This window comes from Kocuria sp. UBA1838 (assembly GCF_002338785.1).
Classification (GTDB): domain Bacteria; phylum Actinomycetota; class Actinomycetes; order Actinomycetales; family Micrococcaceae; genus Kocuria; species Kocuria marina.
The window spans coordinates 349,276-397,845 of sequence record NZ_DDIY01000017.1; the positions used below are offsets into that span (position 1 = coordinate 349,276).

Annotated in this window: 39 protein-coding genes and 2 pseudogenes; 12 read left to right on the top strand and 29 right to left on the bottom strand. The window is 67.3% G+C overall.

Annotated elements, in window-relative coordinates:
* The coding region (ccsA, locus tag B3I25_RS10705) for a cytochrome c biogenesis protein CcsA (RefSeq protein WP_286738979.1) at window positions 1–353 on the top strand (353 nt) is incomplete at its 5' end.
* A gap of 103 nt (window positions 354–456) precedes the next feature.
* Here ccsA and B3I25_RS10710 read toward each other — a convergent pair.
* Window positions 457–1,038: a PLDc N-terminal domain-containing protein gene (locus tag B3I25_RS10710; RefSeq protein WP_286738981.1), complete on the bottom strand. Its 582-nt coding sequence runs from the start codon at window positions 1,036–1,038 to the stop codon at window positions 457–459.
* Window positions 1,039–1,280: 242 nt separating this feature from the next.
* Between B3I25_RS10710 and B3I25_RS10715 the strand changes: the two genes are divergently transcribed.
* A complete protein-coding gene (locus B3I25_RS10715) occupies window positions 1,281–1,559 on the top strand; it encodes a DUF4229 domain-containing protein (protein WP_035965117.1) in 279 nt (92 codons plus the stop codon).
* A 93-nt stretch (window positions 1,560–1,652) separates the two neighbouring features.
* On the opposite strand, the gene B3I25_RS10720 is transcribed toward B3I25_RS10715, so the two are convergent.
* The 5 genes from B3I25_RS10720 to B3I25_RS10740 all read right to left on the bottom strand — a co-directional run bounded on the left by B3I25_RS10720 (window position 1,653) and on the right by B3I25_RS10740 (window position 5,823).
* Window positions 1,653–2,537, bottom strand: a complete 885-nt coding sequence (locus tag B3I25_RS10720) for a 1,4-dihydroxy-2-naphthoate polyprenyltransferase (RefSeq protein ID WP_035965116.1) — start codon at window positions 2,535–2,537, stop codon at window positions 1,653–1,655.
* A gap of 228 nt (window positions 2,538–2,765) precedes the next feature.
* Complete coding sequence (locus tag B3I25_RS10725; RefSeq protein ID WP_286738982.1) at window positions 2,766–3,278, bottom strand: 2'-5' RNA ligase family protein; 513 nt, start codon at window positions 3,276–3,278, stop codon at window positions 2,766–2,768.
* Window positions 3,279–3,373: 95 nt separating this feature from the next.
* Complete coding sequence (locus B3I25_RS10730) at window positions 3,374–4,594, bottom strand: AMP-binding protein (RefSeq protein WP_193518967.1); 1,221 nt, start codon at window positions 4,592–4,594, stop codon at window positions 3,374–3,376.
* 10 nt (window positions 4,595–4,604) lie between these two features.
* Complete coding sequence (locus tag B3I25_RS10735; RefSeq protein ID WP_286738983.1) at window positions 4,605–5,555, bottom strand: 1,4-dihydroxy-2-naphthoyl-CoA synthase; 951 nt, start codon at window positions 5,553–5,555, stop codon at window positions 4,605–4,607.
* Window positions 5,556–5,565: 10 nt separating this feature from the next.
* Complete coding sequence (locus B3I25_RS10740; RefSeq protein WP_286738984.1) at window positions 5,566–5,823, bottom strand: hypothetical protein; 258 nt, start codon at window positions 5,821–5,823, stop codon at window positions 5,566–5,568.
* Between the two features lie 68 nt (window positions 5,824–5,891).
* Between B3I25_RS10740 and hrpB the strand changes: the two genes are divergently transcribed.
* The 3 genes from hrpB (at window position 5,892) to B3I25_RS10755 (ending at window position 11,192) form a co-directional block, all read left to right on the top strand.
* A complete protein-coding gene (gene hrpB / locus B3I25_RS10745; RefSeq protein WP_286738985.1) occupies window positions 5,892–8,558 on the top strand; it encodes an ATP-dependent helicase HrpB in 2,667 nt (888 codons plus the stop codon).
* 407 nt (window positions 8,559–8,965) lie between these two features.
* On the top strand, window positions 8,966–9,904 hold the full coding sequence (locus B3I25_RS10750) for an HpcH/HpaI aldolase/citrate lyase family protein (protein WP_098054863.1): 939 nt from the start codon (window positions 8,966–8,968) through the stop codon (window positions 9,902–9,904).
* A gap of 319 nt (window positions 9,905–10,223) precedes the next feature.
* On the top strand, window positions 10,224–11,192 hold the full coding sequence (locus B3I25_RS10755; protein ID WP_098054861.1) for an L-lactate dehydrogenase: 969 nt from the start codon (window positions 10,224–10,226) through the stop codon (window positions 11,190–11,192).
* Window positions 11,193–11,296: 104 nt separating this feature from the next.
* Here the strand turns inward: B3I25_RS10755 and putP are convergent, their stop codons facing one another.
* A complete protein-coding gene (putP, locus tag B3I25_RS10760; RefSeq protein WP_286738986.1) occupies window positions 11,297–12,835 on the bottom strand; it encodes a sodium/proline symporter PutP in 1,539 nt (512 codons plus the stop codon).
* A gap of 112 nt (window positions 12,836–12,947) precedes the next feature.
* Complete coding sequence (gene gluQRS, locus B3I25_RS10765) at window positions 12,948–13,877, bottom strand: tRNA glutamyl-Q(34) synthetase GluQRS (RefSeq protein ID WP_064846667.1); 930 nt, start codon at window positions 13,875–13,877, stop codon at window positions 12,948–12,950.
* Between the two features lie 130 nt (window positions 13,878–14,007).
* On the opposite strand from gluQRS, the gene B3I25_RS10770 reads away from it, so the two are divergent.
* A complete protein-coding gene (locus B3I25_RS10770; protein ID WP_286738987.1) occupies window positions 14,008–14,823 on the top strand; it encodes an MBL fold metallo-hydrolase in 816 nt (271 codons plus the stop codon).
* 43 nt (window positions 14,824–14,866) lie between these two features.
* Here B3I25_RS10770 and B3I25_RS10775 read toward each other — a convergent pair whose 3' ends face one another.
* The gene (locus tag B3I25_RS10775; protein WP_286738989.1) at window positions 14,867–16,072 is read right to left on the bottom strand and encodes a phosphatase PAP2 family protein; all 1,206 of its coding nucleotides are present in this window, start codon (window positions 16,070–16,072) and stop codon (window positions 14,867–14,869) included.
* A gap of 439 nt (window positions 16,073–16,511) precedes the next feature.
* On the opposite strand from B3I25_RS10775, the pseudogene B3I25_RS10780 reads away from it, so the two are divergent.
* Window positions 16,512–18,396, top strand: a pseudogene (locus tag B3I25_RS10780) (FAD-dependent monooxygenase).
* Window positions 18,397–18,419: 23 nt separating this feature from the next.
* On the opposite strand, the gene B3I25_RS10785 reads toward B3I25_RS10780, so the two are convergent.
* The 3 genes from B3I25_RS10785 to B3I25_RS10795 form a co-directional block, all read right to left on the bottom strand.
* The gene (locus B3I25_RS10785) at window positions 18,420–19,811 is read right to left on the bottom strand and encodes an ATP-binding protein (RefSeq protein ID WP_286738990.1); all 1,392 of its coding nucleotides are present in this window, start codon (window positions 19,809–19,811) and stop codon (window positions 18,420–18,422) included.
* A 135-nt stretch (window positions 19,812–19,946) separates the two neighbouring features.
* Window positions 19,947–21,149 carry an acyl-CoA dehydrogenase family protein gene (locus B3I25_RS10790; RefSeq protein WP_098054855.1) on the bottom strand — a complete coding sequence of 401 codons (1,203 nt, stop codon included), beginning with the start codon at window positions 21,147–21,149 and terminating at the stop codon, window positions 19,947–19,949.
* A gap of 72 nt (window positions 21,150–21,221) precedes the next feature.
* Window positions 21,222–22,496, bottom strand: a complete 1,275-nt coding sequence (locus B3I25_RS10795) for a CaiB/BaiF CoA transferase family protein (RefSeq protein ID WP_098054853.1) — start codon at window positions 22,494–22,496, stop codon at window positions 21,222–21,224.
* Window positions 22,497–22,618: 122 nt separating this feature from the next.
* Between B3I25_RS10795 and B3I25_RS10800 the strand changes: the two genes are divergently transcribed.
* Window positions 22,619–23,542 carry a LysR family transcriptional regulator gene (locus B3I25_RS10800; protein ID WP_064846670.1) on the top strand — a complete coding sequence of 308 codons (924 nt, stop codon included), beginning with the start codon at window positions 22,619–22,621 and terminating at the stop codon, window positions 23,540–23,542.
* Window positions 23,543–23,548: 6 nt separating this feature from the next.
* Here B3I25_RS10800 and B3I25_RS10805 read toward each other — a convergent pair whose 3' ends face one another.
* The 4 genes from B3I25_RS10805 to B3I25_RS10820 are packed head-to-tail and all read right to left on the bottom strand — an operon-like array spanning window position 23,549 to window position 28,678.
* A complete protein-coding gene (locus B3I25_RS10805) occupies window positions 23,549–24,424 on the bottom strand; it encodes a 3-hydroxyacyl-CoA dehydrogenase family protein (RefSeq protein WP_098054851.1) in 876 nt (291 codons plus the stop codon).
* Window positions 24,421–25,227, bottom strand: a complete 807-nt coding sequence (locus B3I25_RS10810) for an enoyl-CoA hydratase/isomerase family protein (protein ID WP_098054849.1) — start codon at window positions 25,225–25,227, stop codon at window positions 24,421–24,423. Before B3I25_RS10810 ends, B3I25_RS10805 begins: the two co-directional genes overlap by 4 nt.
* Window positions 25,224–27,473, bottom strand: coding sequence for a TRAP transporter permease (locus tag B3I25_RS10815; protein WP_286738992.1), 2,250 nt, complete (start codon window positions 27,471–27,473; stop codon window positions 25,224–25,226). The genes B3I25_RS10810 and B3I25_RS10815 overlap by 4 nt, the downstream gene beginning before the upstream one ends.
* Window positions 27,470–28,678, bottom strand: a complete 1,209-nt coding sequence (locus B3I25_RS10820) for a TAXI family TRAP transporter solute-binding subunit (RefSeq protein ID WP_098054844.1) — start codon at window positions 28,676–28,678, stop codon at window positions 27,470–27,472. Before B3I25_RS10820 ends, B3I25_RS10815 begins: the two co-directional genes overlap by 4 nt.
* Before the next feature lie 586 nt (window positions 28,679–29,264).
* On the opposite strand from B3I25_RS10820, the gene B3I25_RS10825 reads away from it, so the two are divergent.
* Window positions 29,265–29,702: a cytidine deaminase gene (locus B3I25_RS10825; RefSeq protein ID WP_286738994.1), complete on the top strand. Its 438-nt coding sequence runs from the start codon at window positions 29,265–29,267 to the stop codon at window positions 29,700–29,702.
* A gap of 149 nt (window positions 29,703–29,851) precedes the next feature.
* Here B3I25_RS10825 and B3I25_RS10830 read toward each other — a convergent pair whose 3' ends face one another.
* From B3I25_RS10830 to B3I25_RS10855, 6 genes are all read right to left on the bottom strand, one after another.
* Window positions 29,852–30,403, bottom strand: coding sequence for a PIN domain-containing protein (locus B3I25_RS10830; protein WP_286738996.1), 552 nt, complete (start codon window positions 30,401–30,403; stop codon window positions 29,852–29,854).
* Between the two features lie 18 nt (window positions 30,404–30,421).
* Window positions 30,422–30,676 carry a helix-turn-helix domain-containing protein gene (locus B3I25_RS10835; RefSeq protein WP_349676543.1) on the bottom strand — a complete coding sequence of 85 codons (255 nt, stop codon included), beginning with the start codon at window positions 30,674–30,676 and terminating at the stop codon, window positions 30,422–30,424.
* Window positions 30,677–30,721: 45 nt separating this feature from the next.
* Entirely contained in the window at window positions 30,722–31,963 is a 1,242-nt protein-coding gene (locus B3I25_RS10840; protein ID WP_286738997.1) for a heparan-alpha-glucosaminide N-acetyltransferase domain-containing protein, read from the bottom strand.
* Window positions 31,964–32,024: 61 nt separating this feature from the next.
* On the bottom strand, window positions 32,025–35,174 hold the full coding sequence (locus B3I25_RS10845; protein ID WP_286738999.1) for a type I restriction endonuclease subunit R: 3,150 nt from the start codon (window positions 35,172–35,174) through the stop codon (window positions 32,025–32,027).
* The gene (locus B3I25_RS10850) at window positions 35,171–36,397 is read right to left on the bottom strand and encodes a restriction endonuclease subunit S (RefSeq protein ID WP_286739000.1); all 1,227 of its coding nucleotides are present in this window, start codon (window positions 36,395–36,397) and stop codon (window positions 35,171–35,173) included. Before B3I25_RS10850 ends, B3I25_RS10845 begins: the two co-directional genes overlap by 4 nt.
* 80 nt (window positions 36,398–36,477) lie before the next feature.
* Window positions 36,478–38,466, bottom strand: a complete 1,989-nt coding sequence (locus B3I25_RS10855; protein ID WP_286739002.1) for a type I restriction-modification system subunit M — start codon at window positions 38,464–38,466, stop codon at window positions 36,478–36,480.
* A 537-nt stretch (window positions 38,467–39,003) separates the two neighbouring features.
* Between B3I25_RS10855 and B3I25_RS10860 the strand changes: the two genes are divergently transcribed.
* Both B3I25_RS10860 and B3I25_RS10865 read left to right on the top strand, forming a co-directional pair.
* Entirely contained in the window at window positions 39,004–39,507 is a 504-nt protein-coding gene (locus B3I25_RS10860) for a Fur family transcriptional regulator (protein WP_286739003.1), read from the top strand.
* 72 nt (window positions 39,508–39,579) lie between these two features.
* Window positions 39,580–41,106, top strand: a complete 1,527-nt coding sequence (locus B3I25_RS10865; RefSeq protein ID WP_286739005.1) for a catalase — start codon at window positions 39,580–39,582, stop codon at window positions 41,104–41,106.
* 270 nt (window positions 41,107–41,376) lie between these two features.
* On the opposite strand, the gene B3I25_RS10870 is transcribed toward B3I25_RS10865, so the two are convergent.
* From B3I25_RS10870 to B3I25_RS10885, 4 genes are read right to left on the bottom strand one after another with little or no spacing between them, the layout of a single operon-like run.
* The gene (locus B3I25_RS10870) at window positions 41,377–42,504 is read right to left on the bottom strand and encodes a DUF2334 domain-containing protein (protein ID WP_286739007.1); all 1,128 of its coding nucleotides are present in this window, start codon (window positions 42,502–42,504) and stop codon (window positions 41,377–41,379) included.
* 50 nt (window positions 42,505–42,554) lie between these two features.
* The gene (locus B3I25_RS10875) at window positions 42,555–43,205 is read right to left on the bottom strand and encodes a family 16 glycoside hydrolase (RefSeq protein WP_193518936.1); all 651 of its coding nucleotides are present in this window, start codon (window positions 43,203–43,205) and stop codon (window positions 42,555–42,557) included.
* Window positions 43,202–44,542 (bottom strand): glycosyltransferase family 2 protein, encoded by a 1,341-nt coding sequence (locus B3I25_RS10880; RefSeq protein ID WP_064846680.1) that lies wholly within the window; start codon window positions 44,540–44,542, stop codon window positions 43,202–43,204. Before B3I25_RS10880 ends, B3I25_RS10875 begins: the two co-directional genes overlap by 4 nt.
* A gap of 3 nt (window positions 44,543–44,545) precedes the next feature.
* Window positions 44,546–44,842 carry a hypothetical protein gene (locus B3I25_RS10885; protein ID WP_064846681.1) on the bottom strand — a complete coding sequence of 99 codons (297 nt, stop codon included), beginning with the start codon at window positions 44,840–44,842 and terminating at the stop codon, window positions 44,546–44,548.
* 313 nt (window positions 44,843–45,155) lie between these two features.
* Here B3I25_RS10885 and B3I25_RS10890 point away from each other — a divergent pair, with 313 nt between their 5' ends.
* A complete protein-coding gene (locus B3I25_RS10890) occupies window positions 45,156–46,169 on the top strand; it encodes an o-succinylbenzoate synthase (RefSeq protein WP_064846682.1) in 1,014 nt (337 codons plus the stop codon).
* A gap of 60 nt (window positions 46,170–46,229) precedes the next feature.
* Here the strand turns inward: B3I25_RS10890 and B3I25_RS10895 are convergent, their stop codons facing one another.
* The 3 genes and pseudogenes from B3I25_RS10895 to B3I25_RS10905 all read right to left on the bottom strand — a co-directional run.
* A complete protein-coding gene (locus B3I25_RS10895; protein ID WP_286739012.1) occupies window positions 46,230–47,579 on the bottom strand; it encodes an MFS transporter in 1,350 nt (449 codons plus the stop codon).
* Window positions 47,580–47,589: 10 nt separating this feature from the next.
* Window positions 47,590–48,135 carry a flavin reductase family protein gene (locus tag B3I25_RS10900; protein WP_082943356.1) on the bottom strand — a complete coding sequence of 182 codons (546 nt, stop codon included), beginning with the start codon at window positions 48,133–48,135 and terminating at the stop codon, window positions 47,590–47,592.
* Window positions 48,136–48,178: 43 nt separating this feature from the next.
* Window positions 48,179–48,474: pseudogene (locus B3I25_RS10905) on the bottom strand (IS3 family transposase); the annotation flags it as partial.
* Between the last annotated feature and the right edge of the window lie 96 nt (window positions 48,475–48,570).

A 48,570-nucleotide genomic window follows, 5' to 3' on the forward strand; every position in this document is an offset into this window, starting at 1 on the left:
CCGGCGAGGACGCCCGTCTGGGCTTCCTGCGGGCCGTGCCCACGTCCGTGACCCTCGAGAACTTCTCCTTCCGGCTCAACTCCGTGGGATTCGTGTTCTGGACCTTCACCCTGGCCGCCGGTGCCATCTGGGCGGATCAGGCCTGGGGTCGGTTCTGGGGTTGGGACACCAAGGAGGTCTGGACCTTCGTGGTGTGGACCGTCTACGCCGCCTACATGCACGCGCGCGTGACCCGCGGCTGGAACGGCAATCGTTCCGCGTGGCTGTCGATCGCGGGCTACCTGTGCGTGGTGTTCAACTTCACGGTGGTCAACACGCTGTTCCCGGGCCTGCACTCGTACTCGGGCCTGTGAGTCCTCCGCGGGCATGAGCCCGTGACATGAGTTCGCGAAACAGGTGAGCCCCGTCCCTCATGGGGCGGGGCTCACGTCATGTTCAGTGGGTATCTCGGGCTCGTTACCGGGGAGTGGAACCACCGGGACGCGAGTCGTCGCCGCGCGGATCGTCGGGGTCCAGGCCGTCCGCGTCGGGATCGTCCCGGGGAGCGTCTGAGTCTTCCGAGTGGGAGCCGCTGCGGGGGGCGACGTCGTCCGGGTCGTCCGCGCGGACATCACCCGCCGGGTGGTCGGGGGAGGAAGCAGCGAGGCGCGGGTCGGAGGGATCCAACACCGGTTCCTCGGCGTCGGGGCGTTCGCCCGGGGCGCGACCGGTGCGCTTGAGTTCGTTCTCCCATTCCTGGAGCTTGCGAGCGCGTTCCTGTTGCTTGCGCCGCTCCTCAAGGTTGCGCAGGAACTGGGGGTCGTCGTCCGGGCCGCGGCCGCGCTGGGGTTCGCGGGCGGCGTCGTCCTTGCGGGGGCGGCCGAAGAAGAGCCACAGCACCGCCCCGACCACCGGCAACAGCAGGATCACCAACAGCCAACCCCACTTGGGAATGGCCCGCACAGCGTACTTGTCCGACTGCGCGCACTCGATGAGCGCGTAAATGATGACGCCCACAGCGAGGGCGCCTGCTCCGATGATCAGGATCGCTCTGCCCATGCGGATCATCCTAGGGGAGTGGACTGGGCAGTTTCTCTTCGGGTCAGCGCGGCGGGTGGGGGAGCGCGTCCCGTCCGGATCGGGCCCGGGCAGGAAGGCGCCCTGACCAGGGCCGGGGCCTTGAGCGGGGAGGGCGTCCGAGGCAGATGCCCCGCACGGGCAACGTCCTGTCCAGATCGGGGCTTTTCGCAGGCAACCACGGTGCCCGGGAAGCACCCAGGGCGGGCCCGTAGAATGGTTGGGTGAACTTCGTGAAGTATTCCCTGCTGCGCCTGGGCATCCTGGTGGTGCTCTTCCTGCTGTGCATGTACCTGGGGCTGGGGTTGGTCTTCTCCGGGATCGCGGCCGTGGTGGCGGCCTTCGCGATCTGCTACATCTTCTTCCCCAAGCTGCATTACGCCGCGGGCCAGGACTTCCACCGATGGATCTCACGCACCCCCAAGCCCACCAACCGGGTGGCCCTGGAGGACCAGGAGATCGAGGACTCCTACACGGACCGCGAGGCTCGCAAGGACGTCTGAGCGTCCGCCCGCGGGGTTCTGGCCCGGGGAACTTCAGCGGTCGCGATGGCGCACACCCGGAGCGCGACGCCATGATTCAAGCGGCGGGGAGTGTCAGCCCAGGTACTGGTGCACCAGCACTGCGATCGCGTAGAGCACGGTCACTCCCAGGTTGATGAAACCGCACTGCTTGAGCACGGGGATCAGCTCGCGCCGGTCGGTGGTCCTGAGCACGGTCACGGCCGCGCCGATGGCCAGTGGCGTCACGGCATAAATCAGGAGCACCCACGGGTTGTGGGGCACGAGCAGCAACGGCAGGACCATCCCCACGAACAGCTCCGTGGTGAACGTGAGCCGGGCCTTCGGATCGCCCAGACGCACGGCCAAGGTCTTCTTGCCCACGGCGCGGTCCCCGGGGATGTCCCGGACATTGTTGGCCATGAGCAGCGCGCACGCGAACAGCCCGGTGGAGATCGCCAGGACCCACGACTCCAGGTTGAGCCGCCCGGCCTGGGTGATCGTGGTACCCAGGGTGGCCACGAGACCGAAGAAGATGAACACGAAGAGATCGCCGAGTCCCATGTACCCGTAGGGCTTCTTGCCACCCGTGTAGCCCCATGCCGCGAGGATCGCCAGGACACCCACCGCGGCGAGCCACCACTGCTGGGAGACCACCACGAGCGCGATGCCTGCGAGCGCAGCCAGCCCGAAGCACACGAACGCCGCGGTCTTGACCTCGCGGGGGGATGCCGCACCGGAGCCGGTCAGACGCAACGGGCCCACGCGATCGTCGTCCGTCCCGCGCACGCCGTCCGAGTAGTCGTTGGCGTAGTTCACCCCGATCTGCAGGAACAGCGCGACCAGCAGCGCGAGGACCGCGGGGCCCAACCGTGCGGCAGCCATCCACTGGGCGGCGGCGGTGCCGGCGATCACGGGGGCCGCGGCCATGGGAAGCGTACGCAGACGTGCTCCCTCGACCCACTGAGCTGGTGTGGCCACGGTGCAACCTTTCGAGAACGGGGACGGGTTCGTGTCATTGTTTCACGCGCTGTGCACGTGCACACGTTCCGGGGACACGATGAGCCCAGGCGGTCTCAGCGGCCCGGCCGTGGAGGCGGTCGCGGATTCCGGTCGGGCGCTGGGGCGCCTGAGTGCGTCAGACATGCGCGGTCTCGCCGAGCCCAAGGGATGACGACGGCGCGAACGCGGTAAGCCGCCCGGTCCGGTTCAGCCCGCCACCATGGCGGTGACGCGCTGGTCGGGATCCCACCGTCGCAGGCCCGTGATCTCGACCGCGCGCGGTGCGGGCACGTCTGCGAGTACTTCCAAGGCCTTACCCACCTGAGACGCGGTGAGTCGCTTACCCAGGGTCAGGTGCGGAACCCACGGGCGGGCCGGGGGTCGGGACTCCGCCGCGATCCGTTCCAGCTCGCGGACGGCCTCCGTGACCCCGGGTGGCACAATCACCGACTCCGCGAGCACGAAGGGCCCGTGCCCCACAACGAGCAACCCAGGGATATCCACGGAACACGGCAACAATGCGGGGAACACCTCCCGTGCTCGGGCCAGGACGTGTTCGGGCATCGAGGGCGCGGACAGTGCGGTGATGTGCGGGGCGTTGGACGCACCGCAATGCGTGGCGAGGCTCGGTAGACCGGCCCCGTGCAGTGCCGCCCACCGCGAGCGGATCAGATCATCTGAGGCGGGGGAGAGCACCAGGTCGAGGGAGTGCGCGGGCATGATGTCACCTCGTCCCGTCCGTGGGTTCGTCACGCAGGACCGCCCGGCCTGTCGCGGTCGGCAGCCACACCCCGGCCCCGTGGAACGCCGGCGCGCTATACACCGGGGCTCGCGAACAACGCTTCGGCGGAACGGCGGTCGGGTTTCCCCGTGGCCAGCATGGGCAGTTGCGCCACGTGACGCCACAGCTTGGGCACCGCGGGGGCTCCGAGCCCGTCCCGGATCGCCGAGGACAGTTCACGCTCCACGGCATTGAGGTCCGAGCCCTCCCGCAGCGCGATCAACGCCGCGACCGCCTGCCCCCACTCCGGGTGCGGCACCGCGAGCACGAGTGCCTGGCGGACCCGCTCATCACGCTGCAGTTCGGCCGCGACCAGTCCCGCGGAGACCTTCACACCGCCGGTGTTGATGACGTCGTCCGTGCGGCCCAGCACCCTGAGCGTCCCGTCCTCCCGCAGCACACCGAGGTCGTCCGTGCGGTACCAGCGCACGCCGCCGATCACACGGAAATGGTCCGCGGTCTGGGCGGGATCGTCCAGGTAGCCGTCGGCCACGGCCGCCCCGCCCAGCCAGATCCGGCCCTCCCGGCGCTCGTTCGGGTCGGGTACGGCGCTGGATGGTGCACCGTCGGGGACGATCCCGGCGGTGATGGCGTCGAGCGCGGCGTCGTCGTACACGCAGCCCCCGCACGTCTCCGACATCCCGTATGTGCGCACCACGTGCACGCCCTCGTCCGCGGCGCGCGCGGCGAGGTCGGGGTACAGCGCGGAGCCGCCCACGAGGACGGCATCGAAGCGGGCGAGGGCGGCGACGGCGCGCGGGTCGGGTGCGCCGTCGCGCGGGTCCAGAATGCGCTGCAGCTGCGTAGGCACCACCGAGACGTAGCGCACCGGATGGGTGAGCCGCTGCGCGGCGTCCGCGAACGCGGCGGGGGTGAAATGCTCGGTGGGCATCGCGACCGGGCGCGTGCCCGCAAGCACCGAGCGCGCCAGCACCTGGATGCCCGCGACGTAGTGCGCCGGTAGGCACAGCAACCATTGACCGGGGCCTGTCGTGGCACGCTCGGTGGCGCGACCGGAGGCCGTGAGAGCTTGCGTGCTCAGCACGGTCTTCTTGGGGCGCCCGGTGGAGCCGGACGTCGCCACGACCACCGCAGGGCCCGGTCGGGACAGGGCTGCGGTCAGGCGCGGTACGAGCTCGAGTGGGTCCCCGGGGACGGGCCCGTCCAGGGTGACGACGTCGCTCGGCAGCGCCCGCGCCTCGGGTGCCGGCACGGGCTCACCCGGCAGCGCGGGATCATTCGGATAATCCGACATGCCGTGATGTTCAGAAGTAGTAGGGGAACGCGGACCAGTCGGGGTCGCGCTTCTGGAGGAAGGCGTCCCGGCCCTCGACGGCCTCGTCGGTCATGTAGCCCATGCGGGTGGCCTCGCCCGCGAAGACCTGCTGGCCCACCATGCCGTCGTCCGGGAGATTGAACGCGTACTTGAGCATCCGCACGGCCTGCGGGGACTGAGCGGTGATCTTGCGGGCCCACTCGACGCTCGTCGTCTCGAGGTCCGCGTGCGGGACCACCCGGTTGACCGCGCCCATCCGGTGCATGTCCTCGGCGGAATATTCATCCGCGAGGAAGAAGATCTCTCGTGCGAACTTCTGGCCCACCTGGCGGGCCAGCAAGGCGGAACCGTAGCCAGCGTCGAATGAACCCACGGTCGCGTCCGTCTGCTTGAACTTGCCGTACTCGCTCGACGCGATGGTGAGGTCGCACACCACGTGCAGCGAGTGGCCGCCGCCAGCGGCCCAACCGGAGACCGCGGCGATCACGACTTTGGGCATCGTGCGGATCAGGCGCTGGACCTCCAGGATATGCAGGCGTCCGGCGCGGGCCGGGTCGATGGAGTCCGCGGTCTCACCCTCGGCGTAGTGGTAGCCGTCCCGGCCGCGGATGCGCTGATCGCCGCCCGAGCAGAACGCCCACCCGCCGTCCTTGGCGGAGGGGCCGTTGCCCGTGAGGATCACGGCGCCAACGTCCGAGGACATCCGGGCGTGATCCAGGCTGCGGTACAGCTCGTCCACGGTCCCGGGACGGAATGCGTTGCGCACCTCGGGCCGGTCGAACGCGATCCGCACCCACGGCAGATCCCTGACCACGTCCCCGTCCCGTTCCACCCCGCGGTGGTAGGTGATGTCCTGCAGGTCCTCGAAGCCCTGCACCGGACGCCACTGCTGCGGGTCGAAGATCTCGGATACCTGCTCGGGAAGCTGCGCGTTGGTCATGGGTACCACTCTAGGCAGGTGGCCGGAGCGCCGTCCCACTCGGCGTCGGGTCCGTTGACGTCGCTGTGCCCGCCGACGCTACTCGGTCGTGGCCGTTCGAGCGGCCCGCCACCGCGACCGCGCACGCGCCGAAGACCACGGCCACGAACGTCAAGGTGAGGAACGTGAAGGTGAGCATTCCCGCCACCGCTGTCACCACCAACAGGATGACACCGGCGACGATCGCGCCGATGCCCAGTGCGCGGCCCAGTTTCGCGGTCGAGTCCATGCCCACCTCTCCATCGGGGTCTGCCCACCCTAACAATCGCGTCCGAGGGCTCGGTCATACTGGAACCCATGAGTGCCGCCCCGTTCGACGTCCGCCGGATCGGCCGGGGCCTGCCGTTCGCGGAGTCCGTGCCGGCTCTGCAGGAGGCGCTGCGCGGGGGCGTGGCCGTGGTGCAGGCCCCGCCGGGAACCGGTAAAACCACCCTGGTGCCCCCGATGGTGTCCAACGCGGTCCGGGAAAACCTCGTAGGGGCGTCCGGTGCGGATGCTGATCCCGCCGCCCACCGCGTCGTCGTCGTCCAGCCCCGCCGGGTGGCCGCTCGGGCCGCCGCGCGCCGGCTGGCCGCGCTCACGGTGACGGAGCCGGGCGGCGTCATCGGCTGGAGCGTGCGGGGCGAGCGCAGGACGTCGAAGGCCACTCGGGTGGAGTTCGTGACCCCCGGCATCCTGCTGCGCCGACTGCTGCAGAACCCGGAACTGGCCGGGACCGCGGCCGTGGTGCTGGACGAGGTGCACGAGCGGGGCGTGGAGTCGGACCTGCTCGTGGGGATGCTCGCGGAGCTGCGGCAGCTGCGGGAGGACCTCGTGCTCGTGGCCATGTCCGCCACGGTGGAGGCGAAACGGTTTGCGGCCCTGCTGGGAGGGGACGCGCCCGCTCCGGTGGTGGACTGCCCGTCCGCGCTGCATCCGCTCACAGTGGAGTGGGCGCCGGGCCCGCAGCGCCTCGACGAACGGGGTGTCACCCCCGCGTTCCTGGCTCATGTGGCCCGCACCGCCGCGGCGGCTCATGCCCGCGCCGTGGCCACCGACCCGACCGTGGACGCCCTCGTGTTTCTCCCCGGCGCGCGGGAGGTCTCCCGTGTGGCGGCCCAGCTGCGGGGCCTCACCGACGCCGAGGTCTTGGAACTGCACGGTCAGCTCAGCCCGCGCGAGCAGGACCGCGCCGTCGCGGGCCGCGCGCCGGGGGAGCGCCCGCGCATCGTGGTCACCACGTCCCTCGCAGAGTCCTCGCTCACCGTCAACGGCGTGCGCCTCGTGATGGACTCTGGTCTGGCCCGCCAGCCCCGCCGGGACGCCGGGCGCGGGATCTCCGGGCTCGTCACGGTCTCGGCGTCCAAGGCGTCGGCCGAGCAGCGCGCCGGCCGCGCCGCTCGCCAGGGCCCGGGCACGGTGGTGCGCTGCTACGACGACGCCGCCTGGGGCGCCATGCCCGCCCACTCCGTTCCCGAGGTGCGCACGGCGGACCTCACCGCCGCGTGCCTCGCGCTCGCCGTGTGGGGCTCACCGGGAGGTGAGGGGATGGCCCTGCCGGACCCGCTGCCGCCCCGTGCCCGCTCGGACGCCGAAGCCGAGCTGACGCGCCTCGGCGCGGTAGCCGAGGACGGCCGCGCCACCGGCCTCGGACGCCTGCTGGTCTCCCTGCCGGTGGAACCCCGCTGGGGTCGCGCCCTGTTGGACGGAGCGGACCTCGTGGGTGCTAGAACGGCGGCGGAGGTCATCGCCGCCGTCTCCGACGGCGTTCGCGTGCCCGCCGCGGACGTCCCCGCGCTGGTGCGCGGGCTGCGCTCCTCCCGTGGTGACGAGTCCGCTCGGTGGCGCCGCGAGGCGCAGCGGTTGGAACGTATGGCGGCGCACCCCGCGCTGGCGGGCGACGGTGCGGCGGAGGGAGCCGAGGAGAACACGGACGCGCCGCCCCGCGGGCCGGAATCGGACGTGCCCGACGACGTCCGGGAGGGTGTCGTCGTGGCCCTGGCGCGGCCCGAGTGGATTGCCCGGCGGATGGACGCCTACGGGGACCAATGGCTGCTCGCCTCCGGAACACGCGCGGGGCTGGAGACCGGGAGCCCGCTGCGTCACCACGAGTGGTTGGCCGTCGCCGAACTGACGCGCGCCGCGGGCAGGGTTGCCGCGGGCACCGGCGCGGTGATCCGTGCGGCGGCACCCCTGGACCTGGCGCACGCGCAGCTCGCCGCCGGTCCGCTTGCCCGCACTGAGACGCGCGCGAGCTTCTCGAACGGTCGCGTGAGCACCCGCGAGGTGCGTGCGGTGGGCGCGATCGAGCTCTCCGCCACGCCCGTCCGCGCGGATCCGGACACGGCCGTGCCCGCCATCCGCGCCGCGCTCGCCGCCGAGGGCCTGGACCTACTGCCGTGGGACGACGCTTCCCGCGGGCTGCGCGCCCGGCTCGCGCTGCTGCGTCGTCACCTGGGGGAGCCGTGGCCCGCGGTCGACGACGCCGCTCTGGTCGAGCGCGTGACCGAATGGCTCGCCCCCGAACTGCGGGACGTGGCGCGTGGCGGGTCGCTGCGGTCGATCCGCGTGGTCGATGCGCTGCGCAGGCTGCTGCCCTGGCCGGAGGCGGCGCGCTTGGACGAGCTGGTCCCCCAGCGGCTCATGGTTCCCAGCGGGAACACCGCCCGGATCGACTACCCGGCGGTCTTCTCGGAGGACGAACCCGCCCGTCCGGCGGTGGTCGCGGTGAAACTGCAGGAGTGCTTCGGGTGGGCGCAGACGCCGCGCGTCGTGGCCGGGCGTGTGCCCGTGCAGTTCCACCTGCTCTCCCCGGGGCGGAGCACGCTCGCGATCACCGATGACCTCGCGTCCTTCTGGTCGGGGCCCTACGCCCAGGTCCGGGCCGAGATGCGTGGCCGTTACCCCAAGCACCCCTGGCCCGAGGACCCGTGGAACGCGGTGGCCACAGCCAAGACCTCCCGCGCGCTGCGGCGGGACGGCTGAGCGGGGCCCGTGCGCGGGCGGACAGCGCGGGCCCGGTGTGCGAACGCGGCCGGGGCGGTGGGGTCTGGACGGCCGTGGACACCCCGTTTGAGATCGGGTGTGAGCTGGGTTACGGTGGGGTCACCGTTTACGCCCGAGCGCATCACCGTGCGCCGCGGCCCGCGCATTCGAGGGATGTCGAGGCCGCCGGGCACCACGACTGGCGGACAACCTGCACCAACCGCCCCATCGTTCAGGTTGGTCCGTGCGTTCGGCTGACCTGCGCCACCCCGATTTCCCGCTCACCCGGATCGGTACACCTGCCCGACGCCCACGCGTTGGGGCAGTCGTGATACGTCGGGCCCCGGGCGGCACCCGGGACTCGCGGGGGCGCGTCCGTTCACAGACACAGATCGCGAAGTGACATCATGACCACCACCATTCCGGACACCACCACCATGACCATCGACCCCGCCGAGACCCCCGCCGTGGGGCCGGAGCTGGCCCGTTCGTGGCTGCTTGTCAACGGCTCCCACAGGTCCCGTTTCGACCAGGCCGCGCAGAGTGCCGCGGACGCCGTCGTCCTGGACGTGGAGGACTCCGTGGCCCCGGCGGACAAGGCCCAGGCTCGCGAGAACGTCCTGGAATGGCTCGGTGCGCGCACCGAGGACGGCGAACAGAACCGTGCGTGGGTGCGCATCAACGGCTTCGGCACCGCGTGGTGGGAGGAAGATCTCCGCGCACTGCGGGACGTCCCCGGGCTGGACGGCGTGATGCTGGCCATGACCGAGTCCCCGGAACACGTGACCCGCACCGCGGAGCTGTTGCGCGGGACCCGAATCGTGGCGCTCGTGGAGACCGCGCGCGGCGTGCAGAACCTCCAGGCCATCGCCACGGCCCGGTCCACGTACCGCTTGGCGTTCGGGATCGGCGACTACCGCCGTGACACCGGCTTCGGCGAGAACCCCATGGCGCTGGCGTACACGCGCTCGCAGTTCACCATCGCCTCCCGCGCCGCGAACCTCCCGGGTCCCATCGACGGCCCGGCGGTGGGCGCGCTGGGTGCCAAGCTCGCGGAGGCCACCGGTGTGACCACGGAGTTCGGGATGACCGGCAAGCTGTGCCTCATGCCGGAACAGACCGCCACCGTCAACGAGGGGCTGTCCCCGTCCCTGAGCGAGCTGTCCTGGGCCACCGAGTTCCTGGGGGAGTTCGAGGCCGAGGGCGGTCAGATCCGCAACGGTTCCGACCTGCCCCGACTGGCCCGGGCCCGCAAGGTGTTGGGGCTGGCGTCGGCATTCGGGATGCGCTTGCCGGAGGGCTACGACATGCACTTCGAGGCCCCCACCGACACCTACCACTGCTGACCTGGGCAGGGCGTGTGGCCCGGACCCGGGAGCGCCTTCAAACGTGGCCGTGGCTTGGGAGTGTCTGGAAAGTCGGCCGTGGCCTCCGCGTTGAAGCACACTCGAAGAGCGCAGCCCACGACGGCGCGGGACACCCCCGCCCCGACGTGGGCTGCTCATTGCCAGGCATCGCCGTCGCGGCCGAAAATGGGGTGGGGACCGCGCGGTGCCCACCGCGCGGGACGCCACCGAACGGCGTCGCCGTCCCCGTCAGCTGATCCGGGTTCGCGGGTCCCCCGCGGGCGCGGTCGGACCGAGCGCGTCGAATGGAGAATGAGCCGTGAGCCCGTCAAACGAAACTACCGTGCGCCGCACCAAGATCGGGATCGTGGGGGCAGGATCCGTGGGGACATCCCTGGCCTACGCCGCGATGATCCGGGGCACGGCCACGGACATCGCCCTTTACGACCTGCAGACCGCCAAGGTGGAGGCCGAGGCACTTGACCTCTCCCACGGCCAGATGTTCGCCCCGGGCGTCCGTGTGGAGGGCTCGGACGACGTCGCCGTGCTCAAGGACGCGGACATCGTCTTCGTGACCGCCGGCGCCAAGCAGCGCCCCGGGCAGACCCGCCTGGATTTGGCCGGTGCGAACACCGCGATCCTCAAGTCGCTCATGCCGCAACTGGTGGAGCAGGCGCCGCAGGCGGTCTTCGTGCTGGTGACCAACCCGTGCGACGTGCTCACCGTGGTGGCCCAGCAGATCACCGGGCTTCCCCACCAGCGGATCATGAGCTCCGGCACCGTGCTGGACACCTCCCGGCTGCGCTGGTTGATCGGCAGCGAGGCGCAGGTGAACACCAGCAGCGTGCACGCCTACATCATCGGTGAGCACGGGGACAGCGAGTTCCCCGTGTGGTCCTCCGCGAGCATCGGTCAGGTGCCGCTCAGCGAGTGGGAGGTGGACGGGCGCCGGCCCTTCACCACCGAGCGCCTGGACGAGCTCAAGGACCAGGTGGTCAACGCCGCCTACCGCGTGATCGAGGGCAAGGGCGCCACCAACTACGCGATCGGCCTGGCCGGGGTGCGTATCGCGGAGGCCGTGCTCAAGGACCAGCAGTCGGTGCTGTCCGTGTCCACCGTGCTGGAGGACTACTACGGCGTGAGCGGCGTGGCCCTGTCCGTGCCATCCGTGGTGGGGGGCGCCGGTGTGGGCCAGCAGCTGCGCATTCCCATGGGCGAGCCCGAGAAGCAGCAGCTGCGCGCGTCAGCGGGGACCATGCGGTCCTCGCTGCACGACCTCGGCTTCTGAGCCCGCGTGCCCCGGCGGAACGGGTTTCGCAGGAATGAACGACGCCCTCGCACCGTGCGGTGCGAGGGCGTCGTCCGTCTGCGCCGCGGCGCAGGCCGTGGAACTCAGACGGTCCCGGGGGTGGTGCCACCGGCGGCCGCCTTGGCCGCGGCGGCGGGATCGGCTTGCTCGGGGTGGTGGACCAGGCGGAGAGTCTCGTCGAACTCGCGCTGGATCTCGGGGTTCTCCCGGTGGGTGGCCAGCGAGACGATGATGCCCACCAGACCACCCAGGATGAAGCCCGGGATGATCTCGTAGAGGTCACTCCACGGGGTGTACTGCCACAGGAACACGGTCGCGGCACCCACGACCATGGCGCTGATGGCGCCCGCGTTGGTGAGCTTGCGCCAGAACAGGCTCATGAGCACCACGGGGCCGAAGGCGGCACCGAAGCCGGCCCACGCGAAGCCCACGAGGTCCAGGATGGTGGAGTTCTGTTCCCACGCGAGAGCGGCCGCCACGAGGGCCACGAGCAGCACGCCACCGCGGCCCAGCCACACCTGCGCCCTGGGGGACGGGGTGCGCTTGGCGGCCAGGTTGTAGAGGTCCTCCACCAGCGCGGAGGAGGAGACGATCAGCTGCGAGGAGATCGTGGACATCACGGCCGCCAGAACGGCGGCGAGCACGAGGCCCGCGATCAGCGGGTGGAAGAGCACCTGGGACATGTCCAGGAAGATGGCCTCCGGGTCCGTGGGCTCCTGGCCCGGGCGGTTGCCGTAGTAGGCCATGCCCACCAGGGCGGTGCCGATGGCACCCAGCACCGTGAGGATCATCCAGCCGATTCCGATCCGGCGCCCGGACTTGGCGTCCGCGGGGGTGCGCAGCGCCATGAAGCGCACGATGATGTGGGGCTGGCCGAAGTAACCCAGGCCCCACGCGAGCGAGGAAATGATGCCCACCGCAGTGCCGCCCGCGAACAGGGACAGCGCGTCGGGGTTCACGTTCTCGATCCGGGTGGCCATCTCACCGGGCCCGCCCACCAGGAAGATGCCCACGATCGGCACGAGCAGCAGCGCGCCCAGCATCAGCAGACCCTGGAACAGGTCCGTGTAGGACGCCCCCAGGAAGCCTCCGAAGAATGTGTAGAGCACGGTCACCCCGGCCACCAGGAGCATGCCCGTGAGGTAGCTGGTGCCGAACGAGGACTGGAAGAACACACCGCCGGCCACCATGCCGGAGGAGACGTAGAACGTGAAGAACACCAGAATGATCACACCCGAGATCACGCGCAGCACGCGGGTGTTGCCCTTGAGGCGGTTGTCCAGGAAGGACGGGATGGTGATGGAGTTGTGGGAGACCTCGGTGTACGCGCGCAGCCGCGGTGCCACGATCTTCCAGTTCACCCACGCACCGATGGTCAGCCCGATCGCGAGCCACGCCTCCACGAGACCCGAGAGGTACACGGCACCGGGCAGACCCATGAGCAGCCATCCGGACATGTCCGACGCGCCGGCCGACAGTGCAGCCACGCCGGGCTTGAGGTTGCGCCCGCCCAGCATGTAGTCGTCGAGGTTCTTGGTCTTGCTGTTGGCCCACAGGCCAATACAGATCATGGCGATGAAATACGCCAGGATCGCCAGGAGTTGGTACGCCTGATCGGACATACTCGTGCCTTCCGGTACGGGATCGTTGGACTGCGTCCACTGTATAGGGGAGGTGACGCAGATCCCATGTGAGCCGTGTGAGGCAGTTCACAACTCTACCGCTCCGGAGGCCCTACGGACGCGTCACCGGCCACGGTGTGAAGGTCGCGGGTTCGCGCCGCCACGAGCTCGGGTCCCAGCGGTCCAGCACGTCCGCGGCGGTGCGCACGGGGTGGACGATCCCCAGAGAGCCGGCGAGCCACGCGAGCACGTCCTGCGCCGTGTACCCGATGTCCTCGAGCTCCCCGAGCGTGACGGCGCCGTCCCGCTTGGCGAGCCGCGCCCCGGCGGGACCGAGCACCAGCGGCACGTGGGCGTACTCGGGAACCCGGTGCCCCAGCAGCCCCGCGAGATACGCCTGTCGCGGAGCGGACGGCAACAGGTCGTCCCCGCGCACCACCTGGTCCACACCCTGTTCGGCGTCGTCCACGACCACGGCCAGGTTGTACGCCGGCGTCCCGTCGTTGCGCACGAGCACCATGTCGTCCACGGCTCCCGTGTACTCGCCCACGAAGTGGTCGTGCACCGTGAACTCCCGCGTCTGCGCCCTCAGCCGGATGGCGGGGGGTCGCTGGGTACGACGTCGCGCGCGCTCGGCCGCACTCAGGTTCCGGCACGTGCCGGGGTACGCGCCCGGGATGCCGTGGGGAGCGGAGGCCGCCGCGTGGATCTCCTTGCGCGTGCAGAAGCACTCGTACGTGAGGCCCGCCTCGGTGAGATCCTGTACGCGGTCCAGGAATCGGGGAATGCGTTCGGACTGGTGGTCCACGGGGCCGTCCCAGTCGAGGCCGATCGCCCGCAGATCCGCCACGTTGCGCTGTGCGGCCCCCTTCTTGACCCGGTCCAGGTCCTCCACGCGCAACAGGAAGCGGCGCCCCGTGGCCCGCGCGAATCCCCACGCGGCCAGGGCCGTGCGCAGGTTTCCCAGGTGCAGGTCCCCCGACGGCGACGGCGCGAAGCGGCCCGCCGGGGTCACGGGGGTGTCGGGGTTGGTCGAAAACACGCGGCACACAGTAGCACCGCCCCGCCGCGGGTTCCCGTCGCGCGGGGCGGCCGGAGCGGCGTCGTGCCACATGCCCCGGTGGCTTGCGGCGATACGTAGAGGGTGCGGGGTTGCCGATAGAGTGAGCCCCATGGCACGCACCCAGGAGTTGCGCCCCGGCGTCTATGTGATCGGCACCGAGAACTGGAGATTGAACTCCGGTCTGGTGCTGGGCACTCAGCGCGCCCTGGTGATCGACACGGGTGCGGGGCCTCGCCAGGGCCGGGAGATCCTGACCGCGGTGCGTGAGCTCACGGAGCTACCGCTCACCGTGGTGAACACGCACGCGCACTACGACCACTACATGGGTAACGCGGTGTTCACGCGCGCCGGGGCCACCGAGTTCTGGGCGCACAAGGCGTGCGCGGCCGCGATGGCGGAGGTCGGCGAGTACCAGCGCAGTTTCGTGAGCACGCAGGAACCCGAGATGGGTGAGGGCCAGGGCATGGACACCCAGCTCGTTATGCCCACCAACACTCTTCCGGGGGACGGTCGCAGGCCTTCCCTGACCCGGATCGACCTGGGGGAACGCCCCGTCACCCTGTTCTTCCTGGGCCCCGGTCATACGGACAACGACGTGTGCGTGGGCGTGGACGACGTCGTCTTCTGCGGTGATCTCGTGGAGGAGGGGGCGGACCCCAACTTCGAGGACGCCTACCCCCAGCGCTGGGTGGAGTCCTTGCGCGCGCTCGCGACTCTGGAACGCTACCGGGTGTTCGTGCCGGGCCACGGCTCGCCCGTGACCGGCAACTTCGTGTCCCAGCAGGCGGACACCATGGAGCTGGCCATCCGGCGCGCTCGGGACGCGGGCCTCTCCGGTGAGGGCCCGTCCACCGCCTCGATGTACCGCTTGCCGTACCAGGCCGGCGTGGCCAGGGTTTTCCTGGACCGATTGGCGGCGATCTAGCCGGTCGTCACTCCCGGACGTTCGATAGCAGTTGCGTTCGTAGTCACCGGGTCGTGTCGCGCAGTCGCCGCGCCACGAGCGACCACCCCAGGGCCCCGGCTGCCGCGATGCCCACGTACCCCGCCGTGAGCGTGACCCGCCCGGCGAGCGTGCCCGCCACGGTCGGGGAGGGCCACCAGATTGCTGCCGCGAGCAATGCCGCGGCCACCACGGTCAGGGTGATCGCGGTGCCCAACCGGGGTCGCGCGGGGAATCGCGGGCGGTACACGGGCGCTCCGTAGGGGGCGGGCTGCGACCACGTCGGCTGGGGCTGCTGGTGCCCGTACTGCGCGGGCGGGTACCCCTGCTGAGCCTGCGGGTACGATGCCGCCCGCTCCTGCTCACCACGCTGCTGTTCCGCGAACTGCCGCTCGGCGCGCTCGTGGGCCGGCGGAAGATAGGCACTCTCGCCCCGGTCCTCGCTCCATTCGATGTCCTGGCGTCTACGCGAACGGTTCTTCCGGAACTGCCGGTAGAACTGGAGCGATGCCGCTCCGGGGCGGGCGTCGGTACGGGAGAGAGCGGCGTCGACGGCGCGTGCCACGAGGGTTGCCACGACGCCCCACCCGCCCACGATGAGCAGCGCGGCCGCGGCGTCCGTGGGACGGTGCCAACCGTTGAGGATGGTGAGCATGCCAATGACCGCCGCTATCAGGGCTCCCCAGCGCCCCGCCCTGGCCCGCAGGTGGGGAGGCGCCACGAGCAGCACGGCCATGAGCGCGGAGGCCGCCGCGGTCGTGTGACCGGACGGGAACGAGTTGGACGCGATCTGCTGGATCCCCAAATCGGGTTTGTCGAGCACCCCGTGCTTGAGGAACTGGGTGGTCACGTTCGCAGCGAACGCCGCCCCCGCGGCACATACGGCGGCCGTCCAACGGCGGTAGCGCACGGCCCACACGAGCGCGAGGACGCCGGCGGCCACCGCCCCGAGCTCCGGGACGTACTGCGCGAGGACGAGGGCCGCGCCGGGGAGGTAGACATTGCGGTCGGCCTTGGCCTGGGCCAGGGCGACCTCGTCGAGTGCCTGACCCGTGACCGTGTGCAGACTGCCGTACGCGATGAGCATGACCAGACCCCACAGCACCGCGAGCGCCAGGAAGGCACCGACCACGGTCCGGGTGGTCACCGAGCGGGCGGAGGTCCCGGCCGGTGGGCCGGCGAACTGCGGATAGGAGGCCTCGGGGCCGCGGGGGGAGGGGGCGTGGGACACGGAAGACTTACCTCACCGATAGAAGGACAGGTGGGCCCACCCGGGTGTGGCGGGCCCGTCCCCATGGTGACACGTTCCGCCCGGACGGTGCTGTGAGTTCCGGGGTGGACCGCCCGGGCCGAGAGCACCACCAGGGTGGTCCTCAGCGAGCGAACGAGTTCTGGGGCGACATTCGGACCTAGCGTGCTCATTGGGGCGAGTTCCGACGGCGAGATCTGCCAGATATCAAAAGCGTTCGGTAACTAATCAATATGGATTTCGTCCGAATGGTCGAATTGCGTATTCCTACCCTTACGACAACGCCAGTTTCATGCTAGCCGATCCAGTTTTTGAGGCGGATGTTGTCTGTAGCGGCTGAACTGCTTGTGAGTTACCGAGTGAGATCCATATCGTGTGAGGCAAAACACGGAATGTCATTCCATTCCTCCAAGGAGATATTATGCAGTTTCATGTAGATGGCTATCAAACCGGTGATCCCATGACTATGCCCGCTCAGGGCTCGGGGGTGGATCGTCCCGCCGAGTTGCCCGACACCATGGACGTGCTGATCGTGGGGTGCGGTCCCGCCGGGTCGATCACCGCAGCACAGCTGTCCCGGTTCCCAGAGGTCAACACCAGGTTGATCGAACGCCGGGGACACCGATTGCCGTTGGCCAATGCGGATGGCGTGCACTCCCGGACCATGGAGACGTTCCAGGCGTTCGGCTTCGCCCACGAGATCTACGAGGAAGCGCACACCATCACGGACATGGCGTTCTGGAAGCCTGATCCCCAGGACCCGGAACGTATCATCCGCGAGATGAGCACCCGCGAATTGCCGGAAGAATTCAGCGAATGGCCCATGATGCTGATCACCCAGGTGCGCATCATCGATCATTTCAATCGGTTCATGGAGAACGCGCCCACTCGGATGGAACCGGATTACGGCTACGAATTTGTGGACATGGAAGTCGCCCCCGAGGAAGAGAACCGCGAATACCCGATCACGGTGACCCTGCGCCGCACGGCCGGACCCGACGAGGGCCAAGAGCTTCAGGTGCGTACCAAGTATGTGGTGGGGGGGGGGGGACGGCGCTCGGAGCAATGTGCGCAAGTCTCTAGGGTATCGACTGCATGGCAAGCAGGCCAACCATGCGTGGGGCGTGATGGACATCTACGCGGACACCAACTTCCCGGACGTTCGCAAGAAGTGCACCATCAAGTCCTCGACCGGTCGCACCATCCTGCTCATCCCGCGCGAGGGCGGGTTCCTCTTCCGGCTCTACGTGGATCTGGGTGAAGTGGCGGAGGGTGATCGCTCCGTGCGTGAGACTCCACTCGAGGACGTGATCGCCACTGCGCAGCAGATCATGAGCCCGTACAAGCTGGATGTGAAGAACGTGGTGTGGCACTCGATCTACGAGGTGGGTCACCGCGTTTCCGACCATTTCGATGACCGCGCCTCGGAGAAGACCTCCAGCCAGGACCCCCGCGTGTTCATCACCGGGGATGCGTGCCACACGCACTCGGCCAAGGCGGGGCAGGGTATGAACGTGTCCATGCAGGACGGGTTCAACCTGGGGTGGAAACTGGGCCACGTGCTCTCCGGAAACAGCCCCGTGGAACTGCTGCGCACCTACGCGGAGGAGCGCAAGGACATCGCCCATCGTCTGATCGAGTTCGACAAGGCATGGTCCACCCTCATGGCGCAGCCGAGTGACCAGTTCGAGAACCCCAACGAGCTGGAGGATTTCTACACGAAGAACGCCGAGTTCAACGCGGGCTACCTCACCGAGTACGAGCCATCGATGATCACGGCGGACACCAAGCACCAGGAACTCGCTGAGGGATACCCGCTCGGTAGGCGTTTCAAGTCCGCCATGGCGGGCCGTGTGTGCGATCTGGTGCCCATGCACATCGGGCACGATCACTTCGCGGACGGTCGGTGGCGTGTCTACGTTTTCGCTGACGACGCAGCTCCGGGAGTTTCCCAGACCCTCCAGGATTGGGCCCACTGGGCTGAAGGATCGCTGTCTCCCGATCTGTTCGACACCAAGTTGATCCACCGCCAGCGGCACACCGAATTCGATGTATCCGACGTGCCGGAGGCGTTCAAGCCCAAAACCGGCACGTTCCGACTGACGGACATGGAGAAGGTGTTTGGCACATTGGAGGGACACGACATCTTCGAGGAGCGCGGTATCAGCGCGGACGGTGCGGTGGTAGTGGTCCGCCCCGACCAGTACGTGGCTGGCATCTTCCCGCTGGGGGATACGGCGGAGATCGAGGAGTTCCTCTCAGGCGTATTTCCTTCGGTGCGCTCCGCGGCAACGGTCACCGTCTGAGTCCCAGCCGCACCAGCGTTTCTTCACGCGCTGACCGACTGACACTGGCGCCTCGGACCTCTCGATCCGGGGCGCCAGTGCATCAGGCTGACCCAGGCGACCACCCACAACGCGGATCCTCGTTCGCGTCGTTCCGGGGCGTCGTCGTACTCGCCCAGCACACGGTCGAGCCAGAAACGTCCTTCGCTGAGGTAACCGTCCGACACCCAGTGGTGACGCAACGCCACCGCCAGGCGTGCAGCAGCGTTGATCTCACCGGGGGTGGCTACGGACCACTGCAATGCCGCCATGGAATTGGGGCGTTCCGTGCGAGCGCGCAGGATGAACTCACCCTGGCGCGGAGTAGACCACTGTTCGACCATGGTTTCCGCCCGGCGAAGAAAGCAATCCCGGTGACGACGGCGCAGCTCAGTGGCCGCGCCGTCGTTCAGCCGGTCGGCGCCGTATTCACGCACGGTCATGAGCTGGCGGTAGCGCACTGCCTCCCCGTTGCGTTCGGTGAGCAGGATGGACTTGGCCACGAGGCGATCCAACAAGTCCAGAACGAGATCCGGGACGAGACCATCGAAACTGCAGATCTCCTCGGCGGCTTCCAGATCGAAACTGCTGGGAAAGACTGACAGCCGTTGCCACAGCACCTGCTCCTCCGGGGTACAGAGCTCGTAACTCCAGTCGATCAACGCTTGGAGTGTGCGGTGCCGGGGTTGAGCAGTGCGAGACCCGCGGCTCAACAATCGGAAGCGCTGGTCCAGGCGATCGAGCAACTGGGTCACGGACATGCTCTGCAACCGCGCAACGGCGAATTCGATGGCCAGTGGCATGCCGTCGAGACGCGTGCACAACTCGATCACGGCCCTCTGGTTCTCGGGAGTGATCGTGAAGTCACCCACCACGTTCCGTGCACGGTCCACGAACAAGGCAATCGATTCGAAGCGTTCAAGGTCCTGAACCGCATGGTCGTCCTCCACGGAGGGTGTCGCCAAGGGAGGCGCGGGATAGATCGCCTCGCCGGCCAGGCTCAGGGGCTCACGGCTGGTGGTGAGGATCCTCACCCCCGGGGCCGTGGCCAGGACACGGTCCACCAACTCCCCGGCCCCGGACAGCACGTGTTCACAGTTGTCGAGGAACAGCAACAACTCCTTGTCCTGCAGGTAGTCCGTCACTCGTTCCAGCGCCCCGCGATTCGACTGGTCTTGAATGGCCAGGGCGGAGGCGACTATCGGGCTGATGGGGGCACCGGGGTTGAGGGATCCCAGATCCACCATCCACGCACCGTCGCGAAAATGGGTCTGCAAGCGCTGACCGACTTCCATCCCCAGGCGGGTTTTGCCCACGCCTCCGGGACCCGTGAGGGTCGTCAACCGCGAGCGGGACACCGTGGCCCGCGCTTCCTTCAGTTCCCTGCGACGTCCCACGAATGAGGTCGAAGCGGTACTGCTCGTCGCAAAGGACTGACTACCTACGCGGTTAACCATGCCCATCATCTTCTCGCGGCGAGGCCCGGAACAGAACTCACGAACCCTTACGGCGTACCCACCAGCCCGGACCCGTCAGCTGCGCGTGCGCGTGAAGGACGAGATCCGGGTGATCTCCCGGCCCACGATGAGCGCCTGCATCGAGTCGGTGCCCTCGTACGTGGAGACCACCTCCATGTCGGTGAGGTGACGGCCGATGTGGTACTCCAGCAACAGCCCGTTGCCGCCCAGCATGTCCCGGGCGGTGCGGCACATGGCCAGGGCTTTGCGGGAAGTGGTCATCTTGACCATGGAGGCCATGGCGTCCGTGAGTTGGTCGCGCTCCTGCAACTGCGCCATGCGGGTGCACAGCAGCTGCATGGAGGTCAGGTCCGAGAGCATGGTGGCCAGCCGCTCCTGCACCAGCTGGTAGCTGGCGATCGGCATCCCGAACTGTTCGCGCTCCAGGGCGTAGTTCGCGGCGATCTCGAACGCCGCCATGCCGTGCCCCACGGCCTCCCACGAGGCACCGCCGCGGGTGGCCTTGAGCACCTTGTTGACGTCCTTGAAGCTGTGGCAGTTCTCCAGCCGGTTCTCCTCGGGGATCCGCAGGTTCTCGATCACGATGTCCGCCTGGTTGATGGCGCGCTTGCCGATCTTGCCGTCGATCACGGTGGGGAGGTAGCCCTGCGGGTACTCGCCGTCCTCCTGTTTCTCCACCACGAAGCATTTGACCTGTCCGTCCGCCTCGTCCCGGGCATAGAGCACGATCACGTCCGCGGCGTGGCCGTTGCCGATCCACCGCTTGTGCCCGTTGAGCACCCAGTGGTCCCCGTCCCGGCGCGCGGAGGTCTCCAGGGACACCGAGTCCGAGCCGTGGGTGGGCTCGGTGAGCGCGAACGCACCGGTCGTCTCGATCTTCGCCATGGTGGGCAGCCACCGCTGGCGCTGCTCCTCATTGCCCAGCATGTAGATGCTGCCCATGCACAGGTTGGAGTGCACGCCGAAGAACGTGTTCACGGAGCCGTCGATCCGGCCCATCTCACGGGCCACCAGCCCGGCGGCCTGGCGGGAGAGTCCGGGGCAGCCGTAGCCCTCGATGAACGTTCCCACGACCCCCAGGTCGGCGAGGCCCTTGAACGCGGGGAGGGGGTGCTCGCCGCGCTCCCAGAACGCGTTGATCGCGGGCAGCACGTGCTCCTGGCCGTAGGTGCGCACGCGGTCGCGCAGGGCGATCTCCTCGGCGGAGAGTTCCTGGTCCAGCAGGAAGAAGTCGGGGTTCTCGAGCAGTTCGCTCATCACGGGTCCTTTCGGTGGCCGGGAGGCGGGGCTCCGCCTCGCTGCGGCGCGAGATTCTGGTGTGGGGAGGGGCTACGCGCGGTTCGGGGCCGCGCCCGGGGAACCGGCGGCGCCGTCGTGCGCGGCGGTGGGCACTGCACCGACGGCCGTGCGGTCCGGTGCGGGGGCGTCGTCGTGGGCGGCGCGACGGGAACGCAGCCAGGCCATGACATCGGTGCCGTCCGCACCGAGGGCGGGCGGGGCCTTGTCGTAGCGCACCGGGGTGCGACTGAAGGTCACGGGGTTCTTGATCAGGGGCACGGCCTCGTCGCCCTCGCCCACCTGCACCACGGGGTCCAGGCCCAGGGAGGCCGCGTACTCCACGCCCTCGGGGATGGTGAGGATGGGGGCGCACGGCAGGCCCTCCGCCTGCAACCGGGACGCCCACACCTCGGCGGTGTCCGAGGACAGCGCCTTGTTGAGCAGCGGGCGCAACTCCTCACGGTGTTGGTTGCGGTTCTCCACGGTGTCGAAGCGCGGGTCCTCCGCGAGCTCGGGCAGGCCCAGCACCGTGACGAAACGCCGGAACTGGGGGTTGTTGCCCACCGTGATGATGAGGTCCTTGTCCGCGGTGGGGAACGGTCCGTACGGGAACAGACTGGGGTGGTCGTTGCCCATGCGCTGGGGGTCGTTGCCGCACGCCGCGTAGCCCGTGGTCTGGTTGACCAGGGAGGACAGCGCGCAGGAGAGCAGATCCAGATGGATGTGCTGGCCCCTGCCGGAGACGTCCCGCTCGTGCAGGGCGCCCAGGATGGCCACTGCGGCGTGCAGCCCGGTGAGGACGTCGAACATCGCCACGCCCGCCCGCTGGGGTGGGCCGTCCGCGGAGCCGGTCACGGACATGAAGCCTGAGACGCCCTGGACCAACAGGTCGTAGCCCGGCAGGTGTGCGCCGCGGTCCGTGCCGAATCCGGTGATGCTCGTGTGGATGAGCCCGGGCCACCGCTCGGCCACGGCTTCGGGATCCAACCCGTAGCGGGCCAGCCCGCCGGGCTTGAAGTTCTCTATGAACACGTCCGCGGCGTCGATGATCTCGTAGGCGGTCTCCAGGTCCGCCGGATCGCGCAGGTCCAGCACGATGGAGTGCTTGTTGCGGTTCACGGAGAGGTAGTAGGTGCCCACCCCGTCCCGGCTAGGCGGCTTGTACCCGCGGGTGTCGTCCCCGGTGGGGCTCTCCACCTTGACCACGGTGGCGCCCATGTCCGCGAGCAGCATGGTGCAGTAAGGCCCCGCGAGCACGCGGGAGAAGTCCGCGACGACCACTCCGCTGAGCGGCCCGGAGGTCGCAGGATCCTGGGTGAGGGACATGAACGCTCCACTGGGACGGGGAATGTGTTTCATCCCACACAATCACCGTCATTAGGTTCTGTCCAATACAAGAAGAGCGATGGACTGATGCGCGTGTGGCAACAATCACGTAGGCTCCGCCCATGGAAGTCCACGAAGCCAAGGCGTTCTTGGCGGTTGCCGAGGAACTGCACTTCGGGCGCGCCGCCGCCAACCTGCGGATCGCGCAGCCACCCCTGAGCCGGCTCATCAAGAGCATCGAGAAGTCCCTGGGTGCTCAGCTGTTCGAGCGCAGCACTCGGCAGGTCTCGCTCACCCCGGCCGGGGCGGCCCTCCTGGAGCCCGCGCGCGAGCTGGTGGCGGCCTCGGAACAGGCCCGCACCGCGGTGGCCAAGTCCATGACCGGAGAGACCGGGCGCGTGCGCCTCGGGTTCGCGGGAGCGTCCATCAACCGGCAGGTGGGGGAGCTGGCCCGCCACGTGCGCACCCACCGCCCCGGGGTACACCTGGAGCTGCACGGCTCGCAGTTCTCCCACACCGCCATGCAGAAGGTGCTGGGCGGCTCCCTGGACGTGGCCATCGGGCGGTGGGATTTCATCCCCTCGGAGCTGCGCTCGTCCGTGCTGGGCCACGAGGAGGTCATGGTGGTGCTGCCCAGCAACCACCCGCTGGCGGACGCGCCCCGGGTGGAGATGTCACAGCTGGCCGAGGAGTCCTGGGTGATCCTGCCCTCGGGTCCGGGGGCCGCACTGCAGAACCGGCTGACCTCCCTCGCCACAGCGGCGGGCTTCGTGCCACGCGTGGCCCAGGTGGCACCGGACTCGTGGACCCTGGTGGTGCTCGTGGCCGCCCAGATCGGCTGCGCCCTGAGCCTCGACACCGTGCGGGACAACGTCGCCTCGGACGGCGTGGTGTTCCGGCCCCTCGCCCAGCCGCAGCGCCCCCTGGACGTGCAGCTCATGTGGCGCGCGGCGGACCCCAACCCCGCGCTGTGTGCCGTGGTGCGCCTGGCCCAGAACCTCTACGGGGACCCCCGCGGCCAGGCCGCAGAGGTCCCCGGAACCTAGCGGGTCCTACTCGTAGTCGTACCAGCCGTGGCCGGTCTTTCGGCCGTAGTCACCGGCCTCGTACTTCGCCTTGATGGACTCGGCTGGCAGGGACGCGGGGTCACCGGTCTGCTCGTACTCGGCCAGCCGGATCAGGTAGACCACGTCGATGCCCACCATGTCCATGAGCTCGAAGGGGCCCATGGGGTGGTTCAGGGCGGTCTTGGCGGCCACGTCGATGTCCTTGTAGTCCGCCACCCCGTCCTCGTAGAGCTTCAGCGCCTCCGTGCGCAGGGCGCCGAGCAGGCGGTTGGCCACGAAGCCCGGAACCTCCTTCTTGAGCTCCACGGGGGCCTTGCCGATCGAGCGGGCCAGCTCCATGGCGGTCTCCACGGTCTCACGGGAGGTGCCCTCGTGGGGGACCACCTCCACGCACTTCATCACCAGCGCGGGGTTGAAGAAGTGCACGTTGCACACCTTCTCCGGGCGGTGGGTGGCGTCTGCCACGCGCGAGGACACGATGTTCGAGGAGTTGGTGGCCAGGATGGTGTGCTCGGGGCACACCGCGTCCAGCTCCGCGAAGACCTGACGCTTGATGGTCAGGTCCTCCACAGCGGCCTCGATCACGAAGTCCGCCTGCGCGGCGCACGCGTCCCGGTCCGTGGAGAACGTCAGGCGCTCGAACGCGGCGTCCACGTCCTGCTGGGTGCGCCGGCCCTTGCTGACGTCACGGCCCATGCGGGAGTGCAGCTGCTCGGAGGCCTTGTCCACGGCCTCCTGCTTGATGTCCACCACGTCCGTGTCGTACCCGGCGAGGGCGCAGACCATGGCGATCTGGGAGCCCATGGCCCCGGCGCCGATCACGGTGATGTGCTGGATCTCCTTCAGGGGGTTCTCGCTCACTTGCTCACGTCCTTCTGTGCTGCACTGTGGAAATCGGGGGTCCGTTTCTCCAGGAACGCGGTGGTTCCCTCGGCCTTCTCGGCGCTGCTGTAGAGCACGGACTGGGCCAGGCGTTCCAACAGGATCCCGGTTTGGTGGTCCACGTCGAAGCCGTGGCGGATCACGGTCTTGGCCAGCTGGATGGCCAGCGGGCCCTTGCCCATGATGGCCTGCGCCGTCTCGCGGGCGGTAACCAGCAGCTCGTCCGGCTCCACCACCTCGGTCACCAGCCCCATGTCCAGGGCCTCGTCCGCCTTCACACGTCGCCCGGTGAGCACGATCTCGGTGGCCCGGCCCAGGCCCACGAGCTTGGCCAGGCGCTGCGTGCCGCCCGCGGCGGGCATGATGCCCAGCCCGGTCTCGGGCAGCGCGAACTGCGCGTTCGTGGAGGCCACGCGGATGTCGCATGCCAGGGCGAGCTCGTGGCCGCCTCCGAACGCGTAGCCGTTCACCGCTGCAATGGTGGGCTTGGGGAACTGCTCCACCTTCTCGTACACGCCCTGCATGGTGGCCTTCAGCCCGTCCTTGGGCGTGCGTACGGCGAGCTCGTTGATGTCCGCGCCCGCCACGAACGCCTTGTCCCCGGCGCCGGTGAAGATCAGCACCTGCACGTCGTCGTTCTCGGCCAGCTGCGAGAGGGTCTCGGTGATGGCTCGCAGCACGGTCGCATTGATCGCGTTGCGCACCTCCGGCCGGTTCACGGTGACCAGGGCGATCCCGTCCGTGACGTCCACGGTCAGGACGTCGGTGTTCTCTGCGCTCATGATGCGTTCTCCTTCGTGTTCTCGTGCGGGGCGTGCGCACCCGCGGTGGCACCATCGGTGTCGTGCGCGCCGTGCGTGCCGCGGGCGGCGTCGGGAACCTCGGCTCCCTCCGGCACCCTGGTGATCTGCCCGGTCTCGGGGTCGACGACGGCGCGCGGCCGGCGCAGGCGCGCGAGCACCGCGGCCGCGACCACCAGCGCCAGACCGATGAGCGTGACCAGGGCCCCAGGCAAGAACATCATGAATCCGCCCACCGCGAGAACCACCCGCAGGTACAGGGGCAGCTGGCGTTCCACGAACGTGAGCCAGCCGCCCATGGCCGCGGCGATCGCGTAGACCGCCACGAGACTGGAAAGGAAGGCCAGCCCGATGTGCACGGGCTCGCCCTGGGCCACCAGTGCGGGGTTGAGCGCGAAGCCGAACGGCACCACGTACTTCACCGCGCCGAGCTTCATGGCGGAGAAGCACGTGGCCATGGGGGAGGCCTTGGAGATGCCCGCCGCCGCGAAGGCCGCGAGCCCCACGGGCGGGGTGATGTAGGAGACCGACGCCCAGTAGATGACGAACAGGTGTGCGGCGATCGGGTCCACGCCCAGGGCCGTGACGGCCGGGACCATCACGATGGCGAGGAACACGTACGCGGCGGAGATGGTCAGGCCCATACCCAGGATGAAGCACACCACGGCGCCGGCGATCAGGATGAGCACCACGTTGTCGCCCACCAGGGCCACCAGGTCACGCGAGAGGGACAGGGCCACGCCCGTGGCGGTCAGCCCACCCAGGATCAGGCCCACGCCCGCGATGATCCCCACGATCTGCGCCAGCGTCTTGCCCACGTCCACGCCCATGTCCACCCACTGGCGGGGGCCGAACGTCACGCTGGGCTTGACCAGGGCGATCAGCAGCAGGATGGCCACCACCCAGTACGGCACCTGCGCCTCGGAGTCCGTGGTGAACAGCAGCACCGTGAGCACGGCCAGGGCGCCCAGGTAGGGCCAGCCCATGGCCAGGGCGTGGCGGGCTCGTGGCAGCAGGTTCTTGGGCGTGCCGCGCAGGCCGCGCTGGGCGGCGTAGCCGTCGATCTGCAGGAAGATGCCCAGGTAGTAGAGGATCGCGGGGATGGTGGCCGCCACCAGGATGCTCGTGTACGGCACGCCCACGAAGGAGACCATGAGGAACGCCGCGGTGCCCATGATGGGCGGAGTGATGGAGCCGCCGGAGGAGGCGGTGGCCTCCACGGCCCCGGCCACCCGGGCGCTGAACCCGGAGCGCTTCATGGCCGGGATGGTCATGGGCCCCGTGGTCAGCACGTTGGACACCGCCGAGCCGCTCATCATGCCCATGGCCGCGGAGCTCGCCACGGCCACCTTGGCGGAGCCGCCGCGGTAGCGGCCGAACACGGCCATGGACAGCTCGTGGAAGAAGTCCGCACCGCCGGTGTGCTGCAGCACCACGCCGAACAGCAGGAAGCCCACCAGGATGGTGCCCGCGGTCTGCAGGGGCAGGCCCAGCACGCTGTCCACGCCCATGGTGTGCACCTGGGCCAGGGTGGGCAGGTCGTAGGAGATGCCCTGCAGGAAGGACAGCGGGATGATCCCCGCGAACAGCGGGTACACGGAGAACAGGAACGCGATCACGAGCACCACCAGACCGGCGGCCCGGCGCAGGGTCTCCAGGATCAGGGCCCAGAACACGAAGCTCAGCACGGTGGCCAGGGTGGGGGCCATGTACTGCCAGCCGTACTCCTGGATCTCGATGCCGTGCACCGCGAAGTACGCGCTGGTGCCCACCACGGCCAGCAGCAGCAGGACGTCGTACCACGGCACGCCCCGCCGCTGCCGAGCCGCGGCCCCGGGGGCGTGCTTGCGGATGGGCGTCACGATGAACACGATCGGCACGAACACCGCGATCAGCAGGTACAGGAACGAGTTGGTGGGGATGGTCACCCCGCCCACGTTCCAGAAGAACACCTGGTTCATGGTCAGCAGCACGCCCACCACGGTCAGCACGATCACCAGGCTGCGCCAGAACGGCGTCAGTCGGGGGCTCGCGTCGTGCAGGGAGACGTCCGAGGGCATGGTGGGCTGGGCGGCGTCGTCGCCCCCGTGCGGGTGCGTGGCGGTGATCTCCGCGCCGGTGCGGGGGTCGATGGCCGGTCCGGGGGTGGTGATGGGGCCAGCGGTGCCGGCGGGAGCCGAGGCACTGGCGGGGCCGGCGGCGTCGCCGGTCTGGTACGGGGTGCTCATGCGTGGCCTCCGGAGGGTGCGGTGGTGGACGACGTGCCGGGCAGGGTGCCGGGGGTGTCCGGGAGCTCGGGAAGGTTGGCCTTCTTCCAGTCCACCCACTCCTTGCGCGCGGACTTGGGGTCCTCGCGGTCCTTGTGGTCCTGCCAGAACGCGGGCCAGGCCTCGTGCATGCGGCGCTCGCGCTCCAGCAGGGCGTCCTGGCGGGTCTGCAGGTCCTTGCTCCAGCGGCCCTTGCTGGTGAGGAACTCCACCATGGCCTCGTGGAACGGGATCACCAGGGGCGTGAGCTGGATCTGGTCCGTGCCGAAGCGGTGGGCGTCCGGGGTGGTGTCCTTGTAGTCCGGGTAGTAGCGGTCCATGTCCGCGACCAGTGCGGCGACCTCGTCCGCGGGGCGGTCCGCGCGGGCGACCACCGGGATGGTGTACTGCATGTTCACCGCCGTCTCCCCCTTGGCCAGGCCCGCACCCTTGGAGAACTCGCCGGGTTTGACCATCGGCGCCAGCTCCTTCCACGTGGCGTACTGGGAGGGCGTGCCGCCGCCCAGGTTCAGCCAGCGGATGGGGTACTGGGAGGCCAGCTCGGAGACGTTGGCGCCCACCACGTTCTGGTACAGGGTGTCGATCTGACCGGTCTTCAGCGCCTCGATCTGACCGCTGTAGGTGACGTCCACCATCTGGACGTCCTTGCCGGTGAGGCCGCCGTAGTTGAGGATCGCCTCCATCTTGCGGTTGATGGACGTGCTCGCGATCAGCTTGGGGAACTTGCGGCCCTTGAGGTCCGCCACGGTCTCGATGCCGCTGTCCTTGCGCACCAGCACCCCGTAGTTGCCCGGGGGAGTCCACACGAGGCGCAGCGCCTGCGGGCCCCACTGCTCGGAGCAGTACTCGTCATTGCCCTCGAACGCGTAGTAGTACTCGTCCCCGGTGCGCGAGTACTGGGCCGTGCCGTTGATCAGCGGGGCCAGGCGCCCGATGCCCGTGTCCGAGGTCATCAACCGGATCTGCCGTCCCGTGCGCTGGGTCAGGGTGTTCGCGACCGCCGCGAGGTCGTTGTACGTCCCGGTGCCCACGCCGTAGGTGGACCACACCAGCTGATGCGTGCGGTCGGTCGCGCGCGGGCCTCCCGCGCAGGCCGACAGGCCCCCGATCACGGGCAACGACGCCGCTGCGGCTAGCAACGATCGTCGGCTGAGGGTTCGTGTCATGGTGCCTCCACGGGAGTGATGCGATGGACCCACCGGCCCGACGCCGCCGCAGGGTGCGCGGGGGTCGGTTCGACCGGTGGGTACATTCATACCGTCAATTGCGTGACCCACGACACTTTCCGGTCGATTGATGCCTAACCAGTATCGCCGAGGGTCAGGTGGGGCAATGCGTCACGGTGACGGCGGCGGGTCCCTGCCAGTCCTCGAACTCTGGGGCACGTTTGGGCCAACGTGCGCATTTTGAGGCACGTTCTGGCCAGCCCCCGGACTGTGAGGCACGTTGAAGCCACGAACAGCGGATATTCCTGGCCTCGACGCGCCTGAAAGTGCACCCGGTGGCTCGAGAGTGCCTCAGATGTCAGGCAGTGGGCGGGGTGTCGCTCTCGCGACGTCGCATCGCGGCCTGGTGGACACGCAGGTCCGCGAGGAGACGACGCCGCTGCAGCTCCACCGTGCGACCGTCACCTCGGTCGGTTCGAGGGTTCGATCATCCGCCGGGCCGGCGTCGGAACATGGTCGCACCGCGGGCAACTCTGGCCGACTGGCCAATCGACCCGTGCGGCGCGCTCCCCGATAGGCTCCGGCCATGGACACTTCCGCTCTGGACTACGTCGTGACCGAGTGCAAGGCACTACTCGAAACCCGGTTTCCGGACGGGTCGGAGCACGGTGCGGCGGCCATGCTGCTCGAGGACGGCACCGTGGTCACCGGAACCGCCCCGGACATGCCGAATGCCGCGGTCGAGGTGTGCCACGAGATCGAACCGTACTGTGCCGCCCACCGGTTGGACCTCAGGGTGGTGGCCTCGGTGTGTGTGCACCGCAGGGCGGATGGCAGCGTCGTCGTGCTGAGCCCGTGCGGGGTGTGCCGGGAACGGCTGGCGGCGTACGGGCCGGACGTCCTGGCGGCGGTGGCGGACCGGGATGATCCCACGGCGGTCGTGTGGAAGCGATTGGCGGACCTGCTGCCGGACTACTGGCTGACCGCGCTGACGGGTGACGCCCGCCCCGGCTGGCTGCGGTGACGGGATGCCCCGCGGGGAAGTGGGTCCGGCATAGGGTTCCCTCATGAGCACTCGAGGAATGAGCGTGGGGGAGCGAGCGCCGGCGTAGCGACGGCCGGGACGATGAGGATGGGGAGTCCGCATTGTGGGGTGTCCCCTGGAACTGGCTTCTAGCCGACTCCTACGGCCCGCTTTTCGAGTTCCGTAGCAAATAGAGGCAAGCCGACGCGAGCGAGACCCTCGAGGTACCCATTCCACGTGATCTTCGGATTCCGCATGTCAGCCACCACTTCTTTGGCGATGCGGACCACGGTTGAAGGGTCCAAATCCAACTGGTCGAGTAAGAAGTCATCCGGAGATCGCACCGCAACGTCATAGGGCTTGAGGGCGGTCGTCGGGAAGTCCTTCTGGTTGGAGGTCACGATGAGCTCGGCTCTTGAACGGACCGCTGCCGCCAGCACATGTCTGTCCTTGGGGTCATTGGTCATGGCAGGCACGAGGCTCTCGTAGTTCTCGACCAGAGCGTCGGGGAAGAAGCCCCGCGTGGCGTTCACACGTCTGCGAGCGCTGTGCGGGTCCTTGTGAAGCTTCTTCACCGGATTGCTCTCTACCTCGTTCAGAATCTCATCCGACCAAAGCGGCCTAAATTGCTTGGCCGTGGCCAGACGCAGTAATAGATCTGCGATAGGCATGGGAATCAATACGCATGCATCGAGAACCACCGGGGACGATGTGGGGATTTACCGGGTGGCCGGGTCTGCCGGGATGTCGAAGTATGTGCCGTGGTTCGCTGCCTCGTGAGTTGCCTGTCGGAGACCTTCGCGGCGTGTCTTCTCGAGACGTTCTTCATAGGCAATGAGATCAGTCAGCAGGACTCTGCGGTGCCTTCCGACCTTGGTGAACGGGATATCACCTTGCTCCAGCAGCTTGACCAGTGTTGGCCGGGAAATTCCCAGATGATCAGCAGCCCTCACCCTGCCCGCAGCCGCTTCCATAGGTCGAACGCCAGAGCGGGTACCGCGGGACAAGGTTGGCGCCAGTTAGGAGTTGCGGGTCTTTCCAGGAGTGGCATTGCCGCCCCGCCCGGCGACGAGGCGGCGCGTCCCCTTCGCGCAGTAGGCGACCACCCGCTCGAGCGGTCCCTGCCCAAGAGTCCGCTGCCAGATGACGGCGAAGACGACGGCCACCAGTACGTGCACGAGGTACCAGAGGTAGGGGGAGTCGTAATGCAGCTCGAGGGACAGCGCCAGCAGGTGCGCCGAGTACAGCGTAAGGGTCATCGATCCCATCGCGGACAACGGCACGAGCCAGTCCCCGATCTTCTGGCTGATCAGCAGGAACACCCCCAGCACCGCCAGACTCAGTCCGAGGCTGGTCGCAATGGCCAGCGGCGTGTTGGAATGCGGGGTCGTGATGGCCAGCCACCACCCGGTGTCGGTCGGTAGCGAGTCGGTACCCCACACCAGGATCTCGTCGAGCGTGGACTCGCTCAAGCGCGATGCCTCCTGCAATACGGAGTAGCCCCCGAGGCCGTAGAGGAGCACGGCGGACACGAGCTGGGCCAACACGGTGAGCGCGACGCCCACGATCACCAAGCGGACCTGGGTGCGCACTGCTCGTAGATCCAAGCGGCCCAGCCCCATCCCGACCAGCAGGTACGTCATGTACGGCAGCGCCGGGTAGTTGCCGGTCAGCAGAAGCTGAGACAGGGTGCCCGCGGGGTTGCTGAGGATATTGGGCAGCGTGGGGTTGTAGTACCACCACTCCGGCAGGACATCCAGCATGCGCTGCATCAGCAGGGGCGAGAGGATCCCGAACCCGGCGGCCCAGATGAACAGCGTCTTGGGGCGGGCATGCAGGAACGGGATAGCCAGGATGAAGAACATGCCGTAGTAGAACAGGATGTTGTAGGCGGGAGGGTCCTCCGGCATTGCGGCGTTGACGGTCATACCCACCGTGACGATCAGCAGGGCGCGGACCAGGACACTCACCCGGTCAGCGGTCAGGGCTCGCCCCTCGCGTGGTTGCCGTGCGCCGGAGCCCAGCGCCAGGCCCACTCCGGCCAACAGCGCGAACAGGGCCGCCGAGTGCCCGGAGAACAACCGCCAGGACCAGCTGGCCTCCCCGGTTTGTTCGTTCCACGCGGGCAGCAGGTGGATGGCCATGAGCCCGATCAGTGCCAGCCCCCGGGCGGCATCGATCCCCACCAGTCGCCGCTTGCGCGGCGCCCCGTCCGTTGCGGTTGCCACGTCCCCCGTGCCACCGCGTCGTGTCGTATTCACTCGTACTCCTGAGTTCTCCCCGGCCTCGCGGCCCCCTAACACGTGCTTTCAGGGATAAGCCCTACCCTGCCCGCGACCGTTCCCACAAATCGAACGCCATGGCCAGTTCCACCAGATCGGTGGGTGGGAGCTCCTGGAGCCGCTTGGCGATCGCCTCGGACTGGCGGTTCTGATTCCATACGGAATCCTCCAGCACAAGACGCACCTGCGGGGAATGCGAGAAGTCCGCCCTGGTGTTGTTGCGCGCCTGTTGCTGCAGGTCCGTGTTCTCGGCGGCCTCGCGGACCAGTAGTTCCACCGCGCTCACCTTGTGCTCATCGCTGGCATCCAGCCCCCCGAGGAACCTGTTGACCTTCTCCACCAGCTCGGCCTTGGCCGCGCGTTCGCGTGCCTGCTGGCGGGCCATGCCGGCTTCGGTCATGCCTTGCAGACCCCGCGCTTCACCGTCTTCCAGTTGCAGGTCCTCGTCCCGCTGCTTCTCGAGCCGGTAGTGAGTGAGGACGACGTCGTCCGCGGTCACCGTCTCGCGCTCGCCGCCGTCTAGCTGTTCCCGGAGCAGTCGCGCCAACAGGTCCGCGAACACCGAGAGCTTGAGGTAGTACGTGTCCCCGAAGTTGAGGATCTGGGAGAAGAACGCATAGGACGTCGTGTACTGGCCCAGCAGGGAACGGAACTCGTCGAGCTCGTCGCGCGCTGCGGCGTCGTCGTCGTACACGGCGCGGGACCAGCGGTTGGTGAACCGCTCGACCGCCGGCACCAGCGCCGAGGTCAGCGCGCCGCGCTTGCCGTTCCTGTCCGACCACGCCGCCCACACCCGGTCGACCTCCGCGGGTGTGTAGATGTTGGCGGAATCCAGCTTGGTCATCTGTTTGGCCACGAGGTCCGGGTCCGAGTCGGTTTCGATGCGCGCGTCCTCGTAGTAGTCCTGGAACGCCGCCAGGATCTGGGCGGGGTCGTTGACGAAGTCCAGCACGTACGTGTTCTTCTTGCCGTCCGCGCGCCGGTTGAGCCGCGACAGCGTCTGCACCGCGGCGATCCCGGAGAGCTGCTTGTCCACGTACATGGCCGTGAGTAGCGGCTGGTCGAAGCCCGTCTGGTACTTGTTCGCCACGATCAGGATGTTCTGGTCCTCCTGGCTAAACACCCCGGCCAGGTCCCTCCCGCGCAGTTCCGGGTTCATCGATGCCTCGGTCACCTCGGGCACCGGCGCGTGGCCGATTGCGGCAACGTCCGGGTCCGGCAGCGATCCCGAGAACGCCACGAGCGTCTTCAGCGGCAGTTTCTCCCGCTCGATGTGCTTCTGGAATGCGCGCTGGTACTTCACCGCCGCCGCGCGCGAGCTGGTGACCACCATGGCCTTGGCGCGCCCGCCCAGTTCCTGCTTCACGGTGTGTTGGTAGTGTTTGAGGATCACGTCCACCTTGGAATCCACGTTCGTGGGGTGCAGCTCCACGAACCCGATGTACGCGCGCGTCCCCTTGCGCACGTCCACCTCGTCCTCGGTCGACGACGCCGCAGTCCCCGTCCTGCCCTCGGGCACCGTCTCGGGGTCCGCACCCTTGAGGGCGATCCGGGCGGCCATCTCGTACGTGGTGTAGTTCTTGAGCACATCCAGGATGAACCCCTCCTGGATGGCCTGCTTCATGGAGTACAGGTCGAACGCCTGTCGCTTACCGTCCGGACCCGGGGTGCCGAACAGATCCAGGGTCTTGGCCTTGGGGGTTGCGGTGAACGCGAAATAGCTGATCCGACGACCGTCGTCCGCCTGTGCGGCCATCTGGACCAGGGCGTCCTGGTCCGCGCCCGGCTCCAGCTCGGTCTCCTCGCCCGTCTGCGCCGCGGTCGGGTCGTTGCGGTACAGCAGGTCCTTGACCGACGACGCCGCGGCCCCCGTCTGCGACGAATGCGCCTCGTCCGCGATCACCGCGAAGCGCTTGCCCTCGAATGTCCCGCCCTTTTCCCGGATCTTGGCGAGGGCGTGCGGGAAGGTCTGCAGGGTCACGCCGATGATCTGCGTGCCCGCCCGCAACGCTTCCAGCAGGCGCTCGGTCTTGGAGCCCTCGGAACCGGAGGTGATGGGTTCGAAGGTTCCCGTGGTCACGACCAGCTGATCCACCGCGTCCTGGAGCTGGCGGTCCAGCACCTGCCGGTCCGCAATGACGAACACGGTGTCGAAGACCTTCTCGCCCTCCGGAGTGTGCAGGGAGGCCATGCGGTGGGCGGTCCACGCGATGGAGTCCGTCTTGCCCGAACCCGCTGAATGCTGGATCAGGTACTTCTGCCCCGGGCCCTCAGTCCGGGCCGCCTCGGTCAGCTTGGTGACCGCGCGCCACTGGTGGAAGCGGGGGAAGCGGATTTGGCTGGACTCCGTGATCCGCCCGGTCCGGGGATCGGTTTTCTTCTCGTGGTTCACGTAGACGAACTTGGTGAGAATCGTGATCCACGTGTCCTTGTCCAGGATGTGCTCCCAGAAGTAGGACGTGGCCAAGCCGTCCTGCGACGGCGGGTTGCCAGCTCCGTTGTCATGCCCCTGGTTGAAGGGCAGGAAGAACGTGTCCGCGCCCCTGAGCTGGGTGGTCATGTAGACGTCGTTCTCGGTGAGTGCGAAGTGCACCAGTGCACCTCGATGCGGGGTCAGCAGCGGTTCACCGGCTGGCGTGCGGTCCGTCTTGTACTGCTCGATGGCCGCCTGCAGCGACTGCGTGAAGTTCGTCTTGATCTCAATGGTCGCCACGGGCAGCCCGTTGAGGAACAGCACCAGGTCGATGCGGTCGCTCTTCCGCGTGGAGTAGCCGACCTCCTGCACCACCCGCACCCGGTTCTTCGCGTAGCGCTCCGTGATCCGAGGATTGCGGTCGTCCGCCGGGGGAGCCGCGAGCATGCTGAACTTCTGCGCCCCGGGGACCGAGAAACCGCGACGAAGCGTATTGAGGGTGCCACCGCCGGCCTTTTCCGACTGCCCCAGCTGGGACGCCAAGCGATCCAGAATCCGGCGCTCGCCCTTGGTGCGGGCGGCGTCATCGCCGCGCTCCGGAACGATCCGTGCATACTGCTCCGGTTGCGTGTCCTGCAGCCAGCCGAGAACGTCCTCGGGGAACAGCGCCCGCTCTTTGTCGTAGCCCTGGGAGTTGGGGGAGTGGGACCACCCGTGCCCCTCCAAGTACTCCGCGATCTCCCTCTGGAATGGTTTTTCCTGATGCGGTGCGCTCATGCGTACTCCCTGTGCAGACCCTGCGCGACGTCGTCCTCGATCTGCTCCGCCGCGGGCTTGTTCTTAGCAGTGACGTCGATTTGCCCGGTCACCGCGGCGGTGATGAGCGCGGCGCGCCGCTCGCGGGACAGAGCAATGATTCTCTGGAGTTCGCTCGACAGCCCTTCTGTGGTTGTGACGTAGTCTTCACACTGTTGCGCGACTCCGCGTTGCTCTTGCAGCGGAGGAAGCGGAATTTCAAGTTCGCGAACGCCTTCCAGACTCAGCTGAATTTTCGTGCCCCCGTAAGACTTTTCTGCAATTTGAGCTTTCACTTTTGATGAAAGGAGGGCATAGGCGACGTACTTTGGATCAGCGAGCTGATTGTTTGGACGGATCAAGCAAACGTGTTGGCTCGTGTAGCCGCCTTCGATGGATTCGTCCGCAAGTGCGACGGAGCCCAGATCAGCTGTGATGGACATGAGGATATCACCCATCTGAATCTTAGCTCTCGCTCCTTCTGCATCCTCGACGCCAGCAACAAATTCCATGTCCTCGGAGAGGATGCGAACGTGATTTCGTGAGATATTCGTGATTCTGACGAAAGGATCGCCGCTTTCGCTGAGCAGTGAGGACCAATTGCGTGATCCGCTGGTTAGGTACTTCGCGAGGCGCCTCAAGGGGACTCTCTCTGTACCCTGCTCTATCGCTCTATCTATGGCAGACCATCGACGTTCCGATACAAGGTGTAAGATTTTGTGCTGATCTTCAACGAACGCATCGATTTCGGCGGTCTCGTGGTCGAGGTAGTCTGCGATTCCGGCTGCGATATAGGGCGGGGGTGTGGGGACGCGTAGGTTTCGTAATGTGTCTTGACTAAGTCCGACCCGAGTGACGCCCGGTGTGCGTGTCTGGAGTTCAGCACGTATGTAGGAGCTATCGAACAAATATCGAATGAATTTACTGTAGTTAGGATCGAATGGCTGATAAATTGCCAAATGATAACCATAGACGACACCCGGAAGATCCTCGGGGACATACGAGGGGCGCCCAATGTCATCAGAAGTTTCAGAATCTTTGGTGATTGGGACGTCACCAGCTTGGACAGAAAATCGACTGATTTGTTCCGCCGATGCGGTTGCTTCCATAAAGGCCAGGTCGCTCGTGATGACATCCTGGTAGTAGACGTCCGTGTAATTGCAAAGGCGTACCGGCACTTCGTCAGGGTAGGACTTCTTGTCCACCGTGCTGACTTTTACACGACTCAATGAATCAAGAGGTTGCCATCGCCACGTCGCTGGTAGGGCTGGCTGGGGGATAGTCATCACCGCTTCACCTCCTCCAATCGCGCGCGGATGCGGCCCAGAACCTCGTCGAGGTCGCGGTCGATCTCATCCAACGGCCGGGGTGGGACGTACTCGTAGAAGTGGCGCGTGAAGGGGATTTCCGCACCCTCTTTGGTCTTGGATTCGTCGATCCAGGCATCGGGGACGAAGGGCTTGACCTCGCGCTCCAGGTACTCGTGGATGTCCTGATCCCAGGGGACGTTCTCGGTGTCACGCAGGGTGGGGTCCGGTTCCGGGTCCTTCACGCGATTGGTTTGCAGCTCCCCGTTCTCGTCCCGCTCACTCAGCTCGGTCACGATGGCCTTGAGTACCGCGGGCTTCACCTGCAGCCCGGCCTCGACCAGGACCTCGAGTAGCTCCGAGGTGAACGCGCTCTTGTTGGTACTGACCGCACCGCCCGCGCGCTGGGACCGGTCGTGGAGGGCGGAACGAAGCGCGGCGGCGTCGTCGTCGGGGAGCTTGGCAACGGGCCGGGAGGCCATAACGCGCTCGATGCGCTCGGCAGTGAACGCGAAGTTGAGCTTCAGCGGGCGCTCCACCGTGATGGTGCGGTAGAAGAAGTCCTCGGTGCGGAAGATCTTGGAGTGCTGGGACTCGGTGAACTCGTCGTAGATCCGGCTGATCTCCGCGATGTTCTCCCGCGAGAGCTCCTTGCGCTTGGAGCCCACGGATTTGCGCATCTTCACGAACATGCCGGTCGCGTCGATCAGCTGGACCTTGCCGCGGCGCTGCGGGGCCTTGTCCTTGGACAGCACCCAGACGTAGGTGGAGATGCCGGTGTTGTAGAACATGTCCGTGGGCAGGCCGATGATGGCTTCGAGGTAGTCGTTGTCGAGCACCCACTTGCGGATGTTGGACTCCCCGGAGCCGGCGCCGCCCGTGAACAGAGGGGAGCCGTTGAGCACGATGGCCGCGCGGCCGGCCGACTGGTTCTCCTCCGTGGCGCTGGGTTCGCGCATCTTGGAGATCAGGTGCATCAGGAAAAGGAGCGAGCCGTCCGAGACGCGGGGCAGGCCGGGGCCAAAGCGGCCGGCGAACCCTGCGATCTGATGTTCGGTCTCCACGGCCTTGCGGTGCTGCTTCCAATCCACGCCGAAGGGCGGGTTGGACAGGCAGTAGTGGAACGTGCGGTTCTCGAATGCCGGGTTGGTCAGGGTGTTGCCCAGGACGATGTTGTCGATGGGCTGGCCCTTGACCACCATGTCCGCCTTGCAGATTGCATAAGAGGCGGGGTTGATCTCCTGGCCGAGCAGGTTGACCCAGGCCTCGCTGTTGAACTGCTTGATCTTGTTCTCGGCGGCGGAGAGCATGCCGCCGGTGCCCGCGGTGGGGTCGTAGACGTCGCGGCCGATGCCGGGGGTGGTGAGCCCCTCGTCGTCGTGGAGCAGCAGCGTGACCATGAGGTCGATGACCTCGCGCGGGGTGAAGTGCTCACCCGCGGTCTCGTTGGACGCTTCCGCGAACTTGCGGATCAGTTCCTCGAAGATGTGACCCATCTGCTCATTGGACACCGCATCCGGGTGCAGGTTGGCCTTGGTGAAGTGCTGCAGGACCTGCAGGAGCAGATCGTGCTGGGCGAGGCCGGAGATGGTCTGCTCGAACTCGTACTTCTGGAAGATCTCGCGCACGTTCTCCGAGAAGGCGTTGACGTAGTCCCGCAGGTTCTCCTCGAGGTTGTCGGGGTCACCCTGCAAAGTCTTGAGGGTGTGGCGGGAGCGGTTGAAGAAGTTGTACGTGTGCTCGTTGCCGGCCTGCTTGGTGCGGTTGCGGATCATCGCCAGGGGCGGCTCAGTGTCCACGTAGGTGGGGCCGATGGCCTCGAGGACGTCCTCTTTGGTGGGGGCCAGCACGGCGTCCAGGCGGAACAGGACCGTGAACGGCAGGATCACATCCCCGTACTGGTGCTGCTTATAGGTGCCGCGCAGGATGTCTGCGGCACCCCAGATGAAGGACGCGTGGTTAAACACGGTGGGTGGCTGCCTTACTCGGTGGGGCGGGGGTCTACCGTGCAGTCTACGAGGGGGGGCAATGAGAAGCTGTTCTCTTCGCGGCCTTTTGGGAGCTGAAGGTTCTCGGATCTGGTGCCGGCCAACCAGCGGAACCAAATGGGTCTGTTGCACGAACTGGTGACAGTGTGACCTGCCCCTGTTGGAGACCCTCTGTGGGCTCGCGGGTTTGTACCTTGCCGTGAAGCACCCGGACAGGTAGTACGGCCGCCCGCAGTTCGGCGCCGCGGAGGCCGCGGGCGGCGTCGTCGATGGCCCGTGCGAACGGGCGCGCCGCCGGACAGCGGGTGGAAACATCTGTGGTGCAGAACGACCAGAAAACAAGGAAAAACCGTGCGGATCGCGGCATGGATGTAGTGGAGAGCGTTTGCCGCGGCGCCAGGGGCTGAGGAGGGGAAAGCTCCCCTCCCCGAGGGTTCACCCTCCCGTCATTCCCACGTCGCCCGGCACACCCCGCAACCTTTTGATGAGTAACTCAAAACATGACATAGTGAAGATATGACCTCGACCACTCTTACCGATCAGCCCGGGGGGCGGGAGAACGGCGGCGGCGCCGTCGTGCCCGTGCCGTGGACCGATCGGATCCGGGCGGCCGGACTGCGGGTCACCAAGCCCCGACTGGCGGTGTTGGACGCGCTCGAGCGCCACCAGCACGCCACCGCGGACGAGGTGCTCGCGGACGTGCGCACGGCATTGCCGGAGATCACGGTGCAGTCCATCTACGTGGTGCTGCACTCGCTCACGGACGCCGGACTGTTGCGCCAGCTGGACCTGGCGAACTCCCCGGCACGGTACGAAACCCGGGTCGACGACAACCACCACCATGCCGTGTGCACGGTGTGTGGACGCATCGAGGACGTGGCCTGTGCCGTGGGGCATGCACCGTGCTTGACTCCCAGCGAGACCCACGGGATGAGCATCCGCGTGGCCGATGTCGTCTACCAAGGCGTGTGTTCCGACTGCTCGGCCCAGCGGGCCGGTGCGACCGCGGTGCCCGTCTAGACCCCTGAGCTCCGGGAACCCATCTGGGCCCCCGGTTCACCCACCCATCCCAACCCCATCAAGGAGTACGCGATGACGGAATCCACCCCGCACGCTACCGGGTCCACGACCCAGGCCGGCATTCCCGCTGTCAGCGACCGCAACTCGCTGACCACGGGCCGCGACGGAGCCATCGTGCTGCACGACCACCACCTGGTGGAGACCCTGCAGCACTTCAACCGGATGAACGTTCCCGAGCGTCGTCCCCACGCCAAGGGCGCGGGCGCGTTCGGCACCCTGGAGATCACCGAGGACGTCTCGCAGTGGACCAAGGCGGACTTCCTGCAGCCGGGTAAGAAGACCGAGATGCTGGCTCGCTTTTCCACCGTAGCCGGCGAGCTGGGCTCCCCGGACACCTGGCGTGACGTCCGTGGCTTCGCCCTGAAGTTCTACACCGAAGAAGGCAACTTCGACCTCGTGGGCAACAACACCCCGGTGTTCTTCGTGCGCGACCCCATGAAGTTCCCGCACTTCATCCGCTCCCAGAAGCGCCTGCCGGACTCCGGCCTGCGTGACGGCACCATGCAGTGGGACTTCTGGACCAACAACCCCGAGTCCGCACACCAGGTCACCTACCTCATGGGTGAGCGCGGTCTGCCCAAGACCTGGCGTCACATGAACGGTTACAGCTCGCACACCTACATGCTCGTCAACGAGCAGGGCGAGAAGTTCTGGGTCAAGTGGGCCTTCATCTCCCAGCAGGGTGTGGAGAACCTCTCCAACGAGGAGGCCGAGCGCCTGGCCGGTGCCGACGGTGACGTCCACCGCCGCGACCTCTTCGACGCCATCAAGAACGGCGAGTTCCCCAAGTGGGACCTGTACTGGCAGATCATGCCGTACGAGGAGGCCAAGACCTACCGCTTCAACCCCTTCGATCTGACCAAGGTCTGGCCCCAGAAGGACTACCCGCGGCACAAGGTCGGCACCATGACCCTGAACCGCAACCCGGAGAACTTCTTCGCGGAGATCGAGCAGGCCGCGTTCTCCCCTGCGAACATGGTTCCCGGCACCGGCAACTCCCCGGACAAGATGCTGCTGGGCCGCAACTTCGCGTACGCGGACGCCCAGCTCTACCGCATCGGCACCAACTTCCAGCAGCTGCCGGTCAACCGCCCGATCAACGAGGTGCACACCTACAACTTCGAGGGCCACATGTGGTACAACCACTCCGGCGCTCGTCGCGTGTACGCCCCGAACTCCTTCGGTGACTCCTGGTCGGACGAGACCGGTCCCGTGGACAACGGCTGGGAGGACGACGGCGCTCTGGTCCGCGAGGCCTACACCTTACGTCAGGACGACGACGACTTCGGTCAGCCGGGCACCCTGATCCGCGAGGTCTTCAACGACGCGCAGCGCGCGCAGTTCGTGCAGACCGTGGCCGGCGCCCTCGAAGGTGTCGAGGAGCCGGTGCTCTCGAACGCCTTCCAGTACTGGAAGAACGTGGACGAGAACATCGGTCAGCGTATCGAGGAGGCCGTCAAGTCCAACGCCGCCAACCCCGAGGTTCCGGGCATGGGCGTGGACGAGGACCCCACGAGCAACTCCGAGATCAGCGAGTAACGCTCCGAGGGTGAACGGACCCCTGGTGAGTTCGGTGGGCCCGGGCGCGGTGGGATGATCACCGTGTGGGGCTCCCGGCCGCCGAAGGCCGCCCACCCCTGACGTTCACACGCGTGCGAACACCCGGTCAGTGATCCTGGCCGGGTGTTCGCGCGTTCTGGGTCCAGGGTGCCCGCCCGGGGGCGCCGACCCGGACGCTACTTCAGCTCCGTGACCGGTCGGAACTCGTACCCCAGCTTCTTGATGCCGGTGACCGTCTTCTTGAGGTACTCAATGTCCAGGTATGGGTGGAAGAAGAAGCTCGGTGGATTCGCGCACGGTCAGGTTCGCATTGGCCCGTGAGACCAGGAACTCCGGGGTGCGGGCGGCATGGTTGTTCTGCTCGCCCTCGGTGATGTTGCCCAGGTTCTCGGGGTACACCGTTCCGCCGTAGATATCGCTCATCGTGAATGGGAACTGCTGGCTGTAGGACTTACCGGCTTCGGAGGGTTGCCCCGTGAGGATGCCCGCGTAGTAGTCGCCCTGTTCGTAGCGCGCGTCGTACTCCTGGGCCATGGCCACGTACGAGTTCACGGAACCGCCGTAGTGCGGTGTCTCGAAGATCGTGGGCTCACCCAGACCGGCGTGCTCCATCACGGAGCGTCCCGCGTCCAGGCGGTCCTTCCACTCGTCCACGTCGTCCTGGGCCACGCGGCGCAGGTCCTTCGGGTTGGACTCCGGGCCCACGTCCTCCAGGCGCACCGCGGCCTGCTTCACCGCGGGGGCGTCCGAACCCACGAGGTCGTAGAAGAGATCCGTGTAGACCAGGTACACGTCGTTCGCGTCGATGTAGTCCAGGTGCACCTCGGCCAAATAGGTGAGGTTCGCGGAGCGGATGGCCCACGGGGCCTCCGGGGAACCGTTCGGCGTGCACGAGGCGGGCTTACCGCGCTCGGTGCACTGCGACGTCGCCAGGACCTCCACCTTGTCGTTCGTGCCCGTGAACGGGACCACGATCTCAGGGGCACCCTGGGTCTCCCGGTGCACCTTTTCGCCCCGGTACTCGACCGAGGTGACCTTGGAACTGTCCACCGTGGTCGCGGCGCGGGGGTCCCAGCCGTACTTGCCCCGGAACTGGGCGTTCTGCGCGTCGTCGGGACCCGCGAAGGCCTCGATGTTGCGGCCCAACCACATCACGGGCTTGTCGGTGGAGCGGACGTCGTCCAGGAAGGCATGGGGGAGCGGGACGTGGTGGTCTGCGCCGATGTACACCGCGGCGTCGTAGTTCTCGACCATGGCGTCCGTGTAGTCGGCCACCGGCTTGAGTTCGGTCCTCCCGAAGTGTGTGAGCAGGTTGCCCGTGGCGATCGCGTGCATGGCGTTGGCGTCCGCGGCGGCACCGATGTTGTCGAAGAGCACGCCGTGCGCACCCCGCAACCGTCCGCGCCAGCCCGGCGCGGACGATCCCGTCAGCCCTGCCCCATGATCTCGAAATCGTGGAACAGGACCTTGGCGTCCTCCGTGTACAACCCGATCGCGCCCCCTCGGTAGGGAGTCTCCTCGTCCGTGACGGTGGCCAGTTCGGTCCCGTCCACCGTGACCGTCATCCTGGGCCAGTCCTGCGTGATCTCCACCCGGTAGTCCCTGCCCACCGGGAAGGTCCGGTCCCCACCGGACGCGATGAACCGCTGCGCCCCCGTGTAGGCCGGGTCCTGCTTGGAGATCTCCCAGCCGTTGGGTTTGAGCGCCACCGCGTAGAAGTGGTCGTTGTCACGCAGGTTCCACTGCACCCAGCCCACTTCCCACGCATTGGGTTCGTCATTGCGGCGCAGTTGCTCCTCGGTGCGCACCGTGACGGCGAAGTCGGCGTCGTCGTAGTCCTCCACCGTGTGCACGAGCGCCCCGTGGGTCACGATGGCGGCCTCGGCCGTGTGGGGTTCCAGCAGCACCTGCCGGTCGTTGCCCTTCACGGTGCCGTAGCCCGTGTACATGACCTGCCAGCGCCCGTGCACCTCCCCGTCCGCCCACGGCTGCACGCGCCACAGGTTATTCATGACGGCCATCACCGCGAGCACCAGCACGATCGTCGCGACGAGTACGACGACGCCGCGTTTCCTCATGCATGGGCCTCCACCGTGAGCTCCCGGGCCGAGGAGTCCACCTGCTCCTGGTTCTCGACCACGCGTTCCGTCTTGGCCCAGCCGTTGTGGCCGCGCACCGCGCGCCACGCGGCCTTCCAGCCGGCCACGTACCACAGCATGGCGTAGAGCACGTAGAGGTGGACCAGGCCCACGGCCTTGACCGGGTTCAGACCGCTGTGACGTTCCTGCGACCAGTACACCAGCCCGTAGAGCAGCGCGGGTCCGAACGCGATCAGGTAGGACGAGAGCCACCACCCGGAAACCACGGCGTGACCCGTGACGATCCCGACCGCGAGGTCCAGCACCCAGAAGGCGAACGCCAGGGACAGGAAGGACGTAAGCAGCAATAGGAACGGGCTCGTCAGGTGGTACAAGAGATCCGCCCGGCGGCTGCCGGTGAGGTCCCGCAGCACCCACGGCACCAGGTTCCAGGACTGCAGGTGGCCCTGGAACCACCGGGTGCGCTGCTTGACCCAGCGCTTGACGTCCACGAGTCCCTGCTGGTGCACGGACGCGGTGGAGACGAACTCGGTCTGCCACCCGTCCATGAGCAGTCGCACGCCCAAATCCAGGTCCTCGGTGAGGCTGCGCGACCACGGGGACACACCCAGCCCGTCGAGCGCGGAGAGCCGGACGAACTGGCCGTTGCCGCCGAGTCCCACGCTGCCCAGGTGTCGGCGGCCCCGCTGGAACACGTGGGTGTAGAGCACGAACTCGAGGTCCTGCATCCGGGCCAGGAGGTTCTGCTGGCGGTTGTTGATCCGCACGCCGATCTGCACCGCGCCCAGGCGGTTGTCCTTGAACAGGGGCATGACGTCGTCCAGGGCGTGCGGGTCCAGACGTCCGTCCGCGTCCATGACGCACACGACCACGTCAGAATGAGACGTCCCGGCAATCAGATCGCTCGTGCGCAGGTACTGGATGGCGGCGTTGAGCGCCTCGCCCTTCCCCTCGCGGGCGTGGGGCAGGGTGCGCTGGAACAGGTGCACGCGCGGGTCCGGGAACGAGCGCACGATCTCGGCCGTGCCGTCGTCGGAACCGTCGTCGATCACCATGATCTGGAGGTCCGGGTGGTCCAAGCCGACGAGCCGCTCGAGGCTGGGCCGCAGGACGCGTTCCTCGTTGAGGCACGGGATCACGAAGACCACCTTGTGGTGGCCGGGGACGGTGGCGATCTTCACCCTACGGTGCTGCGAGCGCTGCGGTTCGAAGCGGGAGAGCACCAGGATGAACATGCCGTACAGGACGCTCAGGGCCACGAGGACCACGGCGAGCACCAGGATGAGGTCGATACGATGACCGAAGACCAGGATCACGGTTCAGCCCTTCACCTTCAGCGCGTGCCGACCGCGCGCGGGCAGCTCCTGGTACGGCTGGTCCTCGGCGGCGGTCACGGGCGCCATCTCGCGCGGGTGCGCGGCCTGACGGGGCCTGCGCCGGATCTGGTGCCACGTGGTGATGGCGCTCGCGATGGACACCGTGCTGAGGAAGAACAGCAGGTACGCCAGGAACAGCACCATGGCGATCATCAACAGCACGCGGCTGCCGCCCTGCAGGAACGCCTGCAACGTTTCCCCCACGGACGCGATTTCGGACAGCGCAAAGACATGCAACACGAATCCCCCGATTCCCCCTGTGGTGTCGCGATCATCCCCCCGGACTCACGACACCTGTGACCCCTCCAGAATACGTCGGGCACAACCATGCGTTGTGGCACGTAATTGCGACTGCGAACGCTCCGTGGGCCGAACGGCCCACGGAGTGTGGGGTGTCGAGGGAAGACTTCCGGCGCGCAGCGGCATAAAGGTGCGTTTCGCATGTAAACAAATGCATTTACATAAAAAGTTATGGGCTCAAACTCTATGCAGTAACGCCAAACAGGGGACAGTAACCGACGTTTCGATCAAGGCGGACACGTACCCTAGGGCCATGCTCTCTTCGGTGACGCCCATACCCCCACTGTCCGATCTGCTCGATACCGCTCGGGTGGTCTCCCTGCCCATGCGCGTGCGGTTCCGGGGGGTCACCGCCCGGGAAACGGTGGTCTTCCACGGCCCGGCGGGTTGGGGCGAGTTCGGCCCCTTCCCCGAGTACGAGGACGCCGAAGCGGCGTCGTGGTTGCGCGCGGGCATCGAGGTGGCATGGACCGGGTTCCCCGACCCCGTGCGCACCCGGGTGCCCGTCAACGCCACGGTCCCGGCCGTCCCCGCCGAGCGCGTCCCGGAGGTCCTTGCGGGGTACGGCGGCGCGGTGCACGCCGTGAAAATCAAGGTCGCCGAACGCGGACAGAGCCTCGCGGACGACGTCGCTCGCGTCGCCGCCGTGCGCGCCGCCCTCCCGGACGCGCAACTGCGCGTGGACGCGAACATGGGCTGGAGCGAGGACGACGCCGTATGCGCACTCACCACCCTGAGCGAGTTCGAGCTCGCGTACGCCGAGCAACCCGTGGCCACCGTGCCGGGGCTGGCCAACGTGCGCCGTCGGCTGCGGGACGCGGGGAACAAATTGTTGATCGCCGCGGACGAATCCGTGCGCAAGGCGCAGGACCCGCTGGCCGTGGCTCGGGCCGACGCGGCGGATCTGATCGTGGTCAAGGTCGCACCCCTGGGCGGGGTACGCCGGGCGCTGGAGATCGTGGCGCAGGCCGGGCTGCCCGCCGTCGTCAGCTCCGCGATCGACAGCTCGGTGGGGATCCGGGCGGGCGTGGCACTCGCCGCGGCGTTACCGGAGTTGCCGTACGCGTGCGGGCTCGGGACGCTGTCCCTGATGACCGCGGACGTCACCGCCGAGCCCCTGCGCCCGGTGGACGGCTACCTCCCGGTGCGGGACGTGGCGGTCTCCGAGGATCTGCTGACGGAACACGCGGTCACGGGCCCGCGCCGTGACTGGTGGCTCGAGCGGATCTCCCGCACGTACGAGGTGCTGCGGGGCGGGGACGTTTAGACGGCGGAAGGGGCCGACACTACGCATGGGTAGGATCGGCCCCTTCTCGGCAAGTCCGGTTCAGCGACGGGCAGCCGGAGTGGGCTCCTCGGTGGCGGATTCAACCAAAGGAGTATCGATATGGGGCTTCAAGCGCGAGGCCGCGAAGGCAGCTAGAGCTACCACGACCGCAACCCCGATGTAGAGCTGGGTCGGTGACCAGCCGCCGTCGAGGAGGGTGCCCACCAGAATGGGTGCCAGAATGGCTCCCACCCGGCCAATTCCGAGACCCCATCCGACACCGGTTGCTCGCACCTCCGGCGCATACGTCTGAGGCGCCACGGTGTAGAGTCCCGCAACACAGCCGTTGATGAGCATTCCCACGACAACACCACTCAGGAATGCGAGAGCCGGAATTGATGTAGTAGTAATGAATACCACCAATAGCACGGCCGCAAGAATAGTGAAGACCACGAGCGTGTTGCGCGCGTTACGCCGAATGGTCAGAACACCGTAGATCAGCGAACCGAAGGTTCCACCCATGGTCAGCATCAGGCCCCCCACGATGCCTTGTTGCTCCGTCATCCCGGATTCAACCAGAAGTCTCGGCGTCCATGAATTCGCGAAGTAGAAGCCGAACATGATGACGAAGAACGATACCCATAGCAGGATGGTCGAAACCCGGTACCGGCCACCAAGCAGCTGCGTTACGCTACCCTGTGACGAATTGGTTGTGGTGGGTGCATCCCCCAGGAAAACGTCCCCCTTGAGCCCGATCCGTCGGGCAATTCCAGCCACCTTCTCTTCGGCATTCTTGGGGCGTCGGACACGGTAGTAATCAACTGATTCTGGCAGGATAACCAGGATCAAAACGGCTGCGAACAATGTCACAAGGCCACCGGCAAGGAACACGGAGCGCCATCCGAAAGCGGGAATCAGCTGGGTGGCGCCCATTCCACCCAGTGTCGCACCCACCCCGTAGCCGGCGGTGTAGATACTGATGGCCATGCCGCGATTCTTCACATTGGAGTACTCGCTGGTGATGACCGTAACCGTTGCGAGGATGCCGCCCACACCCAGCCCGGTGATGACTCGCCATGCGCCCAGCTCAAGGGCGGAGTTCGCCGTGGCGGAAAGGAACAAACCTGCGGCATTGATGCCAACCGCGACCAACAAGATCTTGCGACGTCCGAAGCGATCAGCGAACGGGCCCAGCAAGAGTGACCCAGCAGCCATGCCGATCAGACCGGAACTCAGCAGCCAGCCCAGCTGGGCTCCTGTGAGTTCGAACTCCTTGGAGACGGAGGTCGCGGTGAAGGCCATTGCCAACACGTCGTACCCGTCGAGGGCGTTGAGAAACGCGGCTAGTGCAACAATGACCCATTGATATGCCGACATCTTGGAAATGTCGATCTTACGGCGAATGTCCAAAACATGCCTTTCAGGGAACGTCGATGGTTACGAGGGCTGACTGTGCGAGGTTTTCCGGAGTTGAATCCGGTCGAGTTGCTACTGCGCGGGAGACGCAGCAGCACATTGTAGCGTTCGGGGCCTTCTGGCGGTCGGAATAGAAGACGTCTCGATGATCAACTTCCCCGGAAAGCTCCAGAATCTTCACCTGACAGAGACCACACTCTCCCCGGCGACAATCCGACATGGTGTCCACACCTCCGCGTTCCAGCGCTTCGAGCATCGACTCATCCGAATTCACGGTGGTCCTGAAGTTCAATCGGGGAATATGGACTTCGAAGGGCTCGGCCTCGTACCATCCACTGTTCCCGAACGTCTCGTACCTCAAATTGGTAGGGTCCAGGCCGTTATCGGACCACGCCCTGCGGACAGCATCCATCAAGCGAATGGGTCCGCACATGTACAGCTCGGTGCCATCGGCAACGTTGCTCACGAGATCAACGACATCCAGAGTTCTCCCCCGATCATCCAGGTGAACCTCGATACGGTCGCCGTGCAGCGCCTTCAAATCCTCCATGTAGGCATGGGCACTGCTGCACGGTGAGGTGACAGTTCTATTGTCAAGCCGCGAGGACCACGGCTGGGTTCATGATGGTCTCGCATTCCATCGGGGTCAAACGGCCCAGGCGAACCTGTCGACGGCGCCAGTGGTAGGCCTGTTCGATCCAGGTGATAATCGCGATCCGCAGCTCGTCACGGGTCCGCCAGCGACGGCGATCGAGGACGTTCTTCTGCAGCAACGCGAAGAAAGATTCCCGCGCCGCGTGGCCGCATTGACCAGTGCGTTCACCGCGAGGCGGGCCTTCATCCGGGAATCCATGGAGTAGCCCACGATCCACCCGCAGAACGCGTCCTTACGAACGACGTCTTCGCGGAACTCTCGGGGATATGCAGCGGGCATGGTGCATATCCTTCCAGGCCGCCCGACGGGCAAGCCAGATCAGATGTCACC

What these genes read in the sequence shown, in the direction of transcription:
- B3I25_RS10865 (WP_286739005.1), top strand. Translation starts at nt 39,580, where the DNA reads ATGACGGAATCCACCCCGCACGCTACCGGGTCCACGACCCAGGCCGGC.
- hrpB (WP_286738985.1), top strand. Translation starts at nt 5,892, where the DNA reads ATGAGTGCCGCCCCGTTCGACGTCCGCCGGATCGGCCGGGGCCTGCCG.
- B3I25_RS10770 (WP_286738987.1), top strand. Translation starts at nt 14,008, where the DNA reads ATGGCACGCACCCAGGAGTTGCGCCCCGGCGTCTATGTGATCGGCACC.
- B3I25_RS10860 (WP_286739003.1), top strand. Translation starts at nt 39,004, where the DNA reads ATGACCTCGACCACTCTTACCGATCAGCCCGGGGGGCGGGAGAACGGC.
- B3I25_RS10815 (WP_286738992.1), bottom strand. Translation starts at nt 27,473, where the DNA reads ATGAGCACCCCGTACCAGACCGGCGACGCCGCCGGCCCCGCCAGTGCC.
- B3I25_RS10835 (WP_349676543.1), bottom strand. Translation starts at nt 30,676, where the DNA reads ATGGAAGCGGCTGCGGGCAGGGTGAGGGCTGCTGATCATCTGGGAATT.
- putP (WP_286738986.1), bottom strand. Translation starts at nt 12,835, where the DNA reads ATGTCCGATCAGGCGTACCAACTCCTGGCGATCCTGGCGTATTTCATC.
- B3I25_RS10845 (WP_286738999.1), bottom strand. Translation starts at nt 35,174, where the DNA reads ATGAGCGCACCGCATCAGGAAAAACCATTCCAGAGGGAGATCGCGGAG.
- B3I25_RS10900 (WP_082943356.1), bottom strand. Translation starts at nt 48,135, where the DNA reads ATGGAGGATTTGAAGGCGCTGCACGGCGACCGTATCGAGGTTCACCTG.
- B3I25_RS10740 (WP_286738984.1), bottom strand. Translation starts at nt 5,823, where the DNA reads ATGGACTCGACCGCGAAACTGGGCCGCGCACTGGGCATCGGCGCGATC.
- B3I25_RS10820 (WP_098054844.1), bottom strand. Translation starts at nt 28,678, where the DNA reads ATGACACGAACCCTCAGCCGACGATCGTTGCTAGCCGCAGCGGCGTCG.
- B3I25_RS10710 (WP_286738981.1), bottom strand. Translation starts at nt 1,038, where the DNA reads ATGGGCAGAGCGATCCTGATCATCGGAGCAGGCGCCCTCGCTGTGGGC.
- B3I25_RS10795 (WP_098054853.1), bottom strand. Translation starts at nt 22,496, where the DNA reads ATGTCCCTCACCCAGGATCCTGCGACCTCCGGGCCGCTCAGCGGAGTG.
- B3I25_RS10730 (WP_193518967.1), bottom strand. Translation starts at nt 4,594, where the DNA reads ATGTCGGATTATCCGAATGATCCCGCGCTGCCGGGTGAGCCCGTGCCG.
- B3I25_RS10810 (WP_098054849.1), bottom strand. Translation starts at nt 25,227, where the DNA reads ATGAGCGCAGAGAACACCGACGTCCTGACCGTGGACGTCACGGACGGG.
- B3I25_RS10735 (WP_286738983.1), bottom strand. Translation starts at nt 5,555, where the DNA reads ATGACCAACGCGCAGCTTCCCGAGCAGGTATCCGAGATCTTCGACCCG.
- B3I25_RS10725 (WP_286738982.1), bottom strand. Translation starts at nt 3,278, where the DNA reads ATGCCCGCGCACTCCCTCGACCTGGTGCTCTCCCCCGCCTCAGATGAT.
- B3I25_RS10875 (WP_193518936.1), bottom strand. Translation starts at nt 43,205, where the DNA reads ATGAGGAAACGCGGCGTCGTCGTACTCGTCGCGACGATCGTGCTGGTG.
- B3I25_RS10790 (WP_098054855.1), bottom strand. Translation starts at nt 21,149, where the DNA reads ATGAGCGAACTGCTCGAGAACCCCGACTTCTTCCTGCTGGACCAGGAA.
- B3I25_RS10750 (WP_098054863.1), top strand. Translation starts at nt 8,966, where the DNA reads ATGACCACCACCATTCCGGACACCACCACCATGACCATCGACCCCGCC.
- B3I25_RS10800 (WP_064846670.1), top strand. Translation starts at nt 22,619, where the DNA reads ATGGAAGTCCACGAAGCCAAGGCGTTCTTGGCGGTTGCCGAGGAACTG.
- B3I25_RS10825 (WP_286738994.1), top strand. Translation starts at nt 29,265, where the DNA reads ATGGACACTTCCGCTCTGGACTACGTCGTGACCGAGTGCAAGGCACTA.
- B3I25_RS10890 (WP_064846682.1), top strand. Translation starts at nt 45,156, where the DNA reads ATGCTCTCTTCGGTGACGCCCATACCCCCACTGTCCGATCTGCTCGAT.